Origin of the sequence: Brevibacillus soli, assembly GCF_044759095.2 — a bacterium.
Classification (GTDB): Bacteria; Bacillota; Bacilli; order Brevibacillales; family Brevibacillaceae; genus JBIYSM02.
Genome location: NZ_JBIYSM020000007.1, coordinates 57,672 through 113,798, shown reverse-complemented (window position 1 = coordinate 113,798; position 56,127 = coordinate 57,672). Strand labels below are relative to the sequence as shown.

At 53.6% G+C, this 56,127-nt stretch carries 57 protein-coding genes, 1 pseudogene and 2 other annotated features (1 of these 60 cut by a window edge); of the genes and pseudogenes, 50 read left to right on the top strand and 8 right to left on the bottom strand.

Going from position 1 to position 56,127, the window contains the following annotated elements:
- Positions 1-148 precede the first annotated feature (148 nt).
- Positions 149-331, bottom strand: coding sequence for a YszA family small membrane protein (locus tag ACE99V_RS04835; protein WP_400489902.1), 183 nt, complete (start codon positions 329-331; stop codon positions 149-151).
- 185 nt (positions 332-516) lie between these two features.
- Between ACE99V_RS04835 and ACE99V_RS04830 the strand changes: the two genes are divergently transcribed.
- The 29 genes from ACE99V_RS04830 (at position 517) to ACE99V_RS04690 (ending at position 30,973) form a co-directional block, all read left to right on the top strand.
- Positions 517-2,715 carry a PP2C family protein-serine/threonine phosphatase gene (locus ACE99V_RS04830; RefSeq protein WP_400489901.1) on the top strand — a complete coding sequence of 733 codons (2,199 nt, stop codon included), beginning with the start codon at positions 517-519 and terminating at the stop codon, positions 2,713-2,715.
- Entirely contained in the window at positions 2,712-3,950 is a 1,239-nt protein-coding gene (locus ACE99V_RS04825; protein ID WP_400489900.1) for an ATP-binding protein, read from the top strand. The genes ACE99V_RS04830 and ACE99V_RS04825 overlap by 4 nt, the downstream gene beginning before the upstream one ends.
- Positions 3,951-4,040: 90 nt before the next feature.
- Positions 4,041-4,355: an STAS domain-containing protein gene (locus tag ACE99V_RS04820; protein WP_400489899.1), complete on the top strand. Its 315-nt coding sequence runs from the start codon at positions 4,041-4,043 to the stop codon at positions 4,353-4,355.
- Positions 4,356-4,420: 65 nt separating this feature from the next.
- Positions 4,421-4,663: a binding site (T-box leader), on the top strand.
- Between the two features lie 44 nt (positions 4,664-4,707).
- The gene (locus ACE99V_RS04815; protein ID WP_400489898.1) at positions 4,708-7,383 is read left to right on the top strand and encodes a valine--tRNA ligase; all 2,676 of its coding nucleotides are present in this window, start codon (positions 4,708-4,710) and stop codon (positions 7,381-7,383) included.
- Between the two features lie 43 nt (positions 7,384-7,426).
- Positions 7,427-8,788 carry a bifunctional folylpolyglutamate synthase/dihydrofolate synthase gene (locus ACE99V_RS04810; protein WP_400489897.1) on the top strand — a complete coding sequence of 454 codons (1,362 nt, stop codon included), beginning with the start codon at positions 7,427-7,429 and terminating at the stop codon, positions 8,786-8,788.
- A gap of 1 nt (position 8,789) precedes the next feature.
- On the top strand, positions 8,790-10,175 hold the full coding sequence (gene murC / locus ACE99V_RS04805) for a UDP-N-acetylmuramate--L-alanine ligase (protein ID WP_400489896.1): 1,386 nt from the start codon (positions 8,790-8,792) through the stop codon (positions 10,173-10,175).
- Between the two features lie 115 nt (positions 10,176-10,290).
- A complete protein-coding gene (locus ACE99V_RS04800) occupies positions 10,291-11,478 on the top strand; it encodes a hypothetical protein (RefSeq protein WP_400489895.1) in 1,188 nt (395 codons plus the stop codon).
- Positions 11,479-11,689: 211 nt separating this feature from the next.
- On the top strand, positions 11,690-12,445 hold the full coding sequence (locus tag ACE99V_RS04795; protein WP_400489894.1) for a prepilin peptidase: 756 nt from the start codon (positions 11,690-11,692) through the stop codon (positions 12,443-12,445).
- 98 nt (positions 12,446-12,543) lie between these two features.
- Entirely contained in the window at positions 12,544-12,795 is a 252-nt protein-coding gene (locus ACE99V_RS04790; protein WP_400489893.1) for a DUF4321 domain-containing protein, read from the top strand.
- Positions 12,796-12,806: 11 nt separating this feature from the next.
- Entirely contained in the window at positions 12,807-13,391 is a 585-nt protein-coding gene (locus ACE99V_RS04785; RefSeq protein WP_400489892.1) for a Maf family protein, read from the top strand.
- A gap of 101 nt (positions 13,392-13,492) precedes the next feature.
- The gene (gene radC, locus ACE99V_RS04780) at positions 13,493-14,191 is read left to right on the top strand and encodes a RadC family protein (protein ID WP_400489891.1); all 699 of its coding nucleotides are present in this window, start codon (positions 13,493-13,495) and stop codon (positions 14,189-14,191) included.
- Between the two features lie 32 nt (positions 14,192-14,223).
- Positions 14,224-15,267: a rod shape-determining protein gene (locus ACE99V_RS04775; RefSeq protein ID WP_400489890.1), complete on the top strand. Its 1,044-nt coding sequence runs from the start codon at positions 14,224-14,226 to the stop codon at positions 15,265-15,267.
- A 14-nt stretch (positions 15,268-15,281) separates the two neighbouring features.
- Positions 15,282-16,256, top strand: a complete 975-nt coding sequence (gene mreC, locus ACE99V_RS04770; protein ID WP_400489889.1) for a rod shape-determining protein MreC — start codon at positions 15,282-15,284, stop codon at positions 16,254-16,256.
- The gene (gene mreD, locus ACE99V_RS04765; protein ID WP_400489888.1) at positions 16,256-16,780 is read left to right on the top strand and encodes a rod shape-determining protein MreD; all 525 of its coding nucleotides are present in this window, start codon (positions 16,256-16,258) and stop codon (positions 16,778-16,780) included. The genes mreC and mreD overlap by 1 nt, the downstream gene beginning before the upstream one ends.
- A 57-nt stretch (positions 16,781-16,837) precedes the next feature.
- On the top strand, positions 16,838-19,282 hold the full coding sequence (locus ACE99V_RS04760) for a peptidoglycan D,D-transpeptidase FtsI family protein (RefSeq protein WP_400489887.1): 2,445 nt from the start codon (positions 16,838-16,840) through the stop codon (positions 19,280-19,282).
- An 80-nt stretch (positions 19,283-19,362) separates the two neighbouring features.
- Complete coding sequence (gene minC, locus ACE99V_RS04755; protein WP_491624836.1) at positions 19,363-20,034, top strand: septum site-determining protein MinC; 672 nt, start codon at positions 19,363-19,365, stop codon at positions 20,032-20,034.
- A 10-nt stretch (positions 20,035-20,044) separates the two neighbouring features.
- Positions 20,045-20,350 carry a hypothetical protein gene (locus ACE99V_RS04750; protein WP_420998222.1) on the top strand — a complete coding sequence of 102 codons (306 nt, stop codon included), beginning with the start codon at positions 20,045-20,047 and terminating at the stop codon, positions 20,348-20,350.
- On the top strand, positions 20,329-21,123 hold the full coding sequence (minD, locus tag ACE99V_RS04745) for a septum site-determining protein MinD (protein ID WP_400489885.1): 795 nt from the start codon (positions 20,329-20,331) through the stop codon (positions 21,121-21,123). Before ACE99V_RS04750 ends, minD begins: the two co-directional genes overlap by 22 nt.
- Positions 21,124-21,252: 129 nt before the next feature.
- On the top strand, positions 21,253-22,383 hold the full coding sequence (gene rodA / locus ACE99V_RS04740; RefSeq protein WP_400489884.1) for a rod shape-determining protein RodA: 1,131 nt from the start codon (positions 21,253-21,255) through the stop codon (positions 22,381-22,383).
- Between the two features lie 263 nt (positions 22,384-22,646).
- Positions 22,647-22,847 carry a cold-shock protein gene (locus ACE99V_RS04735; protein WP_400489883.1) on the top strand — a complete coding sequence of 67 codons (201 nt, stop codon included), beginning with the start codon at positions 22,647-22,649 and terminating at the stop codon, positions 22,845-22,847.
- A gap of 304 nt (positions 22,848-23,151) precedes the next feature.
- A complete protein-coding gene (locus ACE99V_RS04730; RefSeq protein WP_400489882.1) occupies positions 23,152-23,928 on the top strand; it encodes a peptidoglycan DD-metalloendopeptidase family protein in 777 nt (258 codons plus the stop codon).
- Positions 23,921-24,757: a M50 family metallopeptidase gene (locus ACE99V_RS04725; RefSeq protein ID WP_400489881.1), complete on the top strand. Its 837-nt coding sequence runs from the start codon at positions 23,921-23,923 to the stop codon at positions 24,755-24,757. The genes ACE99V_RS04730 and ACE99V_RS04725 overlap by 8 nt, the downstream gene beginning before the upstream one ends.
- Positions 24,758-24,868: 111 nt before the next feature.
- The gene (locus ACE99V_RS04720; protein ID WP_400489880.1) at positions 24,869-26,365 is read left to right on the top strand and encodes an Rne/Rng family ribonuclease; all 1,497 of its coding nucleotides are present in this window, start codon (positions 24,869-24,871) and stop codon (positions 26,363-26,365) included.
- A gap of 49 nt (positions 26,366-26,414) precedes the next feature.
- Positions 26,415-26,496 (top strand) — a sequence feature (ribosomal protein L21 leader region).
- A gap of 10 nt (positions 26,497-26,506) precedes the next feature.
- Entirely contained in the window at positions 26,507-26,818 is a 312-nt protein-coding gene (rplU, locus tag ACE99V_RS04715; protein WP_400489879.1) for a 50S ribosomal protein L21, read from the top strand.
- A gap of 12 nt (positions 26,819-26,830) precedes the next feature.
- Positions 26,831-27,184, top strand: a complete 354-nt coding sequence (locus ACE99V_RS04710) for a ribosomal-processing cysteine protease Prp (protein WP_400489878.1) — start codon at positions 26,831-26,833, stop codon at positions 27,182-27,184.
- 5 nt (positions 27,185-27,189) lie between these two features.
- Entirely contained in the window at positions 27,190-27,483 is a 294-nt protein-coding gene (gene rpmA / locus ACE99V_RS04705) for a 50S ribosomal protein L27 (RefSeq protein WP_400489906.1), read from the top strand.
- 141 nt (positions 27,484-27,624) lie between these two features.
- Complete coding sequence (locus tag ACE99V_RS04700) at positions 27,625-28,218, top strand: Spo0B C-terminal domain-containing protein (RefSeq protein WP_400489877.1); 594 nt, start codon at positions 27,625-27,627, stop codon at positions 28,216-28,218.
- Between the two features lie 4 nt (positions 28,219-28,222).
- Positions 28,223-29,500 (top strand): GTPase ObgE, encoded by a 1,278-nt coding sequence (gene obgE / locus ACE99V_RS04695; protein ID WP_400489876.1) that lies wholly within the window; start codon positions 28,223-28,225, stop codon positions 29,498-29,500.
- A 195-nt stretch (positions 29,501-29,695) separates the two neighbouring features.
- A complete protein-coding gene (locus ACE99V_RS04690) occupies positions 29,696-30,973 on the top strand; it encodes a DUF5666 domain-containing protein (RefSeq protein ID WP_400489875.1) in 1,278 nt (425 codons plus the stop codon).
- A 199-nt stretch (positions 30,974-31,172) separates the two neighbouring features.
- Here the strand turns inward: ACE99V_RS04690 and ACE99V_RS04685 are convergent, their stop codons facing one another.
- Entirely contained in the window at positions 31,173-31,325 is a 153-nt protein-coding gene (locus ACE99V_RS04685) for a hypothetical protein (protein WP_400489874.1), read from the bottom strand.
- Between the two features lie 151 nt (positions 31,326-31,476).
- On the opposite strand from ACE99V_RS04685, the gene ACE99V_RS04680 reads away from it, so the two are divergent.
- From ACE99V_RS04680 to ACE99V_RS04650, 7 genes are all read left to right on the top strand, one after another.
- Entirely contained in the window at positions 31,477-31,920 is a 444-nt protein-coding gene (locus ACE99V_RS04680; RefSeq protein ID WP_400489873.1) for an ACT domain-containing protein, read from the top strand.
- A gap of 27 nt (positions 31,921-31,947) precedes the next feature.
- Complete coding sequence (locus ACE99V_RS04675) at positions 31,948-33,255, top strand: homoserine dehydrogenase (RefSeq protein ID WP_400489872.1); 1,308 nt, start codon at positions 31,948-31,950, stop codon at positions 33,253-33,255.
- Positions 33,252-34,352, top strand: coding sequence for a threonine synthase (gene thrC / locus ACE99V_RS04670; RefSeq protein WP_400489871.1), 1,101 nt, complete (start codon positions 33,252-33,254; stop codon positions 34,350-34,352). The genes ACE99V_RS04675 and thrC overlap by 4 nt, the downstream gene beginning before the upstream one ends.
- A gap of 4 nt (positions 34,353-34,356) precedes the next feature.
- Positions 34,357-35,283, top strand: a complete 927-nt coding sequence (gene thrB / locus ACE99V_RS04665) for a homoserine kinase (protein ID WP_400489870.1) — start codon at positions 34,357-34,359, stop codon at positions 35,281-35,283.
- A gap of 28 nt (positions 35,284-35,311) precedes the next feature.
- A complete protein-coding gene (gene pheA, locus ACE99V_RS04660; protein WP_400489869.1) occupies positions 35,312-36,175 on the top strand; it encodes a prephenate dehydratase in 864 nt (287 codons plus the stop codon).
- 318 nt (positions 36,176-36,493) lie between these two features.
- Positions 36,494-37,615, top strand: a complete 1,122-nt coding sequence (safA, locus tag ACE99V_RS04655) for a SafA/ExsA family spore coat assembly protein (RefSeq protein ID WP_420998214.1) — start codon at positions 36,494-36,496, stop codon at positions 37,613-37,615.
- Between the two features lie 13 nt (positions 37,616-37,628).
- The gene (locus ACE99V_RS04650) at positions 37,629-38,648 is read left to right on the top strand and encodes a phosphotransferase (protein WP_400489867.1); all 1,020 of its coding nucleotides are present in this window, start codon (positions 37,629-37,631) and stop codon (positions 38,646-38,648) included.
- A 51-nt stretch (positions 38,649-38,699) separates the two neighbouring features.
- Here the strand turns inward: ACE99V_RS04650 and ACE99V_RS04645 are convergent, their stop codons facing one another.
- Positions 38,700-40,916 carry a bifunctional 2',3'-cyclic-nucleotide 2'-phosphodiesterase/3'-nucleotidase gene (locus ACE99V_RS04645; RefSeq protein ID WP_400489866.1) on the bottom strand — a complete coding sequence of 739 codons (2,217 nt, stop codon included), beginning with the start codon at positions 40,914-40,916 and terminating at the stop codon, positions 38,700-38,702.
- 188 nt (positions 40,917-41,104) lie between these two features.
- Here ACE99V_RS04645 and ACE99V_RS04640 point away from each other — a divergent pair, with 188 nt between their 5' ends.
- The gene (locus ACE99V_RS04640) at positions 41,105-41,674 is read left to right on the top strand and encodes a BofC C-terminal domain-containing protein (RefSeq protein ID WP_400489865.1); all 570 of its coding nucleotides are present in this window, start codon (positions 41,105-41,107) and stop codon (positions 41,672-41,674) included.
- Positions 41,675-41,843: 169 nt separating this feature from the next.
- Here ACE99V_RS04640 and ACE99V_RS04635 read toward each other — a convergent pair whose 3' ends face one another.
- Positions 41,844-42,941 (bottom strand): acyltransferase, encoded by a 1,098-nt coding sequence (locus tag ACE99V_RS04635; protein WP_400489864.1) that lies wholly within the window; start codon positions 42,939-42,941, stop codon positions 41,844-41,846.
- A 144-nt stretch (positions 42,942-43,085) separates the two neighbouring features.
- A complete protein-coding gene (locus tag ACE99V_RS04630) occupies positions 43,086-44,099 on the bottom strand; it encodes a hypothetical protein (protein ID WP_400489863.1) in 1,014 nt (337 codons plus the stop codon).
- A gap of 130 nt (positions 44,100-44,229) precedes the next feature.
- On the opposite strand from ACE99V_RS04630, the gene ACE99V_RS04625 reads away from it, so the two are divergent.
- The 7 genes and pseudogenes from ACE99V_RS04625 (at position 44,230) to ACE99V_RS04595 (ending at position 47,589) form a co-directional block, all read left to right on the top strand.
- Positions 44,230-44,421 carry a hypothetical protein gene (locus ACE99V_RS04625; RefSeq protein WP_400489862.1) on the top strand — a complete coding sequence of 64 codons (192 nt, stop codon included), beginning with the start codon at positions 44,230-44,232 and terminating at the stop codon, positions 44,419-44,421.
- A gap of 426 nt (positions 44,422-44,847) precedes the next feature.
- Positions 44,848-45,348, top strand: a complete 501-nt coding sequence (gene ruvC, locus ACE99V_RS04620; protein WP_400489861.1) for a crossover junction endodeoxyribonuclease RuvC — start codon at positions 44,848-44,850, stop codon at positions 45,346-45,348.
- On the top strand, positions 45,345-45,959 hold the full coding sequence (gene ruvA, locus ACE99V_RS04615) for a Holliday junction branch migration protein RuvA (RefSeq protein ID WP_400489860.1): 615 nt from the start codon (positions 45,345-45,347) through the stop codon (positions 45,957-45,959). The genes ruvC and ruvA overlap by 4 nt, the downstream gene beginning before the upstream one ends.
- Positions 45,960-45,997: 38 nt before the next feature.
- Positions 45,998-46,969, top strand: a complete 972-nt coding sequence (gene ruvB, locus ACE99V_RS04610; protein WP_400489905.1) for a Holliday junction branch migration DNA helicase RuvB — start codon at positions 45,998-46,000, stop codon at positions 46,967-46,969.
- Complete coding sequence (locus ACE99V_RS04605) at positions 46,966-47,184, top strand: DUF2905 domain-containing protein (RefSeq protein ID WP_400489859.1); 219 nt, start codon at positions 46,966-46,968, stop codon at positions 47,182-47,184. Before ruvB ends, ACE99V_RS04605 begins: the two co-directional genes overlap by 4 nt.
- A 1-nt stretch (position 47,185) precedes the next feature.
- Positions 47,186-47,374, top strand: a pseudogene (locus tag ACE99V_RS04600) (Holliday junction DNA helicase RuvB C-terminal domain-containing protein); the annotation flags it as partial.
- Complete coding sequence (locus ACE99V_RS04595; RefSeq protein ID WP_400489859.1) at positions 47,371-47,589, top strand: DUF2905 domain-containing protein; 219 nt, start codon at positions 47,371-47,373, stop codon at positions 47,587-47,589. The pseudogene ACE99V_RS04600 and the gene ACE99V_RS04595, both read left to right, overlap by 4 nt.
- 26 nt (positions 47,590-47,615) lie before the next feature.
- Here ACE99V_RS04595 and ACE99V_RS04590 read toward each other — a convergent pair whose 3' ends face one another.
- Positions 47,616-48,530, bottom strand: a complete 915-nt coding sequence (locus ACE99V_RS04590) for a hypothetical protein (protein WP_400489858.1) — start codon at positions 48,528-48,530, stop codon at positions 47,616-47,618.
- Between the two features lie 220 nt (positions 48,531-48,750).
- Between ACE99V_RS04590 and ACE99V_RS04585 the strand changes: the two genes are divergently transcribed.
- Complete coding sequence (locus ACE99V_RS04585) at positions 48,751-50,844, top strand: SpoIID/LytB domain-containing protein (protein ID WP_400489857.1); 2,094 nt, start codon at positions 48,751-48,753, stop codon at positions 50,842-50,844.
- Between the two features lie 24 nt (positions 50,845-50,868).
- A complete protein-coding gene (gene queA, locus ACE99V_RS04580) occupies positions 50,869-51,897 on the top strand; it encodes a tRNA preQ1(34) S-adenosylmethionine ribosyltransferase-isomerase QueA (protein ID WP_400489856.1) in 1,029 nt (342 codons plus the stop codon).
- 48 nt (positions 51,898-51,945) lie between these two features.
- On the opposite strand, the gene ACE99V_RS04575 is transcribed toward queA, so the two are convergent.
- Complete coding sequence (locus ACE99V_RS04575) at positions 51,946-52,107, bottom strand: hypothetical protein (RefSeq protein ID WP_400489855.1); 162 nt, start codon at positions 52,105-52,107, stop codon at positions 51,946-51,948.
- Between the two features lie 211 nt (positions 52,108-52,318).
- Here ACE99V_RS04575 and tgt point away from each other — a divergent pair, with 211 nt between their 5' ends.
- Both tgt and yajC read left to right on the top strand, forming a co-directional pair.
- Positions 52,319-53,449 (top strand): tRNA guanosine(34) transglycosylase Tgt, encoded by a 1,131-nt coding sequence (gene tgt / locus ACE99V_RS04570; protein ID WP_400489854.1) that lies wholly within the window; start codon positions 52,319-52,321, stop codon positions 53,447-53,449.
- Between the two features lie 18 nt (positions 53,450-53,467).
- Positions 53,468-53,770 (top strand): preprotein translocase subunit YajC, encoded by a 303-nt coding sequence (gene yajC, locus ACE99V_RS04565; protein ID WP_400489853.1) that lies wholly within the window; start codon positions 53,468-53,470, stop codon positions 53,768-53,770.
- A 123-nt stretch (positions 53,771-53,893) separates the two neighbouring features.
- On the opposite strand, the gene ACE99V_RS04560 is transcribed toward yajC, so the two are convergent.
- Positions 53,894-54,268, bottom strand: a complete 375-nt coding sequence (locus ACE99V_RS04560; RefSeq protein WP_400489852.1) for a TIGR04086 family membrane protein — start codon at positions 54,266-54,268, stop codon at positions 53,894-53,896.
- A gap of 130 nt (positions 54,269-54,398) precedes the next feature.
- Between ACE99V_RS04560 and corA the strand changes: the two genes are divergently transcribed.
- Both corA and ACE99V_RS04550 read left to right on the top strand, forming a co-directional pair.
- Positions 54,399-55,376: a magnesium/cobalt transporter CorA gene (corA, locus tag ACE99V_RS04555; protein ID WP_400489851.1), complete on the top strand. Its 978-nt coding sequence runs from the start codon at positions 54,399-54,401 to the stop codon at positions 55,374-55,376.
- Between the two features lie 72 nt (positions 55,377-55,448).
- On the top strand, positions 55,449-56,127 hold the 5' portion of the coding sequence (locus ACE99V_RS04550) for a DUF421 domain-containing protein (RefSeq protein WP_400489850.1). The gene runs 32 nt beyond the window's last position; only the first 679 of its 711 coding nucleotides appear in the window; its start codon is at positions 55,449-55,451; the stop codon falls past the right edge of the window.

Genomic DNA, 56,127 nt, shown 5'->3' with positions numbered 1-56,127 from the left:
TGTGAAAGCGCCCTGAAATAAACTTTCCGGAACGCATAAAAAGTTTCCTCTAACGAAGAACCAGCTTCTTCGAGAGGTCTTCAATCGAAGCTTTTTTTAGGGTTCGGAGCCCCGCCCGGTTCAGCGCTAGCTAATGCCGGGTGGGTTTTCAAATCCAGTCCAGTGAAATCGCTACCAGCAAAACGGCCAGAATGCCCAGGATGATGACGTCGAACGACGTGGGCAAGAGAATCGTGCGGATAAATTGAAAAATGATCAGGGGAAGCAGCACTTGCTTGCAGCCGTATTTGATCTTTAGGTAAGTGGGATGGTACTTCCAGCGGAAATTCATATGGATCACCTCATTTCAGCATATGCGCGCATCCGGCTCCGAGTGCCTTTGGCGAGGCGTTGACAAGAATAAGTCGCCATGAACGCCCGATCGCGTTAAGATGAGAGAGATACGTTTGAGCCTGGCCCCACGCGGGAAGGTAATCTGCAGGGCTATGCGATTCCGCTTAAAAAGGTGGTACCACGATGGTATGGGAAGCTTTACTTTACTTCTGCGGCGCAGGAATTTCCATTTGGATTTTACTTTTGTCCCGCCATCTTGTTTCCATCAAGCGATGGTATGACGTGTCTTTTTTGCAGGGGATGGCACTGTTGGCCTGGAGCCTTGCGAATCTGGCCGCACTCTCTTCGGACGAACGGCTGCGGCTGCTTGAATACCCGATGATGTTGTTGTTTTACGTATTTTTACTGCTCTCTCTGCACGCGTTTTTGCGATTGCCTCATTTGTATTACGACCATTGGAAAACCCTTCTCGACACGGCGATGCTGGCGAGCACCTACGTCTCGGCAGCGTTATGCATGTGGTTTCAGCCCGTGATGTCGTTTTCGTGCTATCTGCAGCTTCACATGCAAAGCAGTATTTTTCTTTTGATCCATATAGCCGCGGTCTGGATTACGAACGCGCAGACCCGTGCAGCGCTGCGCTCAAAAGGTCAACTGCTGATAAACGGTGTCCTTGCGTTCGTACTGGTCGATGCCATTTCTCCGTTTTTGCCGTCTGCTGTTACATTCGTATGCGGCGCGGGGGCGCTGTTGTTGATCAGCCTGTCGCCGGGACGACTGCCCACTGAGACGGAGACGGTATCCGTACAGGACGAATACGTTCGGTATTATGAAAAATGGAAGTTTCAGCAGATAGATGCGAGTATGGTGATGGTGTTGGTGTTTGCCGCGATCACAGCCATCGTGATCACGCCCGATCGGACGGCGGTGTACTTCGTGGGCATGGGACTGACCCTGATGCTTGGACTGATCCGATTGATCCTGACGATTCGGCAAAACCGCAGGCTATTGGCGGAGACTTTTTTGACTGCCAGCAGTCTGGAGCAAAAGTTTGCGGAGCAGCTGGAACAAATTCAGAGCAAAAACGCCAGACTATCGCAGCTGCTCTTCATGAGGCAGAGTTACGAGAACCTGTTGGTTGCCAGCAACGAGTTGCACATGTGCGACGTCAGCTATGAAAACCTGCCGCAGGTCATGGAGGATCTTGTTGACACCTGGCTTGCCAAAATGGACGGACTGTTCTTCCTGCGCCTTTCCTTGGAGTCGGCGGACGGATCGGTCTATTATCAAGTCATTCGCGGCAACAACAATCAAAGAGTGAATGGGAAGACCGTAACAGTCACCGAGCGGATCGTGGTTGATGAAGCGCTTGACTCGCCGTTATGTCCACGCTTTGTCAACCTGATCGCGATGACGGTTTCCCATGACGCAGAGGAAATGGAGTTGGAGCAGTCCTTTTTCCAGCTTCTCGCCGTAAACGTTCGCGGATTGATTCTGCGCTGCCTGCAGGACAATCAGGCGCTTGAACTTCGATTGATGGAACAGGAAATGGAACTGGCTAAAAAAATACAGTTTTCCCTGATCCCCCGGGAGCGGCTGGTGCTCCCGCAGCTTCAGGCCAAAGCCGTCTTTTTGCCTGTTACCTACGTAGGCGGCGATTACGTCGACTACTTCCCAATCGACGACCGGTATACCTGCTTTCTCGTTGCTGACGCCTCCGGGCACGGAATTCCCGCCAGCCTCTTGACGACCGGCATTCGCAGCGCATTGAGAGCGGTAATTCAGACCACCGTGTCACCGGATGAGATTTTGTACCGGTTGAATCGATTATTGTACGAAGACTTGTCCAAGACGCGTTCGTTCATTACCATGCTGATTGTCGTCTACGATGCAGCCGAACACAAGCTTCGGATCAGTCGGGCCGGCCATCCGCAGCCTCTTTATTTTACTGCGGAGCAGGGCAGCGTTCTGCCCTGCGCGGGGGGGATTGGCCTCGGGATGGTCAGCAACAGCTCGTACACTCTGGAGGAGTGGCCGATTACGCGGGACGGGCTGCTGCTGATTTATACCGACGGCATGTTGGAGCTGGGGCGCAAAGATGGGCATCCGGGCGTTCGTCAGTGGCTGGTCGAATTCGGGAACCTGCTGGAACAGAAACGGGCAGCGGGAGAGGACCGTCTCGATGCAGTGGAGCAGCACATTTGGAAAATGACTCGAAACCTGCCGCGAACAGATGACATTTCCTTGCTCATCCTTGATTTTAGCGTGGAGTCATTCGGCGTTGAATCACCACAAAAAAGCACCCTGCAGGCACCTGCATGCGGTTTCGCAGGGAGCAACACGAGGCAGTTTCGCCACTTGGAAGGGGGGGCTGATAGATGATCTTGTGTGAGCAGTGCCCAACCAATCCCGCGTGCCGCAACTGTCTGGATCAATTGCGAGCCGGCGATGCCGGGCAAAAAGTGATTCCGCCGCGCCGCATCTGGCTGACACAGCTGGCGACCGGACAGAGAATGCAGGCAGAGCTTCGGGCTGTGAGCCGACTGGCCATCGGTGTATTCGTGGAAGAAACGGATTTGGCGGGACGCTACGAGGCGGAGCTTGCAGCAGATTTTCGCATTATCGGCGGCGCTGTCCGGGGAATTCGGGAAGTCCCTTACTTCGTGCTGGACATCGAGAAGGTGCTTCGCAAGGAAGACGTGCTCGATCGTTTGCTGCTGGAAGAGTTTCGCTCCTGGAATACAAGCCGGGAACCGGAACCGTCCGTAATCCACGACAGCTTTCATGATCGGGACGAAGAGCGGAATGAATGGGTGAAACAGGAGCTTCGGAAGCTGTCCATTCTCCGTCAAATCGAGGACATCTACCTGTATCTGCTGGAAGAGGAGCAGATCAGGCCGCTAGGACATGCCCGCGTGGACAAGTCGGTGGAGCTGGAAGCGAAAGTGTTGGCGATGCGAGCGGTCAGTGCCGATTCAAGGGTTCGCGAGCAGATTGTCTCGGACGGAGGCAAGCAGTTTTTTGACATATACGCTTGCCCGCTTCCGGATAAAACGTGCGGGATTGTGCTGATCAACATCACGGAAGCGATTGCCGCCGAGCGGGAGCGTCAGCGAAAGGAATGGGAACTGTACAAGCAGGTACTGGCCACGGTTACCCAGGAAAAACTGATGCTGCTGCGGGATGAGGAACTGTTTTTGCTTGTGCGGGGAGGAGAGACATCCTTTGCTGTGACAGTAAAGGCGCCGGAGGATTTGGCCTTTTTGCGCAGCCGGCTGAAAGAGGGACTTCTCACCGCAGGAATGCCGCAAAAGAGCCTGCATTTGTTTTCGGTGGCGGTTAGTGAAGCGGCGTCCAACACGCTGAAGCACGGAACCGGAGGCACCGTTTCGCTGTATGTGTATCCGTCTGAAGGGGTGTGCCGGGTCGTCGTGTACGATCAGGGGCAGGGAATCATGCTTGAAGACTTGCCGCGGGCGGCGCTGCAGCAGGGGTATTCCACCCGTTACTCGCTGGGAGCGGGATTTCATGTGATGCTGCAGATCTGCGACCGGCTGTGGATCAGCAGTTCAGAGACAGGAACAAAAATGGTTTTAGAGAAAAGCCTTTTTGAATAGAATCATGTTTCATTCGGAAACTGGCAGGGAATGGATACGATAAAGAAGCGTAAAAGGAAAAACCAGTAAGTCACGAGAGGAGCTGCCATCATGGACTACCGTGCAACAGAAGAACAACAGTACGCCACTCTTTTTTTGGCAGGAGAGCTGGACATGGCTGTAGGGGAAAAAGTGGGCAGTCTGCTGCGTGAATACGGAGAGCGGAACCAGTCCGTTACCGTTGATTTTCGCGAAGTGACGTTCGTCGATTCCTCAGGCATCGGAAGCCTGTTCTTTACGACGAAGGAACTGCTGGCCAAAGGCAAGCAGATTGAAATTGTCAACGTTCAGGAAGAGATCATGGATATCCTGCGTCTTCTCGGATTTGCGGAGGCGCTGGGGATTGCCGTGACACAAGCGGAGTAGGGAAGTTTGACGCACTGCAGTCCATTTGTATATAATAACGGTGAACCATGTGTAATTGAACAAGCGAACCAACCGTGATTGGGAGGAGTAGGCCAGGACGCCTTGGCAGAGAGGGAGAATCATGTGGCTGCGAGATTCTCTAAGGCAGGGAATGGCTGAAGGTCGCCCATGAGTTGTTCCGGCGAACCAACTGTCAGTAGTCGGAATCGGCACGAGCCGTTATCTCGTTAAGGGAATGCATGCCCGTATCCGTTTCAGGGCATGTGTTAACAAAGGTGGTACCGCGAAGAGATCCTTTCGTCCTTTGGATGAAGGGTTTTTTTATTTGGTTCGATAAAAGGAGGGTTTTTTCATGTCCGCGCAACAAACGACAAACGACATCGATCAGCTGCTGCCGAAGAACTACGATCCGAAAGCGGCGGAGACCAAATGGTATCCGTACTGGATCGAAAAAAACTTTTTCAAGGCCGAGCGCGATCCCGACAAACAACCGTTTACCATTGTCATTCCGCCGCCGAACGTAACCGGCAAGCTGCACCTGGGCCACGCCCTTGACACAACGCTTCAGGACATCATCACCCGCGCCAAGCGGATGCAGGGCTACAGCACCCTGTTCCTGCCGGGAATGGACCACGCCGGTATCGCCACACAGGCTCGCGTGGAAGCGACGCTGCGTGAGGAAGGTCTCTCCCGCCACGACTTGGGACGGGAAAAGTTCCTGGAAAAAGTGTGGGAGTGGAAGCATGTCTACGCTCACCACATCCGCGAGCAGTGGGAGAAGCTGGGGCTCGCGCTTGACTACTCCCGCGAGCGCTTTACCATGGACGAAGGTCTCTCACGCGCGGTTCGCGAAGTGTTTGTCCGCCTGTATGAAAAGGGTTTGATTTACCGCGGCAACCGTATCATCAACTGGGACCCGGTTGCCCGCACCGCCCTTTCCGACATCGAGGTCATCTACAAGGAAGTAAAAGGCGCTCTGCATCACATGCGCTATCCGCTCGCAGACGGTACGGGGCACATTGAGGTAGCCACTACCCGTCCGGAAACGATGTTGGGAGATACAGCCGTCGCTGTTCATCCGGATGACGAACGCTACAAGCACCTGATCGGCAAAACAGTCATCCTGCCGATCACCGGCCGAGAGATTCCGATCGTGGCGGACGACTACGTCGATCCTGAGTTTGGTTCCGGCGCAGTGAAAATTACCCCGGCTCACGACCCGAACGACTTTGAGATCGGCCTTCGCCACAACCTGCCGCAAATTGTGGTCATGGACGAAACCGGCACGATGAACGAGCAGGCAGGGCCATACAAGGGCATGGATCGCTTCGAATGCCGCAAGCAGATCATCAAGGACCTGATCGAACAGGGCGTCATGTTCAAGATCGAAGAGCACATTCACCAGGTAGGCCACAGCGAGCGCAGCGACGCCGTTGTTGAGCCGTATCTGTCCACCCAGTGGTTCGTAAAAATGCAACCGCTGGCCGACGCCGCACTTGCCAACGCGGCAAGCCCGGACAGCGTGAAGTTCGTGCCGGAGCGTTTCAAAAACAACTACCTGCGCTGGATCGAAAACATCCGCGACTGGTGCATCTCTCGTCAGCTGTGGTGGGGCCATCGCATCCCGGCCTGGTACTGCGAAGATTGCAAAGAGACAATCGTTTCCCGCGACGACGTAACCGAATGTCCGCACTGCCACAGCCACAAGCTGGAGCAGGACAACGACGTGCTTGACACCTGGTTCAGCTCCGGACTCTGGCCATTCTCCACACTGGGCTGGCCGGAAGAGACGGAAGATATGAAGTACTTCTACCCGACCAACGTTCTGGTGACCGGTTACGATATCATTTTCTTCTGGGTTGCCCGGATGATTTTCAGCGGTTTGGAATTTACCGGTCAAAACCCGTTCGAAACCGTTCTGATTCACGGCATCATCCGTGACTCCGAAGGACGCAAAATGTCCAAGTCGCTCGGCAACGGGGTCGATCCGATGGAAGTGATTGAGAAATACGGTGCGGATGCCCTCCGCTTTACACTGGCCACGGGCAACTCGCCGGGGAACGACCAGCGCTTCTACTGGGAGAAGGTGGAGGCAAACCGCAACTTTGCCAACAAGATCTGGAACGCCTCCCGTTTTGCCCTGATGAACCTCTCCGGTTTCCGCTATGAGGACATCGACCTGACGGGCAACCTGTCCACGCCGGACAAATGGATTCTCTCCCGTCTGCAGACCACCATCGCGGACGTGACTCGACTGATGGACGCATTTGAATTTGGGGAAGCTGGCCGCGTCCTGTACAACTTCATCTGGGACGATCTGTGCGACTGGTACATCGAGATGGCCAAACTGCCGCTCTACGGCACGGATGAAGCTGCGAAGAAAACCACCCAGTCCGTTCTCGTTACGGTTCTGGATCAAACCCTGCGTCTGCTGCATCCGTTCATGCCGTTTATCACGGAGGAGATCTGGCAGGCGCTGCCGCACGAAGGGGAAAGCATCACCGTTGCGAAGTGGCCGACTGTGAACGAGCAATGGGTGTTTGCCGAGGCGGAAGCAGAGATGAGCCTCTTGACTGAGGTAATCCGCAGCGTCCGCAACATCCGTGCGGAAGTAAACGTACCGATGTCCAAGAAAATCGAGCTTCTGATCAAAGCGGGGGACTCTGCTGCGCTTGAACGCCTGAAGCGCGGCGAAGAGTACATCGTTCGTTTCTGCAACCCGGAACGACTCGAGATCAGTGTTGATCTGGCGACACCGGAAAAGGCGATGTCCGCCGTTGTCACAGGAGCGGAGCTGTTCCTGCCGCTCGCTGGTTTGGTAGACATCGAGCAGGAGCTTAAACGCCTGGAGAAAGAGCTGGCAACGCTGCACGCTGAAGTGGAACGCGTGGAGAAAAAGCTGAACAACCCGGGCTTTGTCGCCAAGGCTCCGGCCAAGGTGATTGAAGAGGAAAAAGCAAAAATGGCCGATTACATCGATAAGCGCGACAAAGTAATTGCCCGTCTGGCGGAGCTAAAGGGCGAATGAACCGCCTCATGTTTGCATATTGTTGAGAATGGAGCAAAACGGTATGAAGGCAAAAGGTTTTGTTGACTATACAGAAGCTCTCGACTGGCTTCACGGTTTGCTGCGCTTCGGTCAGCGACCTGGTCTGGAACGGATGCAATGGATGCTGGAGCAGTTGGATCATCCCGAGCGGAGACTTGCCTTTGTCCACGTGGCCGGAACCAACGGAAAAGGCTCTACCTGCGCGTATCTCACGCAGATGCTGATGGAAGCCGGTTACAGCGTAGGCTCGTTTACTTCACCCTACCTGATTGAATTTCGTGAGCGCATTCGCTATAACGGTCAGTTCATTCCCCAAGCGGATCTCGTCACGCTCGTCAATGAACTGAAGCCGTTGGCGGAGCAGTGCGCCGCGACCACGGAATACGGTTCACCTACCGAATTTGAGATCATCACCCTGATCGCCATTCTGTATTTTGCCAAGATAGCCAGACCGGCGGTAGTGATCTGGGAAACGGGCCTGGGCGGCCGACTGGATTCCACCAATGTCGTCCTCCCGCTCGTCTCCGTCATTACCAACGTCGGAATGGATCATACAGACGTATTGGGCACCAGCCTGGAAGCGATCGCGGCGGAAAAAGCGGGGATCATCAAACCCGGCGTCCCTGTCGTAATCGGTGAGAGGCAACCTGAAGCAGTAGCGGTCTTTCAGGCAAAGGCGCGCAGCACCCGCAGTTCACTCTATCAGATCGGTCGCCATTTCGAGGTGGAGCAATTAGAGGAACAATGGGGGCAACAGCGTATCCGTTACAGCAGCATTCACCGACGGCATGAAGCGGAATACACGCTTGCGATGAACGGACGCCATCAGGCTGCCAACGCTGCGGTCGCCTTGATGACGATCGATTTGCTGCGCAATTTTTATTCTTTCCTGCTGGAAGAAGAAGAGATTGTCCGCGGTTTGCAACAAACGCGCTGGCCGGGCCGTCTAGAAATCGTCTCCCGTCGACCTTTGATCGTCATGGACGGAGCGCATAACCAGGAAAGTATGGAGGCTTTGGCCGCCAGCATCAAGCAGCTGCTGCCCGCTGGCGCTCGTCTGCATCTGCTGTTCTCCGCTCTGAAAGACAAACCGCTGGAGAAGATGGCGGCCGCCTTGAAACCGCTTGAACCACAAGTAACGAGAGTGCATGTGACCACTTTTGATTTTCCCCGGGCGGCATCTCTTGAACAGATGAAGGGCGCGTTCCTTGAAGGAGGATGGGATACTGCCCGTATCGATCCGGTATCCGACTGGCGCGCTTTTCTTCAGACGTGGCAGGACGCTCAACACGCAGAAGATTGGCTGGTCATTTGCGGTTCACTCTACTTTGTTTCTCAAGTGCGCGCATTCTTTCCCATAAAAGCTGAAGAGGTAGGTGAATAGGGTGGATCAGGCACAACACGTCCACTTTGTGGGCATTGGCGGCTATGGTATGAGTGCCATCGCCCGCGTCTTGATCGACCTTGGATACAAGGTTACAGGCTCAGACGTCGCCATGAATGAACTGGCCAAAAAATTGGAAGAGCGAGGGGCTGTCGTCTATATCGGGCACGATGCACGGCATCTCGAAGGGGCGGAAATTGTCGTGTATTCGACCAGCATTCCCAAAGAAAATCCGGAAATTGCCGAGGCAAAGAAGCGCGGCATTCCGCTTTTGCACCGGTCGCAAATGCTTGCCCGCATCTTGAACGAGCGCACGGGTGTTGCAGTAGCCGGTGCTCACGGCAAGACGACGACCACGTCCATGCTCGCCCATGTGTTGGAGGAGTGCGGAGTTGATCCGACGTACATCATCGGCGGCGAATTGATGAACGCCGGAACCAACGCCAAGGCGGGCAAGAGCGATTTCGTAATCGCGGAGGCGGACGAGAGCGACGGGTCGTTTCTCGAATACCGTCCGACCTACGAAATTGTCACCAACATCGAGCCGGATCATCTGGAGCATTTCGGCGGCGATTTCAACAACTTGAAAAAAGCGTATGCCCAGTTTCTCAGCCACTTGAAACCAGGGGGGAAAGCGATTCTCTGTCTGGATGACGGGCATGTCCGCGAATTGATTCCCGCTGTGAAGGAAACGGTGGTTACGTATGCCATTGATCCCGCATACGCGGCGGCTGCCGACTTTAAAGCCGTGGACATCGTCTGCGGCGATCGCAGGACGCATTGCCGGGTCTATCACAGGGAGCATCTGCTGGGCGAGCTGAAGCTGAACATTCCCGGGAAGCACAACATCGCCAATGCGTTGGCGGCGGTCATCGTCAGCCTGGAGGCGGGTCTTTCCTTTGAAGAAATCGCCTCTGCCCTGACTTCATTCCGCGGAGCCAAACGCCGCTTCCAGATTATCGGTCAACCGCGAGACATTCTCGTCGTGGACGACTACGCTCACCATCCCACGGAGATTATCGCTACGCTGAGCGGTGCGCGAGCGTCAGGGCGGCGCGTCATCGCCGTGTTTCAGCCGCAGCGATACACGCGCACCTTTTTCCTGATGGATGAGTTCAGCCGCGCTTTCAGCGAGGCGGACGAAGTGATCGTCACCGATATCTATTCGCCGGCAGGCGAGGCAAAAATTGACGGTGTCACATCCGAGGTGCTGGTGGAAAAAATCCGCACGAACAGCCATCCGCGTGCGCAGTACATCCCAACCAAGGAGCAGGTTCAGGAGCACCTGGTCACCCAGCTGCGCCCTGGTGATCTGGTACTGACCATGGGAGCGGGCGACATTTGGAAGTCAGCCTACTGGCTTGCCGAAAAGCTGGTCAAATCATAGCAGTCATGCCCGAACCTAAGGGTTCGGGCAGTTGTCTTTTTCAGGCCTGTCATATCCCGTTCTCGTCTAACGTAAGCTAGTACTACGAGAGCAGGCAGAGTGAGGAGGTCTTTACGTGAGCGGGCAAAAATCCAGCCGAGTGACGGTCAAGCTGAATGGTGAGAAAATAGAGAAGGATGTAAAACCCAAGGTGGTGAAAGCCCCTGTGCAGCCCGTCGTGCCAACGATCAGGGGGACGACGGACGAAGACGCATTTGAACGGCTTCTGCAGCTGCGCGGGACAGCCAACCAATCGAGCAGGCGGGAGACGCTCACCGAGTCCGTGTCCCCGTACATGCCCGTAGCGGATGGAAATGAGGAGGAGAGAATACCGATTCGGTATGGGCGTTCGTGGTTGAAAACTCCAGCAATGAAGACGATCCTTACCACGGGAAGCGCCGTATCGATCGGACTCTTGTTCGGGTTTCTCGTCCTGACGGTGTTTACCCAGGAACAGTTGTCCCAGTCCTACCGAAGCGTCCTTACCGGCACCATGCAATTCTTGACGGCACAGGAGCTGGGACAGCGGCCGGCCGCGTCCGGGATGCAAACCGGCCCCGTCCTGCCAGCCAGCCAGAACCAGACGGCAGCCGAGGGTAAGAGCGTCACGCTGCAGCTGCCCGAGCTGAGCTTTTTCATGGCGCAAGCCGGAGCATTTAACCTGGATGCTCCTGCGGATGCCGCGATCGCACCGTTTGACAAACAGGGAATCCCTCATCTCCTCTATCGAGCGGAGGATAAGCAGTACATTTTTGCTGCAGCTGCCCCCAGCCGCGACGCCATCCTTGGATTTGCCAGCGGACTGAAGGCGAAGGGGACGGAGGTATACGTAAAAGAAGTCACGTTTCCCGGTCTGGATAAGGAAGTGACTGTGGGCCAGGCGGCGGGTGCGGCACAGGCACCGGATCTAAACACCTTTTTCCTCACCGGACTGGAGCTGGCCCGCATCCTGGCGGCCCAATCAGGCGGCGTCGTGAATGCCACCCAGCCGTCCTCGCCTTCTGCCGATGAAGAAGCATCCCTGAAAGAAAAACACCGTCGTTTTCTGGAAGAGAGCCGCGCCATACAGGTGCCTGAGGAGTGGAAGCCGCTCTTTACCGGCATGGTCAACGGAATGAACCAGGCTGTGACCGCTCAGACCAAAATGCAGGAGGCATTTGCCGGCAAGAAGACGGCCAACGCAGAGTCCTACGCCTGGCAGGTCCAGGCAGGAGTGTTGACTTATCTGGAAAACTACACCAAGTTTGTGCAGTTGGTGAAATAGTCCCAAACGGATGAAACCCTTGTCGAAACGGCAAGGGTTTTTTGCGTATAATTTATAACATTGGGACATCGAATACAGCCACAAGGAAAGGGTTTGGGGCCCCAGCCGACACCAGCGTTAGCTAAAGTCGGCTGGGTTTTCTTGTGGAAATCGTGATAAGATGGGGAGAGATCTCTATGATACGACTACTTATGTCCCGAAAGGAGTGCCCATGACTGAGCTCGATACCATTTTCAGCATTCTTTTCTTTATCCTTGGCCTGCTCCTTGGCTCCTTCTACCATGTTGTCGCCCTGCGGGTACCGGAAAAGAAAGCAATCATGGCCCCGGACCTCCTGACAATAGTGGGCTTCCTGTTTCGCAGAGGGAAGTGTGCGGGCAGCTGTGGAAAAACTGCTTCGTACTATCCGCTGCCTGAACTCACTACGGGCTTGCTTTTTGCTCTTTCTTTTGTCGTCTGTAAAAACGATACTCTCGAGCTTTTCGTCTCGCTTGCGCTTGTTTCCGTATGCGTCATCGTATCCGTAAGCGACATCCTCTATCAGCGCATTCCCAATGCGGTATTGCTGTTCTTTTTACCTGTACTGATCGCCCTGCGCCTCCTCTCCCACCCTGAGCCGATGACAAGTTATCTCATCGGAGGGGCAGCCGGTTTTCTCATTCTCTTTCTCCTTGCGACGATCAAACCCGGCGCGATGGGAATGGGCGACGTAAAACTGTTCGGCCTTCTCGGTTTCGTGGTGGGATGGCAGGGGGTGGTCGTTGCGCTGTTTCTATCCTCGCTGTTCGCCCTTATGATCGCCGTCGTCCTGATGCTGGCAGGAAAAGTGAAATGGAAAGGCTCGATACCGTTCGGGCCTTCGCTGTGCACGGGAGCCATATTGGCGTACTTCTGGGAAAAAAACGATCCTGGAAGCGCATTCGTGGTTCATTTACTTGCTCCCGGTGACTGTCTTTTTATACAGTAACTACCAACAGCAAACGGGGATTGTTTCCCTAACGACCATTTGCTACACTTAAGTTTGGCTATAGAGAATCCCTTTCAGACCAAGGAAGGGAACAGAGGATGAGAGAGATGAAGGGGAAAGAAACGCTTACGTTCCTGTTTCTGCTGATTGCCGGATTACTGTGTGGGAGCATCCTCGGAGAGATTTTGGGTCCTTGGGTCCCTTTCCTGAAAACGAGCAAAGTGATAACATGGTCACCTGCGGCAGATTTAGAAATTGTGAAGTACGATGTGCAATTTCAGGTAAAACTAAATCTGGCTAGTATTGGAGGGCTTGCCCTCGCTTTCTGGATATATCGAAAAATCAACTAGGCGGAGATGGCATGCGAGAAGGTACCACTCTTATCTTGGCTTCTTCTTCACCGCGGCGCAGAGAGCTTTTGCAGGGTCTCGGCCTCGCCTTTACCGTAATGACGAGCGACGTGGACGAGACGACCTCGCCAGAGCTGACACCGGCAGAGGTGGTGGAACAGCTTGCCCTGCGCAAAGCAGGCGCCGTCGCCAAAAAGGTGTCGGACGGTATCGTGCTTGGATCCGATACCATCGTCGTGCTGGACGGGCAGATCCTTGGCAAACCTGCAGATGAAGCGGATGCATTTCGCATGCTGGCTTCGCTGCAGGGGAGAGAACATACGGTTTTCAGCGGCGTGGCATTGGTTGATGCGGCGACCGGCAGAACCGAAGTGGCGCACAACGCGACCAAGGTCCAGGTTCGCTCGATGACCGAACAGGAGATCAAAGCGTACATTGCGACCGGTGAACCGATGGACAAGGCAGGTTCCTACGCCATCCAGGGCATTGGCGCCACTATTGTCGAAGGAATTGTCGGCGACTATTTTACCGTCGTTGGCTTGCCGCTACATTTGACGGCCCAATTGCTTTCACGCTTTGGAATGTCCATTTTGTAACGGTCATTTCCCAGCGGTAACAGCCATTCTCTCCGAAGAAACCGCCTCCTGTGACCGGCCTACCGCTCACCAAGCAACTTTCGGATTGGAGGCGGGATAAATTGGCAGTAAAAGCTTGTAACAATTTGCACAAGAAAAACGTCCCTTACTATGACCGTCCGCGGGAGCGCCTGCTTCGACTAGGGGCTGTACAACTGGCGGATGCGGAGTTGCTTTCCATTATGCTGCGAACCGGAACGGAACAGGAGACGTCCTACGAATTGGCTCAGCGCTTGCTGGCTGCATTTGGGGATTTGCGCGGCCTGGCACAAGCCTCTCATGCTGAGCTGACCAAGCTGAAGGGAATCGGACAGGTAAAGGCAATCGAACTTCACGCCGCCTTTGAACTGGGGCGAAGGGTGGTTAGCTCCACCCACGAGCAGCGTACCGTTGTTCGACTGCCCCGTGATGTGGCGGAGTTGATGATACCGGAAATGAGTCACCTGACGCAGGAACACTTTGTCTGCTTGTTTCTCAATACAAAAAATCACGTAATTGGGAAACAAACCGTTTTTGTAGGCAGTCTTGATGCATCGATCGTTCACCCTCGGGAAGTGTATAAGGAAGCGATCAAACGCAGCAGTGCATCGTTAATCTGCCTTCATAACCATCCAAGCGGCGATCCGACGCCCAGCCGCGAAGATATTGCCATCACGCGAACGCTCCGCGAAGCAGGTGAGTTGGTCGGCATTTCCCTGCTCGACCACATCATTATCGGAGATGGCAAATACGTGAGTTTGAAAGAACAGGGCTACATGTAATTGGAACTGGAAAATACGGAAGGGGTTTGTTTATGTTTGGTGGATTTTCTCGTGACATGGGGATTGACCTTGGCACTGCCAATACACTTGTGTATGTAAAAGGAAAAGGAATCGTTGTGCGGGAGCCGTCCGTGGTTGCCATTCGCACAGATACCAATACCATTGAGGCTGTAGGGAACGCGGCCAAAAGCATGATCGGCCGTACCCCCGGCAACATCGTGGCTGTGCGTCCAATGAAGGATGGTGTGATTGCCGACTTTGACACTACAGCGACAATGATGCGGTACTTCATTCGCCAAGCGCAAAAGAACCAGGGCATGTTCACCCGTCGTCCCAACGTCATGGTCTGCGTGCCGTCGGGAATTACTGCGGTAGAGAAACGCGCCGTTGAGGATGCGACCAAACAAGCAGGTGCGAAGGAAGCGTATACCATCGAGGAGCCCTTTGCGGCAGCGATCGGCGCCGACCTCCCTGTGTGGGAGCCGACCGGCAGCATGGTGGTCGACATCGGCGGCGGTACGACGGAAGTAGCGATTATCTCCCTCGGGGGTATTGTTACCTCCCGTTCCATCCGTGTCGCCGGTGATGAGATGGACGAGGCGATTATGCAGTACATCAAACGCCGTTACAATCTGATGATCGGGGAGCGGACAGCGGAGACACTGAAGCTGGAAATCGGTTCCGCCATTGCACCGGAAGAGTCGGAAGCAGTGGAAATCCGCGGCCGCGATTTGGTTACCGGACTGCCGAAAACCCTGACTGTAACCAGTGCAGAGATTGCCGAGGCACTCGCGGAAACGGTTGCTTCCATTGTCGAAGCGGTAAAAGTGACGCTGGAGAAGAGCCCGCCGGAGTTGGCGGCCGACATCATGGACCGCGGGATCGTGCTTACAGGCGGCGGCGCCTTGCTGCGCAACCTGGACCGCTTGCTTGCCAAGGAGACTGGAATGCCTGTTCACGTGGCGGAAAACGCGCTTGATTGTGTCGCAATCGGTACGGGCCGCGCCTTGGAAAACCTTCACCTGTTTAAATCCAAGCACGGAATTACCTCTTCCCGATCGAAACGGGGCAAATAGTTGGAGGTTGAGGCATGTCGTTCTTCGGGAACAAACGGCTAATAATCGTGCTCGTGGGACTTGTTTTCCTCATCTCGGTGGTTGGCTTCACTTCGCGGGAGAGGGCAAATCTGACGTGGCCAGAAATGTTTTTTAAAGATGCGTTTAGCGTGGTGCAGGGCATTTTTTACCGCCCTGCCCAGGCTTTTTCCCATTTTTTGCAGGAGATTGGGGACGCCTACAACGTCTACCAGGAGAATCGCGCACTGAAAGCCAGCCTTGACCAGTACGCGCAGGTTACGGCGGAGCTGTACTCGGTCAAAGCGCAGAACCAGAGACTCCGTGAGATGCTGCATGCTCAAACCAATCTCCACGACTATCAATTTCGCTTCGCCGAGGTGGTGGCGAGAAGTTCTGACAATTGGAATAACACCATTACCATCGACAAAGGCTTGAAGAACGGAATCAAGAAAGACATGGCTGTCATGACCGCCAAAGGCTTGATCGGTCGGGTTCAAAGCGTGGCCAACTTCTCCGCCACTGTGGAGCTGTTGACCAACTACAACCGCAGCAATCATATTTCCGCCTACATCCTGGCTGAACAGACGGTCAATGGCGTCAAGACGTATCCAACCATCTCCGGCGTCATTGAGGAGTACGACCCGAGGGAGCGTCTCTTGATCATGCGAAAAATTCCTTGGGGACAGAAAATTGAAGCAAAACAACTGGTGATTACCTCCGGATTGGGCGGTGTGATTCCGCGCAACCTGCCCATTGGCTATGTCGTCCGCGTGGCACCGGATGATTACGGGTTGACGCAGACGGCCTACATACAGCCCAGCGCCGACTTTTCCCAGCTGAGCGAAGTGATGGTGGTGGAACGCGCCTTTTCCATCTCCCCAAGCGGTGAGCTGATTCCCAATCAGCAATTCAGCCAACCGGCAGCTTCGATCCCGCCCGTTAGCGGGCCTGCTGGCACAGCGCCAGCGGCAAATGGAGGTGGTCACTGATGCCGCGCTTCGTGTTGACGGCTACGCTGTTGCTCCTGTTTTTGTTGGAAGGAACCGTTTTACAAGTGTTGTCGCCTGCTTCATGGGGTCTGTCCTGGTTGACAGTACCCCGCTTTGTACTTGTCGGGGCGATTCTGGTTGCCATGCTGCTCGGCAGGCGGGAAGGCTTGTACTACGGAATGGCCTTCGGCTTCTTACAAGACGTGCTCTACGGTCAAGCGATCGGCGTGTACGCCTTGTCAATGATGGTAGCCAGCTATTTTGCCGGTCTGATCGTACTTTTATTCCAGCGCAGTGTCGGCATGTTGTTCGTTACCACCACTCTCATCCTGTTCGGACATGAATGGCTGCTTTACAGTTTATTCCGTTTGTTCTCATCCGCTTATCTTGATGTACAATGGATCTTGAAAAATCAAATTCTCCCCACTGTCGGGGTTAATGTGTTATTTGCCTGTCTAATTTACTTGCCGATGGTGCGGTTGTGTGAAGCGGTGCAAAACAAGCGGGAAATGCCGCTTGATTAAACGGAGTGCGTTGGACCAGTCAGATCACGGATAACGGTGAAAAGGAGGAGAGGAGTCGTGGGAGAAAACAAAGAGCAACAATCTCATATTCCCACGAGATTAAATATCTTGTTCTTTGTCGTGTTCCTGTTTTTTGCCGCCATTATCTTGCGCCTCGCCTACGTACAGCTGGTGGAAGGGGAGCAATACAAGCACGAGCTGGAAAAATTCAGCACTCGTGAACTGCCCATCGCAGCGCCGCGCGGACGCATCGTGGACCGCAACGGTGAGGTGCTTGTCGCCAACAAACCGGTCTATACGGTAACGTACGTGGAAGAACAGGGGCAGGAAATTGACGAGGAGCAAGTTGCCGACAGGCTGGCCCGGATTCTGACGATGGACGATGTAAAGCCGGGTACCGACAAGGAGCTTTTGCAAACCACGATCGACCTGCAGTCTACATTGCCGGTTTCTTTTGGTCCGAAAGAAACAGAAGCGCTGATCGCCGCCGTCACTCCCAAACTTCAACAGTTGCCCAAGCTGGAAGCCATTGATGGAATGACCGATTTCCAGTTGATCAAGACAGCACTCTACGTCGGACTGCGGGTGCGTTCTCCGTTTGAAAACAAGGACCGGGAAAACGTCATAAACAGCCTGAAAAATACGCTGAAGGCGACGGGGAAACCAATTGCTCTGGACGACATGTCCGACATGGAATTGCTGAAATCCGCCATTGACGCGAACCTGAATCTGAAGATTACGCTGGAGAAGGAAGACCGCGACGATCTGGAAAAGGAAGTGAAGGCACAGCTGCGTCTGCTGCCTTCTCCCGCCGAGCTGAAGGAAAAATCGGATATGGATCTGCTTCGTTACGCTTCCCTGTTCGGGATTGATGTGGCTTTGCCGCTGACGGAACAGCAGCGCCAGTTCCAATGGCACAAGCTCTCCATCCTGAAAGAGATGCGCTCTTCCCACATGGCCAGTTACATCCCGCGCCGGGTAAAAGTGAACATCTCGCAGGAAGAGATGTTCAAAATCGAGGAGCGGCGCACGGAGCTGCCTGGCATTAGCGTCGTGCTGGAACCGATCCGGGAAATCAAACCGGATCCCGATGGCTCGCCTTTTGCCACTCATATTCTCGGTTACATCAACGCGATTCGTCCTGAACAGCTGAAAGAGTACGAGGCACAGGGATACAACGCCTTTGACCGCGTCGGGGAGTCCGGATTGGAGCGTTACTACGAGCGTTATCTGCGGGGCAAAGACGGTGTTATGGAGGTCCAGGTCAATAAAAACTCAGAGACCGTGGAAAAAAAGATGCGTCAACCCGCAGAGCCTGGTAACGATCTGGTGCTTGCGCTAGACAGGCGCTTTCAAAGCAGAGTCGAGCAAATCTTAAAGGAACAGTTCGAGGAGCACAAAAAGAAACCGTCCACGCCCCCAGAATTTAAGGATGTTCATGCCCTTGTGATGGATCCCAACAACGGGGAAATTTTGGCCATGGCCAGTTACCCGGATTACGATCTGAACCTGTACTATGACCGGAAAAAATTCAACCAGGTATGGAAAAAGGATATCTTGCCGAACGAAGCGAACCGGTTCATTCATACGCCGTATCCGCCTGCTTCCACATACAAACCGCTGTCCGTCCTCATCGCGCTTCAAGAGGGTCTGACCAATCCCAACGAAGTGATTTTCGATTCCGGTGGACGCAAAGTGGGGAATGCATACAAGCGGAACTGGAAACCGAGCGGCCATGGCGCGGTAAACGCTCGTCGGGCCATTCAGGTTTCCAACAACACGTATATGTACGAAATGGCGGTTCGCCTGGCTGATCGTGCGAAGAACCACTGGTCGGACCAGTTTTCCGTTCTTGACTATTACAATGCGCAGTTCGGGCTTGGGGTAAAAACAGGCATTGACCTGCCGTTTGAAAGCTCCGGATGGGAAAACCCTAATCTGTATTACGGAAACCTGGCCGATGCGTTTATCGGACAGTATGACCTGTTTACGCCGATTCAAATCGGTCAATACATCTCGACGATTGCCAACGGCGGCTATCGCATTCGCCCTCATCTGGTGAAGGAAATCCGCAGAGGATCGACCGATCCGAAAAAACCGGGTCAAACACTGACCGTCATCGAACCGGAAGTGTTGAACCGCGTGGACATTGATCCCAAATGGATTCAGGTTGTAAAGGAAGGGATGCGGATGGTAACCCAGCCTGGCGGTACAGCTGTACGAGCGTTTCAGGGACTGCCGTTTACGGTAGCTGCCAAAACTGGTACGGCACAGACTGGACGGAGGGCAGAAAATGCTTTGATGGTAGGGTTCGCACCTTACGAGAATCCCAAAGTGGTATTTGTCATTGTAGCGCCCAACAGTTTGCGCGATGGCACTTCAAGTTCCGATGCGACCGGAGGAATTGCCCGCAAGATGCTGGAAGCGTACAACGAGCTGTATCCCGGGACTCTTACTCCTGCAGCCCCTGCAGGCCCTGTTCGGCCAACGGCAAAGAATTAACGACTGGATTCGGCAAATTTTTCATGTAATGCAGGATTCTTTCCTTTTGGTGGCGAATGGTATCGGTCGAGGTGAAACCGGTGACGACTGTGAAAAACAAGGTCACAATTAAAGGAACAAAGGACGGGCTTGTCTTTTTTATGGACGATACCTGTTCGTTTGATGAGCTGCTGACCGATTTGCGTGAAAAAATAGAGCATAGCCATCAACAGATTTTAACGGGTCCGCTGATTCGCGTATCCATTAAATTGGGAAAACGTTACTGTTCCCCGGATCAGCAGGAACAGTTGACACAGATTATCCGGCAAAAAGGAAACCTGGTGATTCACACGATTGAAGCGGATGTCATCACCAAGGAAGAGGCTTTTGCCGAACGCCTCAAGTCCAGCTTCGCCATAGAAGTGCATACCGTTCGTTCCGGTCAGGTGTTGGAGTTTGACGGTGACATCCTGTTGTTGGGAGATGTCAATCCGGGAGGAACGGTTCGCACGACCGGAAGTATCTATGTGTTGGGAAATCTGAGGGGTATCGCGCACGCAGGTATGAAAGGAGATGCACAAGCGATCATCGCTGCTGCATCCATGCGCCCTACCCAACTGCGGATCGGAGACGTCATCAGCAGACCGGGAGAAGAATGGGCGGAGACGACGGGAGCCACGGAGTTCGCCTATTTGGATAACGGCAACATGCTCGTGGCCAAGATGAATTACCTGTCGCGGATCAGGCCGGAGCTTGGCGAGAAAAAGGCCTGAGGCGAGGGATATGAGCGAAACACCGGCGGGGACCTGGGTGCGGCTTCGCAAAGGTGCAACTCGACGTAGTGTCGCCACGATGAAGCCCCCTGCGGGGACCTGGGTGTGGCTTCGCAAAGGTGCAACTCGACGCAGTGTCGCCACGATGAAGCCCCCTGCGGGGACCTGGGTGTGGCTTCGCAAAGGTGCAACTCGACGTAGTGTCGCCACGATGAAGCCCCCTGCGGGGACCTGGGTGTGGCTTCGCAAAGGTGCAACTCGACGTAGTGTCGCCACGATGAAGGAGGAACGGACGTGGGAATTGGAATTGTCGTAACATCAGGAAAAGGCGGCGTGGGAAAAACCACCACATCGGCTAATATCGGAACGGCTCTTGCACTGCTTGGGCAAAAGGTGTGCATGGTAGATACGGATATCGGCTTACGTAATCTGGACGTTGTGATGGGACTGGAAAACCGTATCATTTACGATCTGGTTGACGTCGCCGAAGGTGCCTGCCGCCTGCCGCAAGCTTTGATCAAGGACAAGCGGTTTGAAACACTCTCCCTGTTGCCGGCCGCCCAAACAAAAGACAAATCGGCCGTTTCACCCAAACAAATGGAAGAGATCGTGACCCAATTGAAGCGGGAATTTGACTACGTTATTATTGACTGTCCGGCTGGAATTGAACAGGGCTTTCGCAATGCAGTGGCCGGGGCCGATCAGGCGATTGTCGTCACGACCCCTGAAAAAGCGGCTGTTCGCGACGCCGACCGGATTATCGGTCTCTTGGAGCGGGAAAAAGTGGGAATGCCGAAACTGGTAATCAACCGCGTACGCTCCCACATGGTGAAAAACGGTGACATGCTGGACGTGGAAGACATATTGGATTTGTTAGCCATTGACTTGGTCGGTGTTGTACCGGATGATGAATATGTCATCAAGTCGGCAAATATGGGGGAACCGGCGGTCATGAACCACGAGTCGCGTGCCTCCATCGCATACCGTAACATCGCGCGCCGCCTTCTGGGCGAATCGGTGCCGCTGCAGCCGCTGGAAGAGAAATCCGGTATGCTTCACAAGTTTCGCAAGTTCTTTGGTTTAAAATAGGTTGACTGCAAAGGACAGGATGATTCCTGTTCTTTTTTCAGGGAAGCAAGTACCCCTTGGGCACCTGGATGTGGCTGCGCAGGGGAGCAGATTCGACGTAGAATTGCCAGTAAGATGGGAGGAGAAACGATGGATCTGGAAAAACGACACCTAAAAACGATAGATTGGTCGATTTTACTTATCCTCCTTGGATTGGGCATGTTCAGCTACATCGGTATCTCCGGTTCGGCGGCGGGACCGGAAACAGCCAGCCGTCAGGTGATTTGGTACATCTTCGGATTTGTGGTACTGTTTGTCACCCTGCTGTTCGACTACCGGCTGTACAGTGCGGCCGCATATGTCCTCTATGGAATCGGAATCGTTTTGCTGCTGGCCGTATTGAAGACGCCGGCGATAAACAACGCGCACAGCTGGTTCGACTTGGGACCCGTATTGTTCCAGCCGTCTGAACCAATGAAGCTGTTTACAATACTGACTGTGGCCCGGGTATTGGCGAAGCGAGCGGACGACCCGGATCGATTCTATCACTTTTATCAGTTGATTCCCGTGTGTCTTCTGGTCGCCGTTCCCCTGCTGCTGATCTTGATTCAGCCTGACCTGGGGACTTCACTCGTATACACCGGCATGCTTGCTACGATGCTCATCGTCGGGGGGATTCGGCTGAAGCACGTGCTGATTCTCGGTTCTCTCGTAGGCGGGTTCTTTGGAGTCATGACATTCCTTTACCATTACCAGCAGCAGATTTTCTTCAAGATTATCAAGCCGTACCAGTGGGATCGGATCGTCTACTGGCTCAATCCTGATCTCGAAGCGATGGGCCGAGGGTTTCAGTTGAAACAGTCACTGATTGCCATCGGCTCCGGACAGTTGTTCGGAAAAGGGGTCAACACGCCAACGCAGGCCAGCTTCGGCTGGGTCCCCGTCGGAGAAAGTGATTTCATTTTTACGGTTATCGCAGAAAAGATGGGCTTTGTTGGTGCAGGATTGCTGATGATTCTTTTCTTTTTCCTGATTTACCGGATGATCCGGATTGCGATGGAAGCAAAAGACCCGTTTGGCTCCTATGTCGTGGCAGGTGTAGTGGGGATGCTCACCTTCCAGGTGTTTGAGAACATCGGGATGACGATTCAACTCATGCCCATCACCGGGATCCCGCTTCCCTTCATTAGCTACGGCGGAAGCTCGCTGTTAACCAACTTCCTGATCATCGGTGTCGTGCTGAACATCGGCATGCGCAAAGACAAGCTCCGTTTTGATTAAAAAGAAATTTCATGACAGGTTGGCGAAGTGCGTGACAAACTGGTGAAAGTATGATACACTCAACCTAAGTTAACCATTTTTACTTGCCCATAGTGATTTGATGGATTGGATGATAAGTCGTACCTTTGATGAGATGCGTCACCATGTGATCAAATCTCGCTTTGGTACGGCTTTTTTGCAATTCGCAAACAGCTTCTTGTAAAAACGGGTTAACGCCACACTTTATCGCCTTGCACGAGGCAATGTTTAGGAGGTTTTTCTTCATGCAACAAGGTACTGTAAAATGGTTTAACGCAGAAAAAGGCTACGGCTTCATCCAAGTCGAAGGCGGAGACGATGTATTCGTACACTACAGCGCTATCCAAACAGACGGTTTCAAAACTCTTGAAGAAGGTCAAAAGGTTGAGTTTGAAATCGTTCAAGGCAGCCGCGGACCGCAAGCTGCGAACGTTGTAAAACTGTAATTCCAGCTGACAAATAAGAAGGCAGTCTCTCTACCAGGGGGGACTGCTTTTTTTGGGTGTATAAGAATTTATAAATTTGGACATCCCATACAGCCGCTAGAAAAGTGTTCGGGGCCCCGCCCGGCGAAGCAAGGGACCCCACCTGTTTGGAGTGGGTGAAAAGCTCTCCTGCGGGGACCTGGGTGTGGCTTCGCAAGATGCAACTCGACGTAGTGTCGCCACGATGAAGCCCCAAAGGGCTCGTCATATTGCCGGTAGACAAGTCATAAGATGGTAGAAAAGCTTGGCCCGGAGGGATTTGATCATGTTCGATGAAGTGGAGCGCGTGAAAGAGAGAAGACGGGAGCGGATGGATCGGCTGCGCACGCAGACAAGGGACGGCTACTCTCCGTTTGTGGACGATTGGAAGGATTCTCTGGATCTCCAAACGGGGGCATTTCCGTTTTCCTCGCAACGGGACGACGCACCGTTTCCCCATTTGCCTTTGCAGGAGAAACTGGGGATTCAATTATTTGTCTCCGTGTTGCTCATCGGCGTGGCCTACCTGTTGTTTCATTCCTCCTTCGTTCCGACGGGGTGGAAGGAGTCAGCGCGCGAGGTGATGACGCGGGACTTCAACTTCGAAGGTGCGGCTGCCTGGTACGAATCGCGGTTTGGCGAACTTCCCGCTGTGCTGCCGGCGCTCTCTACCACGAATAAATCCGTTCCGGCAAGCACTGCCGAGGGGACCACCGGTTGGAAAATGGCGTGGAAGATGGTGAAGCCGTTTGAACCGACCAACGCCAAAATTGTAGTCAATACCGGCATTGACGGGAAGGCCACGGTTGGGGAAACCGGATGGGTGACGTATATTGGTGAGAAGCCGGGATACGGCAGTACCGTGATCGTTCGTTTGACCAAGGGACGTGAGATTTGGTACGGCAATCTGGAGCAAATACAGGTTGCTCTCAACGACTGGCTGCAGCCGGGGCAGGTGGTGGGCGTCGCCCGAAAGGTAAACGACACGTCACGCTACCTTCACCTGGGGGTGAGGCAAAACGAGCAGTTCATCAATCCGCTGGAAGTGATATCACTTGACTGAGCTGCGTTTCCGGGGGATCCGTTTACGCGTTCACCTGCTCTTCTGGGCGGTAATCGGTGTCTCCTTGATGACCGGTCAGTTTCTCGAGATCCTCACCTTGTTTACGATCGTCATCATCCATGAAATGGGGCACGTTGCCGTTGCGCGGGAACTTGGCTGGACCGTGACTGAGATTCAGCTGCTGCCGTTCGGCGGCGTGGCAACGATGGAGGATGCCGCTGCGGCCGACCCGCTGGATGAGATCGTCGTTGCCCTGGCCGGCCCCTTTATGAATATCGCCATGATGGCCGTTTCGCTCTTGTTTTGGTGGACTCAGATATGGTCGGAAGAGTGGACTCATTTTTTTGTCACCAGCAACGCGATGATCGCCGGTTTTAACCTGCTGCCCATATGGCCGCTGGATGGGGGGAGAATTGTGCAGGCGCTGCTCTGCTATCGGCTGCCGTATCGACAGGCCGCTCTTTTTTCCCTTGGAGCAAGCTCTCTGTTTGCTTCCCTGATGCTGGGTCTGAGCAGTTTTTCGCTAAACCCCAATGAATTTTTGATTGCCTTGTACCTGCTGGTTGCCAATATACAGGCTTTTCTTCGTTTCCCCTATCAATTTCTCCGTTTTCTCATGAACAAGTACATCCGCCAGACGGAACAGGCCAATCTGCGTCCGGTTTGGCTAGCCCCACATTTGACGGCGATGGAGGCAAGCCAACAGCTGCGCCGCGGCTGCACTCATCTCTTTTACATTAAAGACGTCGGGCTGTTGTCGGAGGAGCAGCTCCTGCACGCTCTACTGGTTGAGCACAAGCACAATGTCTCGGTTAGTCAGTTGGTGTGACTCAACGGTTAAGCGTTCCGGCGTTTGGGAACGCTTTTCTTTTTGTGCCTGCTGTGATACGATACCCAACAGTATTTGCGGTCTCGGATCAGGCACAAGGAGGAAAAGGCATTGAAGAAACTGCTGATCAGCGTCACAGGCGATCGAACGCGCGTGGTCATGTGGGAAAACGGCCGGGTGACGGAACTGTACAATGAATCTGAAGAAACGGAACATCAGGTCGGCAATGTGTACCGCGGCCGGGTTGTGGATGTTCTGGCCAGCATGCAGGCGGCTTTTGTTGACATCGGACTCAGCAAAAACGCCTATTTGTACGTGGACGACGCGCTTTCTTCAAACAGGCAGCACGGCATCAAGCCAAACATTCGGGAACTGGTTCGAAGCGGCGAGGAGCGGTATTTCCAGGTAATCAAGGAAGCGACAGGGACAAAAGCGCCGCGTGTCACTACCCAGGTGGGTTTGCCGGGGCGATGCCTGGTTTACCTGCCACAGGAGTCGCAGATTTCCGTTTCACGAAAAATGGAGGACGACCGGGAGAGAACACGCCTGAAGCAGTTGGCAGCCCGACTGTTGAAAGAAGGGGAAGGGGTAATCATCCGTACGCAGGCTGCTGGGACGAGCGAACACCAGCTGGAGGGGGAGCTTTCGTATCTGCGTGAACGATGGCGGGAAGCCGTTGAACAAGGGAAACGGCAAAAGACTCCCTGTCTGATCTACCGGGATGACGATCTGATCGCACGCACGGTTCGGGAACGATTGTCCGACGAGGTGGATGAGCTGACGGTGGACCACCAGCCTGCTTTTCAGAGGGTGAAGGCACTCGTCCGCGCCCTCTACCCTGACTTTATGGACCGCCTCACCTATTACCAAGGCAAGCGGCCCCTCTTTGACCAGTACGGTGTGGATGCCGAGATCGATAAGGCGCTTAAGCGCCGGGTTCCGCTCAAAAGCGGCGGGTACCTGTTGATCGACCATACGGACGCGATGACGGTAATCGACGTGAACACCGGAAAGTTTACCGGGAAAGGTGCTGCCCAACTGGAGGAGACCGTTACCCAGACCAATCTGGAGGCATCGGAGGAGATTGCCCGTCAGCTGCGGCTTCGAGACATTGGCGGGATCGTGATCATCGATTTTATCGATATGAAAGCCCGCGCCAATCAGGAGCGAGTGCTGGAGCGGTTGCGCACAGAGACGGCCAAAGATCGGACTCCCACTCACGTGCTTGGCATGACGCATCTCGGACTGGTGGAGATGACGCGAAAAAAAGTGCGGCAAAATCTCGCCGAGCGGCTGACGGAGGCATGTCCGACCTGCGCGGGCCGGGGAAGGGTGATCACCGTCGGGGAGCTGGCGCTTCGTTTTGAGCAGGAGGTCGCTTCCTTGGCCAAATCGAGTGGTGCGGAGGCGATCGTGGCCGAAGTGCCGCCCCGGCTGATGGAACGCCTTGCCACAGAGCGAGAGCGCATCGAGAGCGGACTGGGGGTACGGATTCACCTGCTGATGCAGGAGCAGCTGCATCTTGAGGAGTACCGCATTCTCTACGTCGGCGACGCCCGGGAAGCGCTGCGCCGCTCCCCCTTGATTGCCAATAAATCACTTGACTAGGCCTGTTTCTTTATGGTAATCTATTGTTTGTCATGCAGCTATGCCTCGATGCATACTGTAACCGCACGAATCAGGTTCCCAAGCCGGTGTTGCAAGATACCGCACCTGTACAGGCGAGTCTGAGTATAGGAGGTGCACACAATGTACGCTATTATCGAAACCGGTGGAAAACAATACAAAGTAGAAGAAGGCGCTGTTATCTTCATCGAGAAATTGCCTGCTGGCGAAGGTGACACGGTTACGTTCGACAAGGTTCTCTTTGTAAACAAAGACGGCAAGGTTACAGCAGGAGCTCCTACTGTAGCTGGTGCAACGGTAACGGGTAAAGTAGAAAAACACGGTAAAGGTCAAAAAATTATCGTGTACAAATACAAAGCCAAGAAAAACTACCGTCGCAAGCAAGGTCATCGTCAACCATTCACCAAAGTTGTGATTGAAAAAATCAACGCCTAATTTGGTGAAGCGATGATTGAAGTGGTCGTTGAACGCACGCAAAACGGTATAAAAGAAGTGACCATTTCGGGACACGCTTATGCGGCCGAGCCCGGTTCGGATATTGTTTGCTCGGCGGTATCCGGGATTAGTCTGGGCACCCTGAATTCGGTTCATCTTCTTCTCGGTGTTACGCCCGATGTTCAGCAGGCAGAGCGGGGCGGCGGGTTTCTCCGCTGGAGTGTACGTCCGCTTGAGGACGCCAAGCTCCATGAGAAGCAACAGCTGTTGGCAGAGAGCATGGTCATTGCCCTGCTGGCTGTAGCCGAACAGTACGGCGAGTATGTTACAGTAAAAGATGCAAAATGGCAAGGAGGTGCCTCATGATGAAAATGCTGTTTACTATGGACCTGCAATTCTTCGCCTCCAAAAAAGGGGTAGGTTCCACGAAGAACGGCCGCGACTCCATCGCGAAACGCCTGGGAACCAAGCGCGGCGACGGTCAATTCGTAAAAGCCGGTAATATCCTTGTACGTCAACGCGGTACAAAGATTTACCCTGGTGCGAACGTAGGCATCGGCGGCGACGATACACTGTTTGCAACTGCAGACGGTATTGTTCGCTTCAAGCGCCTGGGCCGCGATCGCAAGCAAGTTGTAATCGAACCGGTTGCAACACAAGCGTAAATGCCTGAAAAAAAAACCCAGCCTAACCGCTGGGTTTTCTTTATGTGATTTACACAGCTGTGGTACAATGAAAGTTACGGTAGAAAAAAATCTGAGGTCAACTACATCCTCGGAAAGATTATGATGCATGGGTGGGGGAAGATGCGCGACGAGCAAAAGCTGTTTAAACAGCAAACAGACCAGTTGCTGAAAGTGCTTAACCAGCAGCGTCACGACTGGTTGAATCATTTTCAAGTGTTGCTTGGCTACCTGAGACTGGGACGCCCTGAACAAGGAGTAGAATATCTCCAGCGTGTAACCGAGTTGACGTATCAGGAAAGCATGATTGCCCGTATCAACAGCTCGCTCTTGTCCGTATTCTTCCTGACTTTCAACGCCCTGCACACGGATCTGCTGCTGGAGGTCGAGATTGGCAACCAGGTGGACCTCACGGAAGCGGCGGTTACGGAAACGGAGCTGTTCCGGTTTGTGACCGACCTGATTCTGTCAGTAAAAGAGCATGTGAACAGGCATGAGTATGAGCCGGCCAGCATGCTTGTTTCTTTGTTCGCCGATGAACGGGGCATTCACTTCCGATTTGACCTTGCGGGAGGACTGCGTGCATCCGGTTTGGAAGAAGTGGAAAAACTGGTACATAGCAGCAAGCAGCATGCGATGGACGTCGCCGAATGGATACATACGAACGAGGAATGGGTACTGGAAGTAGTGGTTCCAGTGGTGGAAAGAAAGAGGTGACACCATGTTTGTCGATCAGGTAAAAATTTATGTCAAGGGCGGTGACGGCGGTAACGGCGCAGTCTCGTTCCGACGTGAGAAATACGTCCCCCTGGGCGGTCCGGCAGGGGGAGACGGCGGACGGGGCGGCGACGTTGTGTTCGTCGTGGATGAGGGATTGCGTACCCTTGTCGACTTCCGCTATCAGCGTCATTTCAAGGCTCCCCGTGGTGAAAACGGACGCAACAAGAGCATGCATGGAGCCGGTGCGGAAGATCTGATCGTCCGCGTTCCCCCGGGGACAACCGTCTACGATACCGATACCGGAGAAATCATTGCCGACCTGGTGGAGCACGGTCAGCGGGCTGTGATTGCCAAGGGAGGACGCGGGGGACGAGGAAACATCCGTTTTGCCACTTCCGCAAACCCGGCTCCGGAGATTGCGGAAAACGGCGAGCCGGGACAGGAGCGCAACGTTACCCTGGAGTTAAAACTGATTGCTGACGTAGGATTGGTTGGCTATCCGAGCGTGGGCAAATCCACATTGCTGGCAAGCGTTACGGCTGCCAAACCAAAGATTGCGGAATACCACTTTACGACCCTGACACCAAATCTGGGCGTGGTGGATCTGGGCGAGCGCAGCTTTGTCATGGCGGACTTGCCTGGCCTTATTGAAGGAGCGCATGAAGGGGTAGGTTTGGGACATCAGTTCCTGCGCCACGTGGAACGTACTCGCCTGATTATTCACGTGATCGACATGGCGGCAGTGGACGGACGGGATCCGTATGAAGATTTTAGACAGATCAACGAAGAATTGAAGCTGTACAACATCAAGCTGGAAGAGCGCCCGCAGATCGTAGCCGCCAACAAGATGGATCTGCCGCAAGCCCGGGAAAACCTGCAGCGCTTTAAGGAAAAAGTGCCTGATATCAAGGTGTATGAAATTTCGGCAGCGACGAAACAGGGCGTGCAGGAGCTTATGTACGCAGTTGCCGATCTGCTGGAAACCATCCCGGAAAAACCGACCGTCGAGGAAGTGGCCGAGGTGGAAGAACGCGTCGTCTTCCGCGCTGAGCCGGAGCCGATTCCCTTTGAGATTTCCAAAGAGGACGATGTCTTTGTTGTCAGCGGTGAAAAAATTGAAAAGCTTGTTCGCATGACGAATTTAAACAGTTACGATTCCATTCAGCGGTTTGCCCGCTTGATGCGCAACATGGGTGTCGACGAAGCGCTGCGCAAGCGTGGTGCAAAGGACGGAGACACCGTCCGAATCGGCGATTTCGAGTTTGAATTCGTGGAGTGATGATTTATCATCAATCTTGTCAAAACCGCCTCCTTGTGTAAGGGGAGGCGGTTTTTTGCGTGGGAAGGGAAATAGGAAAAAGTGACCATTTTTTGCGGATTTGTATATTGCCGCTACAAAATCGGCAGGGACAAGTCGATAGAAGAAAGGACGGAAGCTTTTTCCGTTACTTTTTCCGAGAGGGGTGCTTGCTCAGTGAAAAAATGGCTTTCGTTTACACTTGTTTTTCTCATGCTCTTTACGTGGATCCCCGTGATCCAGGCCAAAGCGCAGCCGGTTCAGACGGCAAAGGAGCAATCAGGGAAACCGAAGCCTGACAAGCCGGTGAAAGCCAAGAAAGCAAAGGCGAGCGGAACGGTAACGGCAGTGGATGAAGCTGCCGGCAAATTGACACTGGATGCAAAGGGACAACCGCTTGAACTTGTTGTGGACCAGAAAACCAAATTAAAGCTGCCGGGATGGAAAAATCCGACGCTGGCTGACGTTTGGGAAGGCGATTCCGTCAAGGTGGAGTACATGGCGGCGGAAGAAATGCAGAAGGCTATCTCCATTCATGTATCCAAGAAAAAGGGAAGCGTGAATGGAAAGGTGGAGTCGATTGATTTAGAAGCCCAGACCTTTACCGCTGCGGGAAAAACCGTTCAAGTGACGGAGAAGACCGCGTGGAAATGGAAAGGGGAGAAAGGCACGCTGGCTGATCTGCTTCAGGGCGATCAGGTGAGCGTGTCAGGCTACCTCAAGGGAGAGGTGCTTCAGGCGTCATCCATAAAGGTGAAGCGCAGCGGGACCGTCGTGAAGGGAACCGTAGCCTCCGTTGATCTGGAAGCAAGGACGATCCTCCTCGACGATGTGAAGGTTGTTGTGGCAGATGACGCGAAACTTCGTTTGAACGGAGAAGAAGCGACCCTGGAAGAAGTCCTGCCGGGTGACAAGGTAGTGGCAACCGGTCAAAAAACAGGAGACGTGATAACGGCAAAAGTGGTCAGCATTCAGCGGGAACCGGTGAAATGGGAAGGTTCCATCGAAGTTGTCGACGTGACGGCCGGAACCATTACCTTGAACGGACAAGTCATTACGGTAACGGACGACACCAGGATCAAGCAGGATGATCAAGCGTTGACTTTGGCGGATCTTGTGGTTGGTACGCAGGTGGAAGTGAAGGCGATGCAGCAGGGCGAGACGTGGCTTGCACTGAAGATTAAGGTCAAAGAGGAAGACGACGAGGAAGATGACGACGAGAAGAAAGAAGGCGAAGTGGAAGGCAGGGTTGAAGCCATCGATGCTTTTGCCATGACGCTGACGATCCACGGCAAGACCATTCAGGTGACGGAAGCGACCAAAATCAAAGCGGAAAAACAAGAAAACTTCAGCTTTGCCGAAATCCAGGTTGGAGATAAGGTAGAGGCAGAAGGAACCTGGGAAGAAGGCGTCCTGATCGCCCAAGAATTGAAAGTGGAGAATGAGGACGACTGACAAGTGGAGGCATCCCGCCATGATGGTGGATGCCTCTTTTTTGGTGTATAGAATTTATCAATTTGGACATCCCATACAGCCGCTAGAAAAGGGTTCGGGGCCCCGCCCGGCGAAAAAAGGGACCCCACTCGGCTCAGCGATAGCTACCACCGAGTGGGGTGAGAATAGCGAATGCCGGGTGGGTTTTCTTAGGTAATGTTTACCCGTTACCGCTCGGGTCTTCCGTAATATGGGGAGATTGCGCCATCTTTTTTCCTTTCATTTTGTCCCCGAACTGATCGAGATCACTCGGCTTACCCGGGGGATGGTTGTTACGGCGCTCCGATTTGTCTGCTTTGCCGCGTCCTGCCATGTTTTTCACCTCGCTTTTTTCTGAATCTTTACTAGTCTGAACAAACGGAAGCGGATCCATGTAAAAAAATAGCGGAGAAGGATTGTCACAAGGAGAAACATTCGATATAATGTCCCCATTGAATGAACACGTGTTTACTTCAGGAGGACAAATGAAACGAGAAGAAAAATTTTACCTGATCCGTTCCGATATTCTGCCGGAATCAATCGCCAAAACTATTGAAGCGAAAAAGCTGCTTGAATCCGGTGAAGTCGATACGGTAAACGAGGCGGTGGAGCGCGTCGGTTTAAGCCGCAGCGCTTTTTACAAATACAAGGACAGCATTTTCCCGTTCAACGCCATGATGAGGGAAAACATCATGACGATCACGTTTACCTTGGAACACCGCTCCGGCTTTCTTTCCAAGGTGCTGCAATACGTGGCAGAGCAGGGAGGAAACGTACTGACAATCAACCAAACCATTCCGCTGCAGGGAATTGCCAACATCTCCATGTCCGTGGACATGGCGAATTTGAAAGTCTCAAGCACGGAGTTTTTGGATGGATTGCAGGAAATAAACGGCGTGCGCAAAGCGATGATCGTGGGACGCGGATAGAACGCTGACTAATGGGAGGAAAGAGAGATGGAGAAGAAACAAACGGCAAAAGTGGGATTGATGGGATTCGGTACGGTAGGCACGGGTGTGGTGCGCATCATTCAGGGACATCAGGAGGATTTGCAAAAGCAGACCGGACTCGGAATCGAGGTACATAAGATTCTGGTCCAGGATCCGGGGAAATCGCGCAGCATTGATTCCATGAAACACATCATAACCTCTAACCCGAACGATCTGCTGGACGATCCGGAAATTGACATCATCGTCGAAGTCATCGGGGGGATCTCACCGGCCAAGGAGTACATCCTGGCTGCTCTGGAGCGCGGCAAGCACGTGGTGACGGCCAACAAGGACCTGATGGCGCTGCACGGCGGAGAAATTCTGCAAAAGGCACAGGAGAAAGGCTGCGATGTCTTTTACGAAGCGAGCGTGGCTGGCGGCATCCCCATCCTGAGAGCCCTGGTGGAAGGCTTCTCCTCCGACCGCATCACCAAAATGATGGGGATTGTCAACGGCACGACCAACTACATTCTGACGAAAATGAGCCAGGAAGGCGCCGACTACGGAGAAGTGCTGAAAGAGGCGCAGGCACTCGGTTACGCGGAAGCAGATCCGACCTCGGATGTCGAGGGCTTCGACGCAGCACGCAAGATGGCGATTCTGGCGACGCTGGGCTTCCGGGTCCCGATGAAACTGGAGGATGTGGACGTAAAAGGCATCAGCCAGGTATCCAAGGAGGACATCGCCTACGGCAAAAAGCTGGGCTATGAGGTGAAGTTGCTCGGGATTGCCAGACGGGACGGCGAGGCGATTGAGGTGAGCGTGCAGCCCACCATGCTGCCGAAATCCCATCCGCTCGCATCGGTCAACGGCGTGTTCAACGCCGTATATGTACATGGGGAAGCCGTGGGAGAAACGATGTTTTACGGTCCGGGAGCCGGGGAACTGCCGACGGCGACCGCGGTCGTGTCCGACCTCGTAACCGTGGTAAAGAACATGAAGCTGGGTGTAAGCGGACGCGGCATGGTCGCACCGTATAAAGAAAAAATCCTGAAAGAAGACAGCGAAAAGTTCTCCAAGTACTTCCTGCGCATCATTGTCGCTGACAAACGCGGCGTACTGGCGCAAATTACCCAGCTTTTGGCAGACAAAAACATTTCGCTTGTGCAGGTGTTGCAGCAGCCGTACAACGGCGGCACGCAGGCGGAAATCATCCTGGTGACGCACCTGGCAGCCAAATGCGATATGGAAAACGTGCTCAAGCACATGCAGGAAATGGAAATCGTTCATGAAGTGAAAAGCTGCTACCGTGTAGAGGGAGGAGATTCCGAATGAGCAAAAATACCCAATTTGTTGACCAGGCAAGCCGCCAATCGGGAATAATCGCCCGCTACCGCACGTTTTTACCGGTGTCGGAAAAGACCCCGGAATTGAGCCTGCATGAGGGCAACACTCCCTTGATCCACGCACCGTCGCTGTCCAGGCAGCTGGGAGTGGAACTGTATTTCAAATACGAAGGGTTGAACCCGACCGGATCATTTAAGGATCGCGGCATGGTAATGGCCGTGGCCAAAGCGATGGAAGAAGGAAGCAAAACGATCATGTGCGCTTCCACGGGCAACACTTCGGCAGCGGCAGCAGCCTACGCCGCACGGGCGGGCCTCCGCTGCATCGTACTGATCCCGAGCGGAAACATCGCGCTGGGCAAGCTGGCCCAGGCGATTGCCTACGGTGCGGAAGTGATCGCAATCGACGGCAACTTTGACGAGGCGCTGCGAATTGTTCGGGACATTACCGCGCAAGAACCGATCACTTTGGTCAACTCGGTGAACCCTTACCGGATCGAAGGCCAAAAGACAGCGTCCTTTGAGATCTGCGACGCTTTGGGCCAAGCGCCCGACATCCTGGCCATTCCGGTCGGCAATGCGGGGAACATCACCGCCTATTGGAAAGGGTTCAAGGAGTACAACAAAGCCGGACGGATTGACAAGCTGCCGCTGATGTACGGCTTCCAGGCCGCCGGAGCTGCACCGCTTGTCCATGGAGAGCCTGTGCCCAATCCGGAGACGATCGCGACGGCAATCCGGATTGGCAACCCGGCAAGCAAGGAAGGGGCGCTGAACGCCATCCGCGAATCGGGAGGATTGGTGGACAGCGTTACGGATGAGGAGATAGTAGAGGCGTACCAGTTGCTGGCCAAAAACGAAGGAATCTTCTGCGAACCGGCTTCTGCTGCCTCGCTGGCTGGAGTTGTCAAGCTGCGAAAAGCAGGGCGTTTGGCGGACGGGGCCGTTATCGCCTGCGTGCTGACCGGTAACGGACTGAAGGATCCAAACGTCGCGCTGAAACTGGTTGGAGAGGAGCCGCGTGCCGTACCCGCGACCCGTGAGGCCGTAATGGCGCTGATTAAGGAAAAAAAAGCAGGTGAGTGACATCATGAACAATCGACGCGTGCGGGTAACGGTGCCCGCCAGTACGGCCAATCTGGGACCGGGATTTGACGCCGTCGGAATGGCTTTTCAACTTTACTCTACCATTGAGATGCGCGTTAGCGGAAAAACGGAGATCGAACTCCATGGGTCCGAACTGCATGCTCTCCCTGCCGATAAAAGCAATTTGCTGTACCAAGTGGCGGCCCAGCTGTTTCAACAGGCTGGGTTGCCTGCCCCCGAACTGCACATCAAGGCATCCAGTAAGGTGCCTTTGACTCGCGGACTGGGCAGCAGCGCGGCAGCGATCGTCGCGGCGTTGGTGGCAGCCAACAGTCTGGCAGGAGAACCGTTTTCACGCGATCAGTTATTCGACATGGCCAGCCGTATGGAAGGACATCCGGACAACGTCGGCGCTGCGATGTTCGGCGGAATCGTCGTCTCGACGTTACCGGAGAAAGCGGACCAACCGGTTCCCTACGTACGCTTTTCTCCTCCTTCAGGTTTGCGGGTGATGGTTGTCATTCCCGATTTCTGGCTGCCGACGGAACAAGCCCGACACGTCCTGCCGGAGGTATACAGCAAGCAGGATGTGATTTATAATGTTGGTCATAGCAGTTTGCTGGTGGCCGCGTTGGCATACGGCAGACTTGACCTGCTTGCCCAGGCGATGCGGGATCGGCTGCATCAGCCGTATCGCGCCGAACTGGTTCCCGGCCTGACGGAAATACTGGAGGGTGCTCCCGGACACGGAGCGCTGGGTGCCGCCCTGAGCGGGGCAGGCCCGACTATCCTCTGTTTTTACGCCGGAGAGGAGGAGAAAGAGCGACTGCTCTTTTTCGTCGACCAGGTGATGGCGCAAAACGGAATCGCCTATCGTACGATGCTGCTGATACCTGATCAACTCGGCGCGCAGGTGGACTACCTGGAATAGAGAGAGGAACAGGGATAGGAGAAAAGCCATGGAGAAGAAACTTGCCTTTTTGGGCCCCCGGGGAACGTTTACCGAAGAGGCGGCCCGCGCACTGACTGGTCATCAAGGGCTCCGTTATCTGCCCTGCCAGAGCATCATTGATGTACTGAATGCTGTGGCCAAAGAGGATGTGGAGTACGGCGTCGTTCCGATGGAGAATTCCATTGAAGGAACGGTTAATTCAACACTGGATTGGCTGATTCACGAAGTGGACTTGCCGATTATGGCGGAACTGGCCCTGCCCATTTCGCAGCACCTTCTGGTAGCTGAACGGGAGGAACAGCTGGCTCTTTCCTCCATTACCAGAGTGCTGTCACACCCCCACGCTATCGCCCAATGCCACAATTTTCTGCAAACCTATCTGCCGCATGCAGTCATCGAGTACACCAACAGTACGGCCATGGCGGCGCAGATGGTGAGCGAGCATCCCGATGAACCGTGGGCAGCGATCGGCACGCGCCTGGCACCGGAGATCTATCCGCTAGCTTTCGCCCGCCAAAACATCGAAGATTACTCCAACAACTACACCCGGTTTGTACTGGTGGGGCAACACCCGATGGAGCTGCCTGATTCTCCGAAAGAGAAAACGACCATTCTGGTTACGCTGCCGGAAGATTTTCCGGGAGCGCTCTATCAAGTGCTGGCCGCCTTCGCATGGCGCAAAATCAACCTGTCCCGCATCGAATCTCGCCCGACGAAAAAAGGGCTGGGCAGCTATTACTTCGTCATTGATATCGAACAGAAAATGGATGAGGTATTGCTCCCGGGCGCGTTCGCTGAAATCGAAGCGTTGGGCTGCCAGGTTCGCCAGTTGGGGACATATCCGTTCTACTTGCAGAAAGTCACCTCGTAGCAGGTGGCTTTTTTGGTGTATAAGAATTAATAAATTTGGACATCCCATACAGCCGCTAGAAAAGTGTTCGGGACCCCGCCCGGCGAAAAAAGGGACCCCACTCGGCTCAGCGATAGCTACCGCCGAGTGGGGTGAGAATAGCGAATGCCGGGTGGGTTTTCTTACGCCCGTAACTGTCCAGTAACAGTCTCTGTGTCTGATCGCGCAGGGACGAATGTTATGAAAAAGTTGGGCGCATGCCCGATCCTCCCCTGTGAGCAAAACGCCTATGGGTGCATACCATGGTAGGGAGTTTTCGAGAGGGAGGAGAATCATCCAGTGAAAATTCACGTAGTGCAAAAAGGCGATACCATGTGGAAAATCGCCAAGAAATACGGCGTCGACTTCAAAGAATTGCTTCGCCTGAACAGCCAAATCAAAACCCCTGACGTAATTTATCCCGGAGCGAGAATCAAGATTCCCACTAGACGGGTACCGGTACGACCGCGCGATACTGAATCGCCTGGGGGAGGGCAGTCCTCCTCCGTGAAGGAAATGCCCGTTCCAGAGTCAAAGGAAGCGCCGATCGTTCCGCCGGAAATTGAACGTCGTCCAATGGAAGTGGAAGAAGAGGACGAGTTCGAGATTCAAGCGGAGATGCCTGCCCTTCCCGAAGCGCCTGTCACGCCGCCGCCGGTACAGCCCAAACCGATGATGCCTCAGATGCAGCCGCAGATCCAGCAGCGCCCAATGATGCCGCAAATGCTGCCGCCGGTACAGCCGAATCCGATGATGCCGCAAATGCTGCCGCCGGTACAGCCGAATCCGATGATGCCGCAGATGCAGCCGCAGATCCAGCAGCGTCCGATGATGCCGCAAATGCTGCCGCCGGTACAGCCGAATCCGATGATGCCGCAGATGCAGCCGCAGATCCAGCAGCGTCCGATGATGCCGCAAATGCTGCCGCCAGTACAGCCGAATCCGATGATGCCGCAGATGCAGCCGCAGATCCAGCAGCGCCCGATGATGCCGCATATGATGCCGCAAATCCAGCAGCGTCCATTCGTGCCTGAACAGCCATGTCCGCCTTGCAGTCCCCCTCCGCGGATGATGCCGATGCCGTACTCGGTTCCATGGTGTCCGCCGATGCCTCATTCATTCATGCCGATGCACCCGAACCGTCCACTGATGATGCCGTCATACGAGTACCCGTCCTCTTCGTACGAATCGTCCAGCGACGACTACGGACAACCAAGAGGGCAGAGCACTTCATCCATGGAGATGTACTATCATCACCACTATATGCCGCCTTACCACTATCAGGCAGGACAGATGAACAGACCCCCCGGTACTATGAACAGCCCGATGTACCCTTCTTCCCAACACATGCCGGAAATGCCCGACCGAGATGTATGGCCCGATTGGGAGCATGGGTACGATGAATCCTCCTCTTCTTCATGAGGAGTCATTGAACATGCGGTTCCTTCCTTCTCTTGAAAAAGCTTTTCGCTGTCATATACATGGGGTTAAGCCTCGGCGTAATGTCTTTCTCGTCAAAACAGACCGGGGCAACTGGATTGTCAAAGGTTACAAGCAGCTTGAGAAAGCAGAGTGGGTGACACAACTCGCCCAGGCATTGCAAGAGAAAGGATTCACTCACACGGTTCACTACTTGTCAGATTCCTCGGGAGAAAAAATATTTCCTTACAACGATCGCTACTTCACAGTGATGAAGGCAATTGACGGAAGGGAGTCAAACAACGCTTCGCTGTACGATGTAAAAAAAGCAGCCACGACCCTCGCCCGGTTCCATGCCGCCGCCAAGGATTTCCCGGCTCCCTCTGTCACGTACGAAGGGAAGCCTGCTTTGCTGGACAAATGGGAAACCAGAATGGAGCAGTTTGAACGAATTATTTGGGATGTGGAACAAAGAGGACCGCAAAACCGTCTTGAACAGATTATTCTGCAAATGGCGGAAGAAATAAAACAGGATGGCCGCGAAGTGCTGCAATCGGCTTACAAGTTGCCGCTTTTGCCGGAGATGTTTGCATCAATCGAAACGGGAACACTTGCTCACCGGGATGTAGCCAGCCATAATTTTTTGGTGACGGAGCGGGGAAGCTGTTATCTAATCGATTTGGATACGGTGGGGCACGACATGCAGCTCGTCGATCTGGTGCAGTTTATGGGCCGGATGCTCCTGCTGCAGGCATACAGCGTCCATTCCTTCCTGGAGGCAATCGAGGCCTATAGCAAAGTCCATTATGTAAGTGATACGCAGATCTGGATGATTCACCAACTGCTCCGCTATCCTGATAACTTCCTTCGCGAGGTTACCGGCTTGTACGCCAACCGCCCTGGCTATCACCTGCGAGGCGTGCTTCAACTGGTGCAGATGGAAGTTAGACTTCGACAGGAGCGACAGGCATTTTTGAAGGCGGGAACGTCCATCTTTCAGCGGTCCCCGTGGGGAGAGTATCACTTTGTCGGATAACGATAAAAAAGCTGATGACCAGTGTCATCAGCTTTTTTCATTAAAACGGGCTTATTTCTTGGACAGATCGATGAAGTATTTGGCAAAGCCGCTATCCAAAGTGGAGATGTACTTGATGTGCGGCAGTTGTTCCGCAAACGCTTTTGCATCCGGAGAAGTGGTAAACGTTACGTTTGCTTTTCCGTTGATCGGAGCAAAGGACCAGTTGTTGTCAGCGGATGGGTTGATGGTCTTGTTTGCCAGGATGTAGTCAATCACGATTTGACGGTTTTCGTCCGGAGAGTCGATCACGATGTTTTTGCCGTCCAGACCCGGGAAGTTGCCGCCTCCGCCTGCGCGGTAGTTGTTGGTAACGACGATAAACTTGTCTTCCGGTTTTACTTTTTTGCCGTTGTACATCAGGTTTTTGATGCGGTTTGCTTTTTCGTTAACCAGTTTTCCGTCTTTGTCGTAACGGGATGGCTCAGTCACGTCAATTTGATAGGTGACGCCGTCGATTACGTCAAAGTTGTAGGTCGGGAACGCATCGTTGATCAACGCTTGTTCGAGGTTGAGCGAAATCTTGAAGGTTGATTCCAGAAGACCGATTGGCAGATGCAGTTTGCCGTTTTCTACTTTTGCTGCTACAGCTACTTTTTTGCCGTTGGCAACAGCGTCTTTCGCGCCGAGGACATACGCCAGAGTACCGGCGTCGTTTTTCAGCGTCACTTGCTTCGTTTTCGCATCAAACGACAAGGCCAGCTTCGCTTCTCTTGCTGCGTCACCGACGGCAACCAGGTCAGCCGGGTCCTTTTTGGTGGAGATTTGGTTGAACTGACCGGCAGAGCGTTCCAGCCATTCCTGAACGGTTGCACCGTTGACGAGAACCGCTTTCAATGTGTTCGGATAAATGTACAGATCCGCTACGTTCTTAATGGCGATGGTTCCAGCCGGAATGTTGGTGTAGTACGTAGCACCGCCGCGGCCGCCTGCCTTGAACGGAGCGCCTGCAGAAAGGACTGGAATGCCGTCGTACTCGGTACCTTTGATATTTTTCTCGACGAACCATTTTTGAGCGTTGGTTACGATCTGGATGGACGGATCGTCTTGAACCAGGGCAAAGAAGCTGTGAATAGGAGCAGTGGTTGTACCGACTGCAGAGCGTACCCACTCCACGGTGTGATCATGGTCATCCTTAACCGCATCCACGATCGACTGGTCAACATCAGCCAGCGATTTCTTGTTGGTCTTGTCGTAGATCGGACGTGCCTGGGAAATGGAGTCGACTACTTTCCATTTGCCGTCAACTTGCTGCAGTGTCAGGTCGATCACGCCCAGGTGGTTGCCCCAGAAGCCGGGCATCACCGCCGGAACGCCGTTGACCGTTCCTTTTGCGTTGTCAACACCTTCGATTTGATCAAATCCTGCTCCGGGGAATACGCTGTGGGAGTGTCCGAAGAGGATGGCGTCGATGCCTTCCACTTTGCTCAGCTGGTAGCTGGCGTTCTCCAGGTTGGCTCCGCCTTCTACGTTGCCCAAGCCGGAGTGCGGAACGGCAACAATGATGTCAGCGCCTTTTGCTTTCATCTCCGGAATGTATTTTTTCGCTGTTTCCACGATGTCTTTGGCAATTACCTTGCCTTCGAGGTTGCTTTTGTCCCACACCATGATTTGCGGCGGAACAAAACCGATTACGCCGACTTTCAGATTCACGTCCTTGCCGCTTTCGTCCTGAAAGGTCTTGTCCAGAATCAGATACGGTGTAAAGTAGTTCTTATCGTTGGCAGGATCGTTGTCCTTGTCATCTACGTAGACGTTGGCGTTTACATAGGGGAACTTTGAACCTTTCAGGCTGCGCTGGAGATGCTCCAAGCCAAAGTTAAACTCGTGGTTTCCGATGTTTCCTGCATCGTAGTCAAGCAGGTTCATCGCCTTGTAGACCGGGTGGGTTTCCCCGTCTTGCAGCGGATCTACTTTCGCTACGTAATCTCCGAGCGGGTTGCCTTGAATCAAGTCGCCGTTATCAAACAGCAGGCTGTTTTTCGCTTCCTCACGAGCCTTCTTGATCAAGGTAGCCGCTTTTGCCAGTCCGAACTCGTCCGTTGCCTTGTCCTGGTAATAGTCGTAGTTGACGATGTTCACATGGATGTCCGTTGTTTCCAGGAGACGCAATTTCAACGTGGATCCGGTGTTGGCCATAACCGGCGTGAGCGGGAAGGCCAGCGCACCAAACGCGAGCGATGCTGCAAGGAGACTGCCGACAACTTTCTGCTTGCACACTTTCTTCATTCGTCCATTTCCTCCAAAAAATAGAATAGATTCCAAACAAAAATATTTTATCACAATATTAAGAGAAAAAGGAAATACATTTGCTAATTTTTGTTGGAATGATGTGAAAATTGAGCCCTTCGCGGGTATATTTGCATACTTCCCTGGCGAAACTAGGAAAAAACGCACGTGAAGGAGTTCTTTGCCATATGAAACGACGCTCGCTGTTTACATGGATTTTGGGCATGGTGTCTATAGCCGTGATTGCGGCGGGTGCCCTCCAGACCCTTTCGGGTAAAGACGGTGGTCAGGGAGTAACCCCGCTCCGTTTTTTCACGGGGGATGACGCTGTTGAGGTGACGGCACAACCGTTCGAGCTGGTGCTGGCCCGAACCTATCTCTGCGGTATGAAAGAGGAGGAGCGCAAGCCTGTACCTGCTGAAAAATTGGCGCAGCTGCTCACCGAATACAACGGCTGGGAAATTATCTCGGCGGATGCAAGCAAGGTGATCCTGCTCAAACGGGAAAACGATATCTCACCCAGCTGCAAGGCAAACGGATACTTCGGCTTGTCTGGAGAAGGGGTGTTGACGCTGTTTAACGGACTGCCCTCCGGACAGGAAGTGATCCAGACGTTCTATCAGATCGACACGGCAAAAATGGAGGCCAGTCTGCCGAAAGAAGTAGTGGAATCGCTGAAGAAAGGCATTCGCGTAAAGGATTTGGCCGAATACAACAGCGTCTTGTCGACGTATGAGGAATTCCAGGAGGAAGACTAGCCCCAATGAAAAGAGCGCTGCAAAACGTTTCCGTTCATTGGAACATGGAGGCGTTCTCTTTGCTCCGCTTCGTTGCCAGCCCGCCAGGGTTTTATCTGTCCGCTCCGAGACGATCCACGGGGCGAGAGGGTTTCACAAGGAAGGGAGACTAACGCCCTTTTATCCCCCGTTAACTGTTGGCCAATACGGTTTGTTTTCTGCTTTTTCCGTTGTAGACCCCGCCGATCCAGACTGACAGCTTCGTCATACTTAGGAAATGGGTGAGGATCGCAGTACAGACTGTCGTCGCCGCATAGAGAAGTACCATGCCGCCTGTTCCCGACCAGAGACGGGTGAGCAGGGGGATTTTTCCAGCGGATACGACGAGGATACTTAAAAGCAGCGGATGCAAAAGAAAGATCATGAAGGAATGGACTGCCAGCCAATCCAGCCAGCGACCCCAGCGCTTTGCTGTCTGTTTCAGCTGCAAAGCGAGCGCGTAGAAGAAGAAGAAACTGGTGAAGCAATACAGCATGACGCTTGGTTTGATAGACGACGCTTGCGTCAGGGTCAGCTGGCTGTCCACTGTCAGTACGGCGAAGCTGAGAAGCCACAAAATGCCGAGAGAAACGGCCCGTCCTGCCAGCCTCTCCTGCCAGTGTTCCTTTTCCCTGGCAGCGTACATGCCGAAGACAAAATAAAACAGCCAGAGCGGAAACAAACTGACGTACGGGATCCCGATGCCAGGAAGTACGATCACACCCAGTTGATGAAGATAAATCATCGTTTGGGCGAAAAGAGTCAGCGCGCCTGAACCCAGGACAAGCCAAGCCGCGCGTTTCTCCAGCCACGTCCGAAGCAGCGGATACAGAAAGTAGAGCTGCAGTATGATCAGGAGAAAGTACAGGTGGACGTAACCGGTCCCCTTGAGTAGATGCTTGACAGCATGAGAGAGCGGGCTCACCCAGTCACCCGCTAGCCAGGCGCTCCATTCCTTGCGGGAGCTGTACAGCGTGTACAGGATTGTCCAGAGCACGTATGGCAAGAGGATTTTTTTACATCGTTTTTGCAAAAAACCAGTGTACGACATCCGGGGGCGCCCCAGGTCCACAAAGTACAAAAGGAAGCCGGACAGAATGACAAACAGCGGTACGGCATAGCGCATACCCTGATTCCACAGGTATGCGAGCAGGTTGCTTTGCGCAAAGCCAGCTGTCACGTGGATGGCAATCACCGAAAGGGCGGCGAAAGCACGCATAATGTCGAACTCGCGCAGACGTTGATCCATGAAAAGATACCTCTTCTCTCCCGATATTTACCGGTCTTTGTACGTTCTAAACAGAAATTGTACCATCGGAGAGCAGAGAAGGGTCAAGATTGAATTGCCAATCCTGTCATTTTCCACCGATCAAACAGCGATCCCCTGGTGAATTCAAACACCCAGAACGCTTTTTTGCTCCCCCAGCTCACTGTGCAGAAAATCCACTCGGACCCTTATATCCGCTGTCAGCGGGTGTACGTTTTCTGCAGGTATTTCACGGATCACCCTTCTGACGGATGTCACGCGGGACAGCACCTGCGGAAGCGCAAAGTCGCTTGCGATCATTTTCAGGCTGGTAGGATCGTTTTCGTTCAGCGAGGTAAGAAAATAATCGACCAGCCGTTGTGGAGCGGCATTCATCACCGTTTCGGGGAGCTTGCCTGACGCCTTTACAATCATCAGACTGTGGCTGGGGTCGGGCTCTTTTCGAAGATGAGTAGAGCTGCCGTAAAAGTGGATGCAAAAGTGACCGGGGAACTGGTTGCCGGCGATCGCTCCGGCACCATGCGGCATTCCATGCATGGAAGCGGCATAGTAGCTGCCGTTTACCCGAACGAGAATAGCCCGCCGCTTCCAGCTCCACTTTCCATGGTAGATTCTTTTCATCGTTTTGGTATCGGTACTGGTCAACGGCTGTACGTCAGCGTGACGACTGCCGGCCCTGCGCTGCACGCGAAATTGCTCCCCTGTTTCCAGGTCAATCACAGTGGCGTAGCTCATCCGACGAAACTCTTTGCGTACCTGCTCCCAGTGAAGCAGTCGGCCAAAATGGGCTTGTTCCGCCCGCTCCACCCATTTTGTCAGCTGATTCGTGAGGGGAGGGGAAAGCAGCACAAGCCGATGACGCTTCGTTTCAAACAGGTGAGACATGGTGTCGAAGACAAATGTCTGCTTGCCGATTGCGATGGTGGCTCGAATCAATTCCGGGGTTTGTGTTGTCGGAACCCTTCGGCAGCGCAGCAGCCGGACAGGCAAGCCGTCTTTTTCACTCAGCTTCAGGGTGGAAACAAAAGCAGAATCCGGTGAAACGGCTACAGTTATGGTCATGGTCTCCCTTTTCTTTGCGGCGTCCACAGGAGGAACCGTAACGGCGAGAAGGAGCAGAATGAAAAGAAATTTGTACAAGGAGATCGCACCTCCATACGTTAGTGTGTTCCGTTCGAGAAAACGACCGCGGGTCAAATCTTGCCATCATAATCAAGCAAATCATACGCCATACTGTTTCCATACGGCGTATAAGGAGGAGTCTTTCAGCATGTCTTCGATGCCGCGGGGAAGCTACAAAGACCAATTTCACCAGCGTTTGTACGTTCAGTTGAACCAGGGGCACAACAAGTTGGACTATCGCCGGTTGAACCTCATCCGCGAGAATATGGTGGAAGGCGTAGACCAATACGCTCACATGCAGCATGACCTGTCTGATGCGCTTGGCATGAACAAACACTAGGTGACGCCGTATGACCTGACCCGATGAGGGTTGGGTTTTTTTAGTGTATAAGGAATTTATAAATTTGGACATCCCATACAGCCGCTAGAAAAGGGTTCGGGGCCCCGCCCGGCGAAAAAAAGGACCCCACTCGGCTCAGCGATAGCTACCGCCGAGTGGGGTGAGAATAGCTAAAGTCGGCTGGGTTTTCTTATCGTGTAGGAAAGTTTAAGGGCTTCACCGTGAGAAAGCGTCCTGAAATAAACTTTCCGGAACGCATAAAAAGTTTCCTCTAACGAAGAACCAGCTTCTTCGAGAGGGCTTCAATCGAAGCTTTTTTTATGTGGGTTTGCTATGTCGGGTGGGTTCATGGAAATGCATGTTCGCTTTTCGGGTGGAGTATGGTACAGTAGGAGGGACGAAAAACTTGCAAGCGGAGAGTGGGCTATGCGCATTATCGGAATTGACCCCGGCATCGCCATTGTGGGGTTTGGCATTCTGGATAAACGGGGAAGCCAGCTTCTTCCCGTCCAGTACGGCATCATCCAGACGGAAGCAGGCCTGTCAGTGCCCTTGCGGCTGAGACAGGTATTTGAAGCCGTGCAAAGCCTGCTTGAGACTTACCGTCCGGAAGAAATGGCGGTCGAGAAACTGTTTTTCAACAAAAACGTCACCACGGCCTTTACCGTGGGGCAGGCGCGGGGAGTGATCCTGCTGGCCGCCGAGCTGGCGGGGGTTCCTGTATATGAGTACACGCCGATGCAAGTGAAGCAGGCCGTTACCGGCTACGGCGGAGCAGAGAAAAAGCAGATTCAGGAAATGACGCGAACGCTCTTGAAACTGAAACAGGTCCCCAAACCGGACGACGTGGCCGATGCTTTGGGAATTGCCATAACACACGCGCAGTTTCGAACGTTTATCTCCTTATCGGAAGGGGTGCGGAAATGATAGATTTTGTGGAAGGTACGCTTGTCTATCTCGATGCCGAATACATAGTAGTGGAAGCGGGCGGGATCGGCTATCGGCTGTTTTGCCCCAACCCGTACCAGTTCGTCCAGCACGAGGGGACGAAAACCAGACTGTTCACCCATCACCACGTCCGGGAAGACGCCATTCTTCTGTACGGGTTTGCCTCCCGGGACGAACGCGACCTGTTCCGGAAGCTGCTCGACGTAACCGGCATCGGGCCCAAGGGGGCTTTGGCCATTTTGGCCTCGGCATCCCCGGAACAAATCGTGATGGCGGTTCAACAGGAAAACGTCACGTATCTCACGAAGTTTCCTGGCATCGGCAAAAAAACGGCACAGCGGATCATCCTTGACTTGAAGGACAAGCTGACCGGCTATACACCGTCTGCCATCCTGACCGTGGCTGCCGCTTCCCAAAAGACAGGTGAACAAGCCGCTTCCCATCTAAACGAAGCGTTGGAAGCCTTGGCTGCACTCGGGTACTCCGAAGCGGAACTGCAAAAAGTAAGGAACCCCCTCGCGGAACAGGCGAGGGAGGGTGCAGGCGTGGAACAGCTGATCAAGCAGGGATTGGTCCTGTTTAGCAGATAGGGGTGAAGGATTTGGATCAGCGCATCATTACGACACATATGAACTGGGAAGAGGATGTGGCGGAGCTTAGCCTTCGCCCCCGTTACCTGGCGGAATACATTGGACAGCAGCATGTAAAAGATAACCTTAAGGTCTTTATTGAAGCCGCAAAAATGCGCAAGGAGGCATTGGACCACGTCCTTCTGTACGGTCCGCCCGGGCTTGGAAAAACCACCCTTTCCCAAATCATTGCGAACGAACTGGGAGTCAATATCCGCACGACGTCCGGTCCGGCCATTGAACGGCCGGGGGATCTGGCGGCGATTTTGACCAACCTGCAGGAAGGGGACGTTCTGTTCATTGACGAAATTCACCGTCTCAACCGAAGCGTGGAAGAAGTGCTGTATCCTGCGATGGAGGACTACGCGCTGGACATCGTCATCGGCAAAGGACCGAGCGCCCGCAGCGTGCGTCTGGATCTGCCGCCGTTTACCCTGGTGGGAGCGACCACGCGGGCTGGCATGCTTTCGTCGCCGCTCCGGGACCGCTTCGGCGTGGTGAACCGCCTGGAATTTTACACGGTGGAAGAGCTGGCTTTCATTGTGACGCGTGCGGCTGACATTCTGCAAATCGGCATTCAGGAAGGCGGGGCGTCGGAAGTCGCCAGGCGGTCGAGAGGAACCCCCCGCGTCGCCAATCGCCTCTTGAAGCGGGTGCGTGACTTCGCTCAGGTACAGGGCGAGGGGATCATCACGACGCAGATCGCCCGCGAAGCGCTGGAACGGCTTCAGGTGGATGCATGCGGTCTTGATCACATTGATCACAAGCTGCTATTGGCCATTATGGACAAGTTTGACGGAGGCCCGGTAGGATTGGACACGATCGCGGCGACGATCGGTGAGGAATCGCAGACCATCGAAGACGTGTGCGAACCTTATCTGCTGCAAATCGGTTTCATGCAGCGAACGCCGCGGGGACGGGTCGTGACACCGAGTGCCTATCAACACTTTGGTCGGGAGATGAAAGCGTGAATCCGGTTGCAAAGCTATTGATTATCGGGGGCATCGTTCTCGTCGTGATTGGATTGCTCTGGCAGGTGGGAGGAAGGTTTTTGCCGCTGGGGCGATTGCCGGGCGACATCGTGGTGGAAAAGGAAAACATGCGGTTTTACTTTCCGGTTGTCACGTGCATCGTGATCAGTATCGTGCTGTCGTTGATCAGCTACTTGTTTCGGTTGTTCAAGTAAGATGGACAAGTTTGACGGAGGCCCGGTAGGATTGGACACGATCGCGGCGACGATCGGTGAGGAATCGCAGACCATCGAAGACGTGTGCGAACCTTATCTGCTGCAAATCGGTTTCATGCAGCGAACGCCGCGGGGACGGGTCGTGACACCGAGTGCCTATCAACACTTTGGTCGGGAGATGAAAGCGTGAATCCGGTTGCAAAGCTATTGATTATCGGGGGCATCGTTCTCGTCGTGATTGGATTGCTCTGGCAGGTGGGAGGAAGGTTTTTGCCGCTGGGGCGATTGCCGGGCGACATCGTGGTGGAAAAGGAAAACATGCGGTTTTACTTTCCGGTTGTCACGTGCATCGTGATCAGTATCGTGCTGTCGTTGATCAGCTACTTGTTTCGGTTGTTCAAGTAAGAGAGCAGGAAACCCGCTCACCCGTTTCAGAAAGGTGAGCGGGTTTTTTTAAAAAAAAGCTCGATTCGAGCCTCGGAGACGATGTTGTGCAGGGCAAGCTGCTGAATTTCCGTTTCGAACAGGACGAGCTCTAAAGAGACGACGTCTTCCGGCAGCGGTTGTGCAATCGTTAGCGAAAATTCGTTTTCTCCCGATTCGTACTCACGCGGAATCGTGCTGGAATCGAATGTGTAGATGCGCCCCTTGTCGTCGGTGAGCAAGAAGCGGCTGGTCTCAACAGCCCCCGTTTCGCTGGTAACCAGCATGCTTACCCTGCGCGTCTGGTCATCAATTTGAACACCTGTTACCTGATAGGTTAGCCCGTCGCTCTCAATCATGCCGGAGATGTGGTCCACCTGTGCGGTGAGCTGGTGCTTGGCGTTGAGAGCAACCGGAGCCGGCGCTTGAGATGGCAAGGAAAAGTGCTGTTCCATCACCTGCAGGCTGTCAGGCAGGGTGCCTGCAGGAATCATTGCCGTTTCTTCCGAAGTTACGGCATAGCGGCAGATACTGTTTTGGTACGTCTCGCATGTGCCCTCTTCCCATAGAACTTTGTCCAATAAGAACGTTTTGCCCCGATAGGTGATGGTAGGAGAAAGTTTTTTGGATATGTACGTGTAAACCTGTTGGGCGTTTACCTGAGACTGTATGACGACGTACAATTTGCCCTTATCCCAACCGATCCCTTCGATGGTGATGTCGGTGTCAAACGGCCGGTTTGGATAGCTGTATTTCACTCGCTTCGTGTCGCCGACCGGATAAAATTCATCCAATTGATCATGCAACAACGCAGACGACGGAGCGATGCGGGGACCAAACACCGCAAAGCCGCATCCGCCGAGAAGAACCCCGAGCAACAGGATAAACGCAAAACTTACAGGTACAAGTCGGCTTGTTCGCATAGCTCCTCCTACAAATGACAGATTCATAACTGCTTTTCCATCATACACGGCAATCATTAATCAAAAATCAAAAATTGCTAAAATTTTCTAAACGGACTCTTTTCGTTCTTCAGACCCAATTTCCCTTTCAGGGCAGGAAACGGAAGGGAAATTGTCGAAAAAACGTATGCGTACATATTGACATTCGACAAAAGCATGCGGGAGAGGAAGAACGAAGAACATGTGGAAGAAATGGATGGGCAGAATTCTTTCAGCCGGCCTGTTGACCGCAGCCATTGCGGGAGGGGCTGCGCCTGCGGAGGCGGCTGCCAAAAACATACGGGTTGCTCTGTTTATCGATATCGGAAAAGGCTATCGCGGCGTCGTTCCAACGGTGACGCTGACCAGTGAAAAAGGGATGGAGATTACGGCAGGCGGGAAAGACGGAAACGTCCGACTGCCGTCACTGGGAGGTGACAGCACGCGTTTTCGCGTAGACGAATATCACCTGCTCGTGATGGAAACAGGAGATTTGATTCGGGCGCAGCAGGTTGCCCAACAGCTTAGCCAGCGCAAACTGGATGCCGCGATTCAGGTGGAGATGCGCGGCGCCACCCCGGTTTATCAGGTGGTGAGCGGCACGTTTGACTCTTATCAAGCGGCTGCGGCGCAAGCGCGGACCGTGGCTCAGTCCGGCGGCCTTCAGCCTGTCGTAAAAGGCACGTTTCGCCTGGAAGCAGGGAAGTTCGGCAGCTTGAAAGAGGCCCAGGATTGGGAGAATGCCTTTGAGGTGTCGGGAATCTCCGCTCACACCGTGCTGCTTGCAGACAGTGGCAAAGTGGCGTATGCTGTCTGGATTGGCGACGAAGCGAGCAAAGACGGGGCGAATCGTTTGGCGCAAGCCGCAGAAGCAGCTTTTCCCGCTTTTTCCTATCGTGAGCCCAGCAGCCGCTCTTACGTCGTCTTGAAAAAAGATGTAGTGGCGGTCGGGGGCGAAACCGAAACAGTGTGGAAGTACGCTTTTTCACCGCAGATCAAGCTTACGGTGGAGCCGAAAAAAGGGGGCTTTGTTCCGCTGATTGGCGTGGAAGAAAGGGAACGCAGGAAATACCGCGGAACGATAGAGCTTTCTGAGTATAAAGGACACCTTACCGTGGTCAACGAATTGCCGATGGAGCAGTACCTATACGGCGTTGTGGGTTCAGAGATGGTAACGGGATGGCCGATGGAAGCGCTGAAGACACAGGCGGTACTGGCACGTACGCGTGCCGTCAGTCAAGGCAACAAGTACGGGATAGCAAACCTGTCTGACACGGTATTTGAGCAGGCTTATTACGGCTATGCGCGGGAGGCGGCTGATATCCGCAAGGCAGTTGATCAGACTGCGGGAGAAGTAATCAAGTACAGAGGCAAGGTAGCCGAGTCCTTTTTCTATTCCAACGCCGGCGGCATGACTTCGGACGGTACGGAGGTGTGGGGGAATCCCGTTCCGTACCTCAGGCCGGTGATGAGCGACGACAGCTACCCGTTGGAAAAAGCGCCGATCTGGTACCTGGTCTCGCTGCAGGACGGATCCATCGGCTATCTTCGCAGCGACCTGGTGACAGTTTCCGGTTCCCTCAATCCGATGGGACTGCAAATGGGAATGGTCAATACCGACAACACCAACTTCCGCTCCGGTCCGAGCACTGCGTATCATCGGGTACTGGGCACGCTGTCCGCGGGGACGGAAGTAACGATTATTCAGCAGGAGGCGGAGGAAAACGCATATGCCTGGACGCGCGGACCTTACACTTCTGATGAAGTGACCGCGATGATCAATGCCAGTCAGGATCGCAACAAGGCTCCGCGTCTTGCCGGCCCTGTGGAATGGCTGCGCGTCACTCAGCGGGGACCATCGGGACGAGTGCTGCAGATGGAAGCAAACGGGATGGTGCTTGCCGCTTCTTCGCCAGATGCCCACCGCTCCATTTTCAGCCAGGGAGGCAGTTCCCTTCGCAGCACCAAATTCGAGGTGGAGGAGACCGGTACCTTTACGGTCTTGGGGGCGAACGGACAGCAGCGTTCATTCCCGCAGGCCGGCCACGATCTGCAGGCAATCGGCGCGGACGGCCTGTCCCTCTCCGCCAACGGCTACAATCATCAATTTGTCCTGTACAACGCGAACGGAGATTGGCGCGTAGCCACCAAGCAGCAGTCCTTCGTCTTCCGGGGCACCGGCTTCGGCCACGGACTGGGAGTCTCGCAGTTCGGTGCCAAGGCCATGGCAGAGAATGGGTATGACTACAAGGAGATTTTGCAACACTACTATCAGGATGTAACGATCGAGGACTAATCTAGGAATCAAGGAGTCGTAATTGTGGACGTTCAACAATTTGATTTTGATTTGCCGGAAAGGCTGATTGCCCAACACCCCCTGGAGGAGCGAACGGCTTCAAGGCTGCTCGTCCTGGACAAACAGACGGGAGAAATCAGTCACAGACAGTTTGTTGATTTGATCGAGTACCTGCGGCCTGGAGACGTTCTGGTGCTAAACGACAGCCGGGTGCTGCCGGCCCGGTTGATCGGCGTGAAAGCGGGTACAGGAGCAAACATTGAGGTATTGCTCCTGAAATCTCTGGGGGAAGATCGCTGGGAAACGCTGGTGAAACCAGGCAAGCGAATGAAACCGGGCACGGAAGTGATTTTTGGCGACGGATTGCTTCGCTGCGTATGTGAAGATGTGACAGAAACCGGCGGTCGAATCGTCCGGTTTTCCTACGAGGGCATTTTTTACGAAATCCTCGAACGTCTAGGTTCCATGCCGCTTCCGCCATACATCCACGCGCAGTTGGAAGACAGGGAACGCTATCAGACCGTGTACGCCCGGGAGCGGGGGTCGGCGGCCGCACCCACCGCCGGCCTTCATTTTACAGCGGAATATTTGCAACGGATCAAGGAAAAGGGCGTCCTGATTGCCTACCTTACCCTGCATGTTGGCTTGGGAACCTTCCGTCCCGTAAGTGCGGATACGGTGGAAGAGCACGTGATGCATGCGGAGTACTACGACATCCCGCCGGAGACGGCAGAAGTGATCAATGCCGCCAAGGCGAATGGCAACCGCGTGATCGCCGTGGGAACCACGTCATGCCGAACACTGGAGACAGTCGGCAGGGATCACGGCGGAAGGGTGGTCGCGAGCTCCGGATGGACCGACATTTTTATTTACCCGGGGTATCGTTTTCACGTCATTGACGGCTTGCTGACCAATTTTCACCTGCCCAAGTCAACCCTGGTGATGCTGGTGAGCGCCCTGGCGGGAAGGGAACACGTGCTTCATGCATACAAAACCGCGATTCAACATGAGTACCGCTTCTTCAGCTTCGGCGACGCCATGTTGATTCTGTAACACAAAAAAGCCCTTGAGCACTCAAGGGCTTTTACGTTTTTGGTGAATTTACAATAAATCCGCTTTGCTGATTTTCACTTTGCCGTCAGGGAACAGGAGCACAACGTCGGTGCTGGTCTCCTGAAGCACCATTCCCAGCGCAGGGTAAATGAATTCCGTACCCTGTTTTTTTGTTTTCACCTGAATTTTTTGACCAAATGTAAACATCATGACCAACACCCGCCTTTACCATTGTTTTTTGTTTTTGTCCATAAACTTTACAAAAACTTAACAAAGAATTAACTATATTTACATTATAGTAGGATCGCAAAAAAAGGCCAGCTTTTTTTTCGTGTGTACCGCAGCGACTTTTCTTGTGAAACCTTGCCAGTTTCTATATAATAGGGGGGACTTACAACAAGAGCCTGAGGAGTGCAAACGATTGGCTGTACGTTATGAACTGATGAAAACCTGCAAGCAGACAGGTGCCCGTCTGGGCAAATTACATACTCCGCACGGCACCATTGACACCCCGGTGTTCATGCCAGTTGGCACACAAGCCACGGTAAAGACGATGAGCCCGGAAGAGCTGAAGGAAATGGGTGCCGGCATCATTCTCAGCAATACCTACCATCTATTTCTGCGGCCTGGCCACGAGATCGTGAGGGAAGCAGGCGGATTGCATTCGTTTATGAACTGGGACCGCGCCATTTTGACGGATAGCGGAGGTTTCCAGGTCTTCAGCTTGAGCAATTTGCGAAAAATTACGGAAGAAGGCGTATCGTTCCGATCTCATTTGAACGGGGAAAAACTGTTTATCGGACCGGAAGAGGCAACGCAGATTCAGAATGCTCTGGGAGCAGACATCTTTATGGCGTTTGACGAATGCGCCCCGTATCCGGCTGAATACGACTACGTAAAGCAGTCGATGGAGCGTACCACTCGCTGGGCAGAACGCTGCCTGAAGGCACATGCCCGCCCGCAGGATCAGGCGTTGTTTGGGATTGTGCAGGGAGGAATGTACCGCGACCTCCGCGAGCAAAGCGCCCGTGACTTGGTTTCGCTTGATTTTCCGGGGTATGCGGTCGGCGGTTTAAGCGTCGGTGAACCCTTTCCGCTGATGTATGAAGTGCTTGATTATACCGTTCCGCTGCTCCCGGCCAACAAACCTCGCTATCTGATGGGGGTAGGATCACCGGATGCCTTGATTGAGGGAGCCATTCGCGGTATTGACATGTTCGACTGCGTGCTGCCTACGCGTATTGCCCGCAACGGGACATGCATGACAAGCCAGGGGCGCCTCGTCATCCGCAACGCCAAGTACGCCCGTGACTTCACGCCGCTTGACCCGAACTGCGACTGCTACACCTGCAAAAACTACACCCGTGCCTACATCCGCCACCTCATCAAGGCAGACGAGACGTTCGGGATTCGGCTGACGACCTATCACAACCTGCACTTTTTGATAAAGCTTATGGAGCAGGTGCGCCAAGCCATTGCAGAGGATCGGCTTGCCGATTTTCGAAACCAGTTTTTCGCTCAATACGGATTGAGTGAAGATAGATCTTTTTAATCACAAGGAGGATGTTCCATGCAAGGACTTCAGCAATTTCTCCCCATCATTATCATGTTTGCCATCTTCTATTTCCTGTTGATCCGCCCGCAGCAAAAACGAACCAAGCAGCGAAACGCGATGCTGGCTGCGCTGAAAAAGGGAGACAAGGTCGTAACGATCGGCGGCGTGCACGGCACCATTCAGGATATTTCCGACGACACTGTCACGATTCGCATCGCTCACAATGTGAACGTCACGTTTGACCGCGGTGCCGTGAACTCCGTAACCGCTGCAAGCGAAACCCCTGCAGCGACGGAAACCAAAGAAGAAGCGAAGTAAAAAAAGAATGCAGCCTTGCTTCTTGTGAAGCTGGCTGCATTTGCTTTTTTAGCTAACGGGCTGCAACGAAGCGTTTTTGCGGGTGATCTCGTGTGCGCCTGCTTTTTTTTCGCTTTCTGGGGTTTAATATCGCTTCGAGGCGGAATTGACGCCGAAAATGCCGCCGATCGCGCTGATGAAAAACGCGCCGAGCAGATAGAGAAGGGTCAGGAGCTGCATGGGAACGTCAAAACCCAAATAGCCGATCAACAAAACGAGCAGAAAGTACGACAATCCGGTCAGGCCTCCGTAGTACCACCCCTTTGCACCGCATCGCCGCCCAGTGATAAATCCCCCCAAAAGCAGGCCGATGATGTTGATCGCGTAGGTGAAATAAGGCAGGGAGCCTTCGCGGATATTGGTGAAGGAAAGGAGTAAAGCTGTGATAAGAGCTCCAATCAGCACCAGAGCCAATGTGTATAGCAGGCCAGTAAACACTGAGGTGGATGTAGCACGCACCGATAACCCTCCCTCGCAGGTAATGTTTGTACCATCTATATGAGGGGCTTGGTCTGCTTATTCATTTCTTCGTTGAACCTACAATAGAATTTTCGTATGATGGATGAGGAACCAGACGGGGGTGAGGGAAATGATCAAAACATACTTTTACAATCACTCGGAACAAAAAATGTTCCACGATGTAGATTTGAGCAAAAAAGACGAATGGTTGCGCTCGCCCGAGGACCTGCTGTGGATTGATCTCTACGATGTAGGGAACAACGAGCTGCAGTACATCGCCAAGATCTTTGACTTTCACCCGCTCGCGATCGAGGACTGTCTGCATGTAAGCCCGCGCGCGAAAGTGGACAATTACGAGGACTATTACTTTTTCGTCTTTCATGCCCTGAGATACAACGAAGAAAGCGACAACGAGATTACCACCGTGGAGCTAAACGTCTTTCTTGGACCCAACTACATCGTCACCATTCACAAATCGCCGATGAATACCATTGGCCGCATCGCCTCCATGTGTCATCGCAACATCTCTTACCTGAACCGTGGTCCCGACTACCTCTTGTACGCAATCGTGGACGGGATAACCGATGAGTACTTCCCGATCATGGATCGCCTCAGCGTTCGGATCGACGAGCTGGAGGACGAGATTTACGAGCACCAGATGGAGGAGATTACGGAGGAGTTCCTTGCCCTGAAACGAACGATCATTTTGATCCGCAGGGTGATTCTGCCGCAGAAGCGAATCTTCGCCAACGTGAATGGCCGTTATTCGTTCGACATTTCCGAAGAAAACGTTCCGTTCTACAGCGACTTGACCGATCACCTGGAGCGAATTGCCGACTCGACGGAAACGTTCCGCGATCTGGTGAACGGTGCGCTTGATACGTACTACACCATTATCAGCGCCAAGACGACCGAAACGATGCGGGTGCTGACCATCATCTCGACCATTATCCTGCCGCTTACCTTTATCACCGGACTGTTCGGGATGAACACGTTCAGCTGGCTGGGACACGAAGCAGAGCCATACATGCTGATCATCGCCTTGTCCATCATGTTTGTGATGACCTTTGCCATGCTCCACGCTTTTCGCAAACGAAAGTGGTTGTAACGACTTGGCAGGATATCGTCCCTGTCTCCCGTGGAGACTATAGACAAATCTCTGCGGGGAGGTCGGCGGAACATGGAACTGATGACCATCTTGATGCGCACCGGGTTTACGTATTTTTTTCTGCTCGTGCTGCTCAGGCTGATGGGCAAACGGGAACTCGGCAAGCTGTCCGTCTTTGACGTCGTCATCTCCATCATGCTGGCAGAGATGGCGGTGCTGGCAATTGAAGATGTAGATAAGGAAGCGATGAATTTCTACGTCCCGATGGTGCTGATTGCCGTGCTTGAAATCGCTATGGCGTATCTTTCCATGAAAAGCAAAAAGTTTCGGGATCTCATAGACGGATCGGCAGACGTGATTATTGAGAACGGTCAGATTCGCGAAGAGGCTTTGCGGCGAAACCGCCTCAATCTTGACGACCTCATAGTGCATTTGCGCCAAAAAAACGTGAACAACATAGGCGACGTCGAGTTTGCGGTGCTCGAGCCGACTGGGCAGATGAGTGTGTTTCCCAAAAAAGAACTTCACCCGGTTACCCGAAAAGACATCGGGCTGCCAAGTCCTGAACCGGTCGCTCCCGTGACGTTTAGCGGCTTGCCCATTCCGTTGATCCTCGATGGCAAGGTGAGGGAGGAGGCCCTGCGCAAAATCGGTCAGAACAAGTTGTGGCTGAAGCGTGAAATCCGAAGGTACGGCATCAGGGACATTCGCGAGGTGTCCTTTTGCAGTATCGATGACCGCGGGATTATGT

What these genes read in the sequence shown, in the direction of transcription:
- ruvB (WP_400489905.1), top strand. Translation starts at nt 45,998, where the DNA reads ATGAACTGGGAAGAGGATGTGGCGGAGCTTAGCCTTCGCCCCCGTTAC.
- obgE (WP_400489876.1), top strand. Translation starts at nt 28,223, where the DNA reads ATGTTTGTCGATCAGGTAAAAATTTATGTCAAGGGCGGTGACGGCGGT.
- ACE99V_RS04590 (WP_400489858.1), bottom strand. Translation starts at nt 48,530, where the DNA reads ATGCGAACAAGCCGACTTGTACCTGTAAGTTTTGCGTTTATCCTGTTG.
- ACE99V_RS04645 (WP_400489866.1), bottom strand. Translation starts at nt 40,916, where the DNA reads ATGAAGAAAGTGTGCAAGCAGAAAGTTGTCGGCAGTCTCCTTGCAGCA.
- ruvA (WP_400489860.1), top strand. Translation starts at nt 45,345, where the DNA reads ATGATAGATTTTGTGGAAGGTACGCTTGTCTATCTCGATGCCGAATAC.
- ACE99V_RS04680 (WP_400489873.1), top strand. Translation starts at nt 31,477, where the DNA reads ATGAAACGAGAAGAAAAATTTTACCTGATCCGTTCCGATATTCTGCCG.
- rpmA (WP_400489906.1), top strand. Translation starts at nt 27,190, where the DNA reads ATGCTGTTTACTATGGACCTGCAATTCTTCGCCTCCAAAAAAGGGGTA.
- ACE99V_RS04700 (WP_400489877.1), top strand. Translation starts at nt 27,625, where the DNA reads ATGCGCGACGAGCAAAAGCTGTTTAAACAGCAAACAGACCAGTTGCTG.
- rplU (WP_400489879.1), top strand. Translation starts at nt 26,507, where the DNA reads ATGTACGCTATTATCGAAACCGGTGGAAAACAATACAAAGTAGAAGAA.
- ACE99V_RS04730 (WP_400489882.1), top strand. Translation starts at nt 23,152, where the DNA reads ATGTTCGATGAAGTGGAGCGCGTGAAAGAGAGAAGACGGGAGCGGATG.
- thrC (WP_400489871.1), top strand. Translation starts at nt 33,252, where the DNA reads ATGAGCAAAAATACCCAATTTGTTGACCAGGCAAGCCGCCAATCGGGA.
- pheA (WP_400489869.1), top strand. Translation starts at nt 35,312, where the DNA reads ATGGAGAAGAAACTTGCCTTTTTGGGCCCCCGGGGAACGTTTACCGAA.
- ACE99V_RS04575 (WP_400489855.1), bottom strand. Translation starts at nt 52,107, where the DNA reads ATGATGTTTACATTTGGTCAAAAAATTCAGGTGAAAACAAAAAAACAG.
- ACE99V_RS04785 (WP_400489892.1), top strand. Translation starts at nt 12,807, where the DNA reads ATGCGAGAAGGTACCACTCTTATCTTGGCTTCTTCTTCACCGCGGCGC.
- ACE99V_RS04825 (WP_400489900.1), top strand. Translation starts at nt 2,712, where the DNA reads ATGATCTTGTGTGAGCAGTGCCCAACCAATCCCGCGTGCCGCAACTGT.
- corA (WP_400489851.1), top strand. Translation starts at nt 54,399, where the DNA reads ATGATCAAAACATACTTTTACAATCACTCGGAACAAAAAATGTTCCAC.
- ACE99V_RS04710 (WP_400489878.1), top strand. Translation starts at nt 26,831, where the DNA reads ATGATTGAAGTGGTCGTTGAACGCACGCAAAACGGTATAAAAGAAGTG.
- ACE99V_RS04640 (WP_400489865.1), top strand. Translation starts at nt 41,105, where the DNA reads ATGAAACGACGCTCGCTGTTTACATGGATTTTGGGCATGGTGTCTATA.
- ruvC (WP_400489861.1), top strand. Translation starts at nt 44,848, where the DNA reads ATGCGCATTATCGGAATTGACCCCGGCATCGCCATTGTGGGGTTTGGC.
- ACE99V_RS04650 (WP_400489867.1), top strand. Translation starts at nt 37,629, where the DNA reads ATGCGGTTCCTTCCTTCTCTTGAAAAAGCTTTTCGCTGTCATATACAT.
- ACE99V_RS04815 (WP_400489898.1), top strand. Translation starts at nt 4,708, where the DNA reads ATGTCCGCGCAACAAACGACAAACGACATCGATCAGCTGCTGCCGAAG.
- ACE99V_RS04735 (WP_400489883.1), top strand. Translation starts at nt 22,647, where the DNA reads ATGCAACAAGGTACTGTAAAATGGTTTAACGCAGAAAAAGGCTACGGC.
- ACE99V_RS04835 (WP_400489902.1), bottom strand. Translation starts at nt 331, where the DNA reads ATGAATTTCCGCTGGAAGTACCATCCCACTTACCTAAAGATCAAATAC.
- ACE99V_RS04585 (WP_400489857.1), top strand. Translation starts at nt 48,751, where the DNA reads ATGTGGAAGAAATGGATGGGCAGAATTCTTTCAGCCGGCCTGTTGACC.
- ACE99V_RS04775 (WP_400489890.1), top strand. Translation starts at nt 14,224, where the DNA reads ATGTTTGGTGGATTTTCTCGTGACATGGGGATTGACCTTGGCACTGCC.
- ACE99V_RS04635 (WP_400489864.1), bottom strand. Translation starts at nt 42,941, where the DNA reads ATGGATCAACGTCTGCGCGAGTTCGACATTATGCGTGCTTTCGCCGCC.
- ACE99V_RS04675 (WP_400489872.1), top strand. Translation starts at nt 31,948, where the DNA reads ATGGAGAAGAAACAAACGGCAAAAGTGGGATTGATGGGATTCGGTACG.
- mreC (WP_400489889.1), top strand. Translation starts at nt 15,282, where the DNA reads ATGTCGTTCTTCGGGAACAAACGGCTAATAATCGTGCTCGTGGGACTT.
- ACE99V_RS04820 (WP_400489899.1), top strand. Translation starts at nt 4,041, where the DNA reads ATGGACTACCGTGCAACAGAAGAACAACAGTACGCCACTCTTTTTTTG.
- ACE99V_RS04685 (WP_400489874.1), bottom strand. Translation starts at nt 31,325, where the DNA reads ATGGCAGGACGCGGCAAAGCAGACAAATCGGAGCGCCGTAACAACCAT.
- mreD (WP_400489888.1), top strand. Translation starts at nt 16,256, where the DNA reads ATGCCGCGCTTCGTGTTGACGGCTACGCTGTTGCTCCTGTTTTTGTTG.
- ACE99V_RS04830 (WP_400489901.1), top strand. Translation starts at nt 517, where the DNA reads ATGGTATGGGAAGCTTTACTTTACTTCTGCGGCGCAGGAATTTCCATT.
- ACE99V_RS04750 (WP_420998222.1), top strand. Translation starts at nt 20,045, where the DNA reads ATGAGCGAAACACCGGCGGGGACCTGGGTGCGGCTTCGCAAAGGTGCA.
- ACE99V_RS04795 (WP_400489894.1), top strand. Translation starts at nt 11,690, where the DNA reads ATGACTGAGCTCGATACCATTTTCAGCATTCTTTTCTTTATCCTTGGC.
- yajC (WP_400489853.1), top strand. Translation starts at nt 53,468, where the DNA reads ATGCAAGGACTTCAGCAATTTCTCCCCATCATTATCATGTTTGCCATC.
- ACE99V_RS04810 (WP_400489897.1), top strand. Translation starts at nt 7,427, where the DNA reads ATGAAGGCAAAAGGTTTTGTTGACTATACAGAAGCTCTCGACTGGCTT.
- ACE99V_RS04790 (WP_400489893.1), top strand. Translation starts at nt 12,544, where the DNA reads ATGAGAGAGATGAAGGGGAAAGAAACGCTTACGTTCCTGTTTCTGCTG.
- thrB (WP_400489870.1), top strand. Translation starts at nt 34,357, where the DNA reads ATGAACAATCGACGCGTGCGGGTAACGGTGCCCGCCAGTACGGCCAAT.
- ACE99V_RS04625 (WP_400489862.1), top strand. Translation starts at nt 44,230, where the DNA reads ATGTCTTCGATGCCGCGGGGAAGCTACAAAGACCAATTTCACCAGCGT.
- rodA (WP_400489884.1), top strand. Translation starts at nt 21,253, where the DNA reads ATGGATCTGGAAAAACGACACCTAAAAACGATAGATTGGTCGATTTTA.